This window comes from Glycomyces arizonensis DSM 44726, assembly GCF_000482705.1.
GTDB classification, from domain to species: Bacteria; Actinomycetota; Actinomycetes; order Mycobacteriales; family Micromonosporaceae; genus Glycomyces; species Glycomyces arizonensis.
Genome location: NZ_KI519475.1, coordinates 1 through 57,671 on the forward strand (window position 1 = coordinate 1; position 57,671 = coordinate 57,671).

General features: G+C 69.3%; 49 protein-coding genes, 2 tRNA genes, 1 other RNA gene and 3 pseudogenes (1 of these 55 running past the window's edge). 36 read left to right on the forward strand and 19 right to left on the reverse strand.

Going from position 1 to position 57,671, the window contains the following annotated elements; all coding sequences use genetic code 11:
• Positions 1-475: pseudogene (locus tag H613_RS0122110) on the reverse strand (L-rhamnose isomerase); the annotation flags it as partial.
• 359 nt (positions 476-834) lie between these two features.
• Positions 835-3,126 carry a rhamnogalacturonan lyase family protein gene (locus tag H613_RS28430; protein WP_051393698.1) on the reverse strand — a complete coding sequence of 764 codons (2,292 nt, stop codon included), beginning with the start codon at positions 3,124-3,126 and terminating at the stop codon, positions 835-837.
• 398 nt (positions 3,127-3,524) lie between these two features.
• Here H613_RS28430 and H613_RS32295 point away from each other — a divergent pair, with 398 nt between their 5' ends.
• Positions 3,525-6,308, forward strand: coding sequence for an exo-rhamnogalacturonan lyase family protein (locus H613_RS32295; protein WP_245598640.1), 2,784 nt, complete (start codon positions 3,525-3,527; stop codon positions 6,306-6,308).
• Positions 6,309-6,351: 43 nt separating this feature from the next.
• Here H613_RS32295 and H613_RS32300 read toward each other — a convergent pair.
• A pseudogene (locus tag H613_RS32300) lies at positions 6,352-7,530 on the reverse strand (glycosyltransferase family 4 protein); the annotation flags it as partial.
• A 241-nt stretch (positions 7,531-7,771) separates the two neighbouring features.
• Here H613_RS32300 and H613_RS0122135 point away from each other — a divergent pair.
• From H613_RS0122135 to H613_RS0122150, 4 genes are all read left to right on the forward strand, one after another.
• The gene (locus tag H613_RS0122135) at positions 7,772-9,265 is read left to right on the forward strand and encodes a sugar transferase (RefSeq protein WP_026925486.1); all 1,494 of its coding nucleotides are present in this window, start codon (positions 7,772-7,774) and stop codon (positions 9,263-9,265) included.
• Between the two features lie 51 nt (positions 9,266-9,316).
• Entirely contained in the window at positions 9,317-10,288 is a 972-nt protein-coding gene (locus H613_RS28440) for an NAD-dependent epimerase/dehydratase family protein (RefSeq protein WP_051393699.1), read from the forward strand.
• Between the two features lie 68 nt (positions 10,289-10,356).
• Positions 10,357-11,460 (forward strand): LCP family protein, encoded by a 1,104-nt coding sequence (locus H613_RS28445; RefSeq protein ID WP_051393700.1) that lies wholly within the window; start codon positions 10,357-10,359, stop codon positions 11,458-11,460.
• A 420-nt stretch (positions 11,461-11,880) separates the two neighbouring features.
• Positions 11,881-12,729, forward strand: a complete 849-nt coding sequence (locus H613_RS0122150) for an SAM-dependent methyltransferase (protein WP_439330257.1) — start codon at positions 11,881-11,883, stop codon at positions 12,727-12,729.
• A 112-nt stretch (positions 12,730-12,841) separates the two neighbouring features.
• Here H613_RS0122150 and H613_RS0122155 read toward each other — a convergent pair whose 3' ends face one another.
• Together H613_RS0122155 and H613_RS0122160 are read right to left on the reverse strand one after the other, a co-directional pair.
• On the reverse strand, positions 12,842-13,726 hold the full coding sequence (locus H613_RS0122155; RefSeq protein ID WP_026925488.1) for a Sco1979 family transcriptional regulator: 885 nt from the start codon (positions 13,724-13,726) through the stop codon (positions 12,842-12,844).
• 122 nt (positions 13,727-13,848) lie between these two features.
• Positions 13,849-14,094, reverse strand: a complete 246-nt coding sequence (locus H613_RS0122160; protein WP_026925489.1) for a DUF397 domain-containing protein — start codon at positions 14,092-14,094, stop codon at positions 13,849-13,851.
• A gap of 571 nt (positions 14,095-14,665) precedes the next feature.
• On the opposite strand from H613_RS0122160, the gene H613_RS0122165 reads away from it, so the two are divergent.
• The 4 genes from H613_RS0122165 (at position 14,666) to H613_RS0122180 (ending at position 17,468) form a co-directional block, all read left to right on the forward strand.
• Positions 14,666-14,914 carry a hypothetical protein gene (locus H613_RS0122165; RefSeq protein ID WP_026925490.1) on the forward strand — a complete coding sequence of 83 codons (249 nt, stop codon included), beginning with the start codon at positions 14,666-14,668 and terminating at the stop codon, positions 14,912-14,914.
• Between the two features lie 630 nt (positions 14,915-15,544).
• Complete coding sequence (locus H613_RS31195; protein ID WP_156926207.1) at positions 15,545-16,639, forward strand: hypothetical protein; 1,095 nt, start codon at positions 15,545-15,547, stop codon at positions 16,637-16,639.
• Positions 16,630-17,013: a hypothetical protein gene (locus H613_RS0122175; protein ID WP_156926208.1), complete on the forward strand. Its 384-nt coding sequence runs from the start codon at positions 16,630-16,632 to the stop codon at positions 17,011-17,013. Before H613_RS31195 ends, H613_RS0122175 begins: the two co-directional genes overlap by 10 nt.
• 5 nt (positions 17,014-17,018) lie before the next feature.
• Entirely contained in the window at positions 17,019-17,468 is a 450-nt protein-coding gene (locus H613_RS0122180) for a hypothetical protein (protein WP_026925492.1), read from the forward strand.
• Between the two features lie 66 nt (positions 17,469-17,534).
• Here the strand turns inward: H613_RS0122180 and H613_RS0122185 are convergent, their stop codons facing one another.
• The 5 genes from H613_RS0122185 to H613_RS28450 form a co-directional block, all read right to left on the reverse strand.
• A complete protein-coding gene (locus H613_RS0122185) occupies positions 17,535-17,960 on the reverse strand; it encodes a hypothetical protein (RefSeq protein WP_156926209.1) in 426 nt (141 codons plus the stop codon).
• A 336-nt stretch (positions 17,961-18,296) separates the two neighbouring features.
• Positions 18,297-18,905, reverse strand: a complete 609-nt coding sequence (locus H613_RS0122190) for a VOC family protein (protein WP_026925494.1) — start codon at positions 18,903-18,905, stop codon at positions 18,297-18,299.
• Positions 18,906-18,940: 35 nt separating this feature from the next.
• Complete coding sequence (locus H613_RS0122195) at positions 18,941-19,354, reverse strand: VOC family protein (protein WP_035739046.1); 414 nt, start codon at positions 19,352-19,354, stop codon at positions 18,941-18,943.
• A gap of 138 nt (positions 19,355-19,492) precedes the next feature.
• Positions 19,493-20,590: a glycoside hydrolase family 19 protein gene (locus H613_RS32485; RefSeq protein ID WP_035739088.1), complete on the reverse strand. Its 1,098-nt coding sequence runs from the start codon at positions 20,588-20,590 to the stop codon at positions 19,493-19,495.
• 283 nt (positions 20,591-20,873) lie between these two features.
• On the reverse strand, positions 20,874-21,938 hold the full coding sequence (locus H613_RS28450) for a UDP-N-acetylmuramate dehydrogenase (protein ID WP_084546874.1): 1,065 nt from the start codon (positions 21,936-21,938) through the stop codon (positions 20,874-20,876).
• 48 nt (positions 21,939-21,986) lie between these two features.
• Here H613_RS28450 and H613_RS29620 point away from each other — a divergent pair, with 48 nt between their 5' ends.
• The 8 genes from H613_RS29620 to cutA all read left to right on the forward strand — a co-directional run bounded on the left by H613_RS29620 (position 21,987) and on the right by cutA (position 31,660).
• Complete coding sequence (locus H613_RS29620) at positions 21,987-22,730, forward strand: FAD-binding oxidoreductase (protein WP_051393701.1); 744 nt, start codon at positions 21,987-21,989, stop codon at positions 22,728-22,730.
• Between the two features lie 244 nt (positions 22,731-22,974).
• Entirely contained in the window at positions 22,975-24,066 is a 1,092-nt protein-coding gene (locus H613_RS0122215; RefSeq protein ID WP_026925497.1) for an ABC transporter ATP-binding protein, read from the forward strand.
• A 121-nt stretch (positions 24,067-24,187) separates the two neighbouring features.
• Positions 24,188-25,303 (forward strand): AmmeMemoRadiSam system radical SAM enzyme, encoded by a 1,116-nt coding sequence (gene amrS / locus H613_RS0122220; protein ID WP_211234925.1) that lies wholly within the window; start codon positions 24,188-24,190, stop codon positions 25,301-25,303.
• Positions 25,304-25,358: 55 nt separating this feature from the next.
• Entirely contained in the window at positions 25,359-26,159 is an 801-nt protein-coding gene (gene amrB, locus H613_RS0122225; protein WP_026925499.1) for an AmmeMemoRadiSam system protein B, read from the forward strand.
• A 113-nt stretch (positions 26,160-26,272) separates the two neighbouring features.
• The gene (gene lysS / locus H613_RS0122230; RefSeq protein WP_051393736.1) at positions 26,273-27,727 is read left to right on the forward strand and encodes a lysine--tRNA ligase; all 1,455 of its coding nucleotides are present in this window, start codon (positions 26,273-26,275) and stop codon (positions 27,725-27,727) included.
• Between the two features lie 201 nt (positions 27,728-27,928).
• Complete coding sequence (locus H613_RS0122235; RefSeq protein WP_026925501.1) at positions 27,929-28,279, forward strand: histone-like nucleoid-structuring protein Lsr2; 351 nt, start codon at positions 27,929-27,931, stop codon at positions 28,277-28,279.
• Positions 28,280-28,637: 358 nt separating this feature from the next.
• The gene (locus H613_RS28460) at positions 28,638-31,250 is read left to right on the forward strand and encodes an ATP-dependent Clp protease ATP-binding subunit (protein WP_084546876.1); all 2,613 of its coding nucleotides are present in this window, start codon (positions 28,638-28,640) and stop codon (positions 31,248-31,250) included.
• Positions 31,251-31,321: 71 nt separating this feature from the next.
• Positions 31,322-31,660 carry a divalent-cation tolerance protein CutA gene (gene cutA, locus H613_RS0122245; protein ID WP_211234926.1) on the forward strand — a complete coding sequence of 113 codons (339 nt, stop codon included), beginning with the start codon at positions 31,322-31,324 and terminating at the stop codon, positions 31,658-31,660.
• Positions 31,661-31,663: 3 nt separating this feature from the next.
• Here cutA and H613_RS0122250 read toward each other — a convergent pair whose 3' ends face one another.
• Genes H613_RS0122250 through H613_RS0122265 form a run of 4 tightly spaced genes read right to left on the reverse strand, consistent with a single transcriptional unit; the run spans position 31,664 to position 35,062 of the window.
• A complete protein-coding gene (locus H613_RS0122250; protein ID WP_026925503.1) occupies positions 31,664-32,269 on the reverse strand; it encodes a response regulator transcription factor in 606 nt (201 codons plus the stop codon).
• Positions 32,266-33,402, reverse strand: a complete 1,137-nt coding sequence (locus tag H613_RS28465) for a sensor histidine kinase (RefSeq protein ID WP_035739097.1) — start codon at positions 33,400-33,402, stop codon at positions 32,266-32,268. Before H613_RS28465 ends, H613_RS0122250 begins: the two co-directional genes overlap by 4 nt.
• An 11-nt stretch (positions 33,403-33,413) precedes the next feature.
• Entirely contained in the window at positions 33,414-34,148 is a 735-nt protein-coding gene (locus tag H613_RS0122260) for an ABC transporter permease (protein WP_026925504.1), read from the reverse strand.
• Positions 34,145-35,062 (reverse strand): ABC transporter ATP-binding protein, encoded by a 918-nt coding sequence (locus H613_RS0122265; protein ID WP_026925505.1) that lies wholly within the window; start codon positions 35,060-35,062, stop codon positions 34,145-34,147. Before H613_RS0122265 ends, H613_RS0122260 begins: the two co-directional genes overlap by 4 nt.
• Positions 35,063-35,463: 401 nt before the next feature.
• On the opposite strand from H613_RS0122265, the gene H613_RS0122270 reads away from it, so the two are divergent.
• Positions 35,464-35,805 (forward strand): hypothetical protein, encoded by a 342-nt coding sequence (locus H613_RS0122270; protein WP_026925506.1) that lies wholly within the window; start codon positions 35,464-35,466, stop codon positions 35,803-35,805.
• A 508-nt stretch (positions 35,806-36,313) separates the two neighbouring features.
• On the opposite strand, the gene H613_RS0122275 is transcribed toward H613_RS0122270, so the two are convergent.
• Positions 36,314-36,403, reverse strand: a tRNA-Ser gene (locus tag H613_RS0122275).
• A gap of 116 nt (positions 36,404-36,519) precedes the next feature.
• Here H613_RS0122275 and ffs point away from each other — a divergent pair.
• The 5 genes from ffs to H613_RS29625 all read left to right on the forward strand — a co-directional run bounded on the left by ffs (position 36,520) and on the right by H613_RS29625 (position 39,191).
• An RNA gene (gene ffs, locus H613_RS30475) (signal recognition particle sRNA small type) lies at positions 36,520-36,613 on the forward strand.
• Positions 36,611-36,683: transfer RNA gene (locus tag H613_RS0122280), tRNA-Thr, on the forward strand. The genes ffs and H613_RS0122280 overlap by 3 nt, the downstream gene beginning before the upstream one ends.
• Positions 36,684-37,076: 393 nt before the next feature.
• On the forward strand, positions 37,077-37,454 hold the full coding sequence (locus tag H613_RS0122285) for a group I truncated hemoglobin (protein ID WP_051393702.1): 378 nt from the start codon (positions 37,077-37,079) through the stop codon (positions 37,452-37,454).
• Between the two features lie 10 nt (positions 37,455-37,464).
• A complete protein-coding gene (locus tag H613_RS28470; RefSeq protein WP_051393703.1) occupies positions 37,465-38,577 on the forward strand; it encodes a globin domain-containing protein in 1,113 nt (370 codons plus the stop codon).
• An 8-nt stretch (positions 38,578-38,585) separates the two neighbouring features.
• Complete coding sequence (locus H613_RS29625; RefSeq protein ID WP_051393704.1) at positions 38,586-39,191, forward strand: DivIVA domain-containing protein; 606 nt, start codon at positions 38,586-38,588, stop codon at positions 39,189-39,191.
• Here H613_RS29625 and H613_RS0122300 read toward each other — a convergent pair.
• Together H613_RS0122300 and H613_RS0122305 are read right to left on the reverse strand one after the other, a co-directional pair.
• Entirely contained in the window at positions 39,178-40,326 is a 1,149-nt protein-coding gene (locus H613_RS0122300) for a sensor histidine kinase (RefSeq protein ID WP_026925508.1), read from the reverse strand. The two genes, H613_RS29625 and H613_RS0122300, sit on opposite strands and share 14 nt — an antisense overlap.
• A complete protein-coding gene (locus H613_RS0122305; RefSeq protein WP_026925509.1) occupies positions 40,323-40,979 on the reverse strand; it encodes a response regulator transcription factor in 657 nt (218 codons plus the stop codon). The genes H613_RS0122300 and H613_RS0122305 overlap by 4 nt, the downstream gene beginning before the upstream one ends.
• A gap of 127 nt (positions 40,980-41,106) precedes the next feature.
• Here H613_RS0122305 and H613_RS28480 point away from each other — a divergent pair, with 127 nt between their 5' ends.
• From H613_RS28480 to H613_RS0122325, 4 genes are read left to right on the forward strand one after another with little or no spacing between them, the layout of a single operon-like run.
• The gene (locus tag H613_RS28480; RefSeq protein ID WP_035739050.1) at positions 41,107-41,667 is read left to right on the forward strand and encodes a hypothetical protein; all 561 of its coding nucleotides are present in this window, start codon (positions 41,107-41,109) and stop codon (positions 41,665-41,667) included.
• On the forward strand, positions 41,664-42,755 hold the full coding sequence (locus H613_RS0122315; protein ID WP_026925510.1) for an efflux RND transporter periplasmic adaptor subunit: 1,092 nt from the start codon (positions 41,664-41,666) through the stop codon (positions 42,753-42,755). Before H613_RS28480 ends, H613_RS0122315 begins: the two co-directional genes overlap by 4 nt.
• Positions 42,752-43,465, forward strand: a complete 714-nt coding sequence (locus H613_RS0122320) for an ABC transporter ATP-binding protein (RefSeq protein WP_084546880.1) — start codon at positions 42,752-42,754, stop codon at positions 43,463-43,465. Before H613_RS0122315 ends, H613_RS0122320 begins: the two co-directional genes overlap by 4 nt.
• Positions 43,466-44,671: an ABC transporter permease gene (locus H613_RS0122325; RefSeq protein ID WP_026925512.1), complete on the forward strand. Its 1,206-nt coding sequence runs from the start codon at positions 43,466-43,468 to the stop codon at positions 44,669-44,671.
• A 48-nt stretch (positions 44,672-44,719) separates the two neighbouring features.
• On the opposite strand, the gene H613_RS29630 is transcribed toward H613_RS0122325, so the two are convergent.
• Entirely contained in the window at positions 44,720-46,213 is a 1,494-nt protein-coding gene (locus H613_RS29630) for an RICIN domain-containing protein (protein ID WP_051393705.1), read from the reverse strand.
• Between the two features lie 264 nt (positions 46,214-46,477).
• Between H613_RS29630 and H613_RS28490 the strand changes: the two are divergent.
• The 7 genes and pseudogenes from H613_RS28490 to H613_RS28495 form a co-directional block, all read left to right on the forward strand.
• Positions 46,478-48,268 (forward strand): annotated as a pseudogene (locus H613_RS28490) (DNA polymerase III subunit gamma and tau); the annotation flags it as partial.
• Between the two features lie 169 nt (positions 48,269-48,437).
• A complete protein-coding gene (locus H613_RS0122340; protein WP_026925513.1) occupies positions 48,438-48,779 on the forward strand; it encodes a YbaB/EbfC family nucleoid-associated protein in 342 nt (113 codons plus the stop codon).
• A gap of 121 nt (positions 48,780-48,900) precedes the next feature.
• Positions 48,901-49,497, forward strand: coding sequence for a recombination mediator RecR (gene recR / locus H613_RS0122345; RefSeq protein WP_026925514.1), 597 nt, complete (start codon positions 48,901-48,903; stop codon positions 49,495-49,497).
• Between the two features lie 380 nt (positions 49,498-49,877).
• The gene (locus tag H613_RS0122350) at positions 49,878-51,626 is read left to right on the forward strand and encodes an ABC transporter substrate-binding protein (protein WP_026925515.1); all 1,749 of its coding nucleotides are present in this window, start codon (positions 49,878-49,880) and stop codon (positions 51,624-51,626) included.
• A gap of 17 nt (positions 51,627-51,643) precedes the next feature.
• A complete protein-coding gene (locus H613_RS0122355; RefSeq protein WP_026925516.1) occupies positions 51,644-52,651 on the forward strand; it encodes an ABC transporter permease in 1,008 nt (335 codons plus the stop codon).
• Positions 52,648-53,610, forward strand: coding sequence for an ABC transporter permease (locus H613_RS0122360; protein ID WP_026925517.1), 963 nt, complete (start codon positions 52,648-52,650; stop codon positions 53,608-53,610). The genes H613_RS0122355 and H613_RS0122360 overlap by 4 nt, the downstream gene beginning before the upstream one ends.
• Entirely contained in the window at positions 53,610-54,563 is a 954-nt protein-coding gene (locus H613_RS28495; protein ID WP_051393707.1) for an ABC transporter ATP-binding protein, read from the forward strand. The genes H613_RS0122360 and H613_RS28495 overlap by 1 nt, the downstream gene beginning before the upstream one ends.
• A gap of 78 nt (positions 54,564-54,641) precedes the next feature.
• On the opposite strand, the gene H613_RS28500 is transcribed toward H613_RS28495, so the two are convergent.
• Positions 54,642-55,799, reverse strand: coding sequence for an RNA-guided endonuclease InsQ/TnpB family protein (locus tag H613_RS28500; protein ID WP_051393708.1), 1,158 nt, complete (start codon positions 55,797-55,799; stop codon positions 54,642-54,644).
• A 146-nt stretch (positions 55,800-55,945) separates the two neighbouring features.
• Here H613_RS28500 and H613_RS28505 point away from each other — a divergent pair, with 146 nt between their 5' ends.
• Together H613_RS28505 and H613_RS28510 are read left to right on the forward strand one after the other, a co-directional pair.
• Entirely contained in the window at positions 55,946-56,959 is a 1,014-nt protein-coding gene (locus H613_RS28505) for an ABC transporter ATP-binding protein (RefSeq protein WP_051393709.1), read from the forward strand.
• A 391-nt stretch (positions 56,960-57,350) separates the two neighbouring features.
• On the forward strand, positions 57,351-57,671 hold the beginning of the coding sequence (locus tag H613_RS28510) for a GDSL-type esterase/lipase family protein (protein WP_156926210.1). 861 nt of this gene lie beyond the right edge of the window; only the first 321 of its 1,182 coding nucleotides appear in the window; its start codon is at positions 57,351-57,353; its stop codon lies off the right edge, out of view.

The following is a 57,671-nucleotide window of genomic DNA, read 5'->3' on the forward strand; positions in this document are numbered from 1 at the left end:
GGTCCTGGCGGGCCGCGATCGAGTCCTGCCCGGGGTAGTTGGTGCCGTCGGCGAACCACAGCTTGAGCGAGTCCGACCCGGTCGCGTCCATGATGTCGACGCATTCGAGCAGGTGGTCGGTGGCCTTGCGCCTGATGCCGGGATCGGGATGGCAGACGCTGCCGAGCATGTAGTCGTCGTCTTGGAACGTGTTGGAGTTGATCGTCCCGATCCGCACGCCCAAATCGGCCGCATGAGCCGCCAGGCGCGCGTAGTCCTCGGTCTTGTCCCACGGGATGTGCAGCGCGACCGAGCCCGCCGCGCCGGTGAACCGATGCACCTGCGCCGCATCGGCGAGCTTCTCGTACGGGTCGCGCGGCACGCCCTGCTGCGCGAACACCTTGAACCGCGTCCCCGAATTCCCGAACGCCCACGACGGCAACTCGATGCTCTGACTCGCCAACACCCGCTTCGCATACGAGAGTGCCTCGCTCATTGACCGGCTCCTTCGTCATGTGCCGCCGCAAGTTGTTCTTCGGGGCCGGACGCCCCTCGGATGATGAAACGATTCATACCGTTCTGCCTGCAGGTCCGCAGTGAAACTTCGGGGAGGTCCGGACGACTTCGGTGACACGGCGTTTAAATCGTTTTAACATTTGATTTCGCCACGATAGAACGGGCTTTCCAACACTGTCAAGCCCCGACCCGTAACGTTTCAATGACGGAGCCCCGCGGGCGAGCGGTCCCCTGAGCCCGCGCGCGGGGGCGCCCGCCCGCCGTGAACATTCGGCGGGCGGACGCCGCGTCGGCGGACCGGTGGGCCGCCGCGCCTCTCACCGCGGCGGCCGCGACCGGTCAGTAGGTGATGTTCGGGGTCTCCGGCTCCTCCATGCCCGCGCCGAGGAAGTAGTCGACGTGGTGGGACTGCATGTAGCCGTGCTCGGTCATGGCGTTCCGGTACGCCGGGTTGTGCGCCAGCGTGTACAGCCGGATGTCGGTCGGGACGTCGGTGGTGAAGATGATCAGCTCGTTGTAGTCCGCGTTGGTGTACACGGCCTCCTCGCGCCAGTCGCCGAACAGGTCGCCGACGAGGGTCGGCCCGCCTTGGGCGGCCGTCACCGCGCCGTAATTCCAGGTGGACTCCAGCCTCGGCAGGCTGTTCGTGGGCGTGGGGTGCTCGGGGTCCCACTGCTCGATCTTGCCGGAGTTGAGCAGCTCCATGGTGATGTCGCCGTCCCACCACAGGCCCAGCTGCGGCCACGGCCGCAGGGACGTGTCGGGCTCGGTCAGCTCGTTGGAGGCGGCGTTGTAGAGCCCCGAGAAGGACCAGACCTCCATGCCCGGGAAGCGCGGGTCGATGTCGCCGGCCATGCCGCGGCCGACGTCGGCGGGCTCGTCCGAGCTGCCGTAGTGCTTCCAGAGCATCTCGCCGGTCGACGCGTCGTAGTAGTACTCGAGCAGGCCGCTCGGGTTCCGCTGCTGCACGCCGTAGCCCTCCAGGCCCGGACGGCTCGGGTCCATGTCGGCGATGTGGTAGCGGTCGCCGTGGACGATGCCCTCGTCTCCCAGCGAGTAGCGCAGCGTGCCGTCGCCGTTGAGCACGAAGCCGATCTCGACGACCTCGTCCTTGCCGTCGCCGTCGACGTCGATGATGCGGCTGTTGTGCCCGTCGGGGGCGTTCCGGCTCCCGCGCAGCCACTTCCACTGCATGTCGACGTTGTCGCCGTCGAAGCTCCAGGCGCTCATCATGAGGTTGAAACCGCCGTTGCCGATGCGGTTCTTCATGAAGGCGACCAGGCTGGGGTGGACGCCGTCGAGGTAGCCGACGCCGAAGCGGGCGGCCAGCGGGCCGTCGTCGATGTAGTCGTCGGGAACGGGCGCCGTGTCCAGCGCCGCGCCGGTCTGCCCGTCGAGGATGGCGATGAACTGGTGGTCGTCGTCGGAGTACTCGAAGGTCTCGCCGTCGCCGAAGGTGACGCCGTCGGCGATCCGCAGCGCGACCTCGGCGCGGCCGTCGCCGTCCAGGTCCTGGACGGTCACGCCGTCGTTGTGGCCGACGTCGATGGTGGCCGAGCCGGGCTCGATGTTGTCCTGGTTGGTGCTGTTGTGCCCGAGGTCGGCCTCCCAGAGGAACTCGCCCTCGTTCGTGTAGGCCTCGATCGACTGCGGAGAGGTCTGCCGGTCGACCACGTAGTCGTAATCGCCGTCGCCGTCGAGGTCGCCGACCCAGGCGAACTTGACCGCCCCGCCGTCGCGCATCGGGATGCGGACCACCGGCTCCTCGGCGTGGTTCGCCGACAGCTCGAACGGCTCGCTCGGCTCCTGCTCCGCACCGTCGATCACGGCCGCGACCCGGTAGCGGTTGGACCGCGAGAGGTCGGCGTCGTCGTCGACGAAGTCGGTGCCGCCGGTCAAGGCGCCGCCGTTGAGCTTGGTCCAGGAGCCGCCGTCGGTGGAGCGGTAGACGTTGAAGCCGATGCCGTCGGGGTCGAGCCCGAGCAGGCGCCAGCTGACCAGGACGTCGGTGTCGCTGGACCGCACGGCGACGACGCCGCGGCCGAGGTCCTCCATCTGCCGCTCGCCGTCCGGCGGCTGCTGCGAGTCGTCGCCGCCGTCGACCTCGACGAGGCGCCACTGCTGGTTGTCCCCGCCGGTGTCGTCGTACTGCGAGACGCGGGCGCCGTCGGCGGTGGACCGCTCCCAGACGTCGAGGGCCTTGCCGCTGTTGCGGTTGATGAGCTTGACGTAGCCGCTGTCGGTGTCGACGACCTGGAACTGCTGGTTGGCGCCGCCGTTGTCGGTCCACTGCACGAGGTCGGCGCCGTTGTCGGTGGACGCCTCGTAGACGTCGATGACCTTGCCGCTGTGCCGGGCCTGGATGCGGTAGTAGCCGTCGCCGGAGTCGAGGAACCGGAACTGCTGGTTGGTGCTGTCGTTGTCGGTCCACTGCACGATGGCGGCGCCGTTGTCGGTGGACCCCTGGTCGACGTCGAGGACCTTGCCGCTGTGCCGGGAGACGATCTGGTACCAGGCGCTCGTGTCGATGGCGGCCGCCTGCGCGGCCGAGGTGCTGACGGCGAAGGCCGCCGCGGCGGTTATGAGACCGATGACGGCCGCGACGACCGGCAGTCTCGTAAACGTTTTCACTGTTGCTCCAAAGATGCCTGCTGAAGATGTGGTTTGAAACGTTCAAGCCCGTTTCCGTCCACCGCGCTTGCTCGCGGCGGGCACCGGGCCTGTCGGCGCCCTCGCGTTCGAACACGACAGGGCGCATCGTTCCACATATACAAACATAGATGAATGTAGATTGCAAGGGTGGACTTCACCTGCGGATATGAGTCATATGCCGTTGTATTCGAGGTAGATGAAGGCGGTGCGCGCACCTCTGGGCCGGTGTGTCGGCGCATGCGGCCGTCCGTTCGTGAGCGGAGTGGGCGGGCTCGAATCTCCGCCATCTGTTGACTACCGATCGATGCGTGGCTATATTGAATCCTCGAGAAGTTAAAACGATTTAACCGGCCTGAGCCGGAACCCCTGGAGGAATCATGTCCGACCCTTCACCGGAACTCCAATCCCTTCCCTCCGTTGACGAACCGAAGGGCGGCTTCAGCCGCCGCAGCGTCCTCGCCACCGGCGCGGGCGTCGCCGCGGCCGCGGCCCTCATCGACGCCGCCCCCGCGCACGCCCAAGGCACCGGCGGCACCGGCGCCGCCCCCGAGTCGGTCGACCTCGTCTGGCTGGAGGGCGCCCCGCCCGAATCCCCCGGATCGACCTGGGGCGTCCCCTGGGGACAGGGCACGTTCCCCGGCGACCAGCAGTTCAAGATGGTCGACGACTCGGGAGCCACGGTCCCGCTCCAGACCTGGCCGCTCGCCTACTGGCCCGACGGCTCGCTGAAGTGGACCGGCCACGCCATCGGGCCGGCCGCGAAGGCCGAGACCCTCACCCTCTCGGCCGGAGAGCCCACCGCCCCGGCGTTCCCGGTCACCGTCTCCGAGGCCGGTCAGCACATCGACGTCGACACCGGCGTCATCACCGCCCGCATCAACAAAAAGGGCACCGACCTCATCAAGCACATCAAGCGCGGGAACCGCACGATCGTCAAGCACGGGCACCTGGTCAACATCACCCAGGACGAGGCCCCCGACCCCGAGACCGGCTCGGTCAGCCGCGACCGCTACGAGAGCAAGATCGACGACGTCGCCGTCGAGCAGGACGGGCCCGTGCGCGCCGTGATCCGCGTCGAAGGCCACCACCGCAAGACCAAGGGCCGCGACAAGTCCTGGCTGCCGTTCACCGTCCGCCTGTACTTCTACTCCGGCGGCGAGTCCTTCCGCATGGTCCACACCTTCATCTACGACTCCGACGGCTCGAACGCGTTCATCGCCGGGCTCGGGGTGCGCTTCAAGGTGTGCCTGACCGACGAGCTGTACGACCGGCACGTCCGCTTCGTCGGCGACGGCCACGGCCAGCTCACCGAGGCCGTCAAGGGCATCACCGGCCTGCGGCGCGACCCCGGCCAGGCCGTGCGCGAGGCCCAGCTCGCCGGTCGGGCGCTACCGGACCCCGCCACCTGGGACCAGCGCGTCACCACCCGCCTGCACTGGATCCCCAACTGGGGCGACTACTCGCTCACCCACCTCAACTCGGAGGGCTTCGCGATCAAGAAGCGCACCAAGGAGGGCCACGCGTGGGTTCCGGTCGACCAGGGCCACCGCGCCTCCGGCTTCGGCTACGTCGGCGGCCCCTCGGGCGGCTTCGGCTTCGGCATGAAGGACTTCTGGCAGCGGCATCCCACCGGGCTCGACATCCGAGGCGCCCACACCGACGAGGCAACGGTGACGGTGTGGATGTGGTCCCCTGAGGCCCAGCCGATGGACACCCGCTTCTACCACGACGGCATGGGCGAGGACACCTACGAGAAGCAGCTCGACGCCCTTGAGATCACCTATGAGGACTACGAGCCCGGCTTCGGCACCCCCAGCGGGATCGCCCGCACCACCGAGCTCCAGTTCTGGGTCACCGACGCCACGCCCGACCGCGAGCGCCTGGGGTACATGGCCGACGTCGTCCGCGCCCAACCGCAGGTGATCGCGCCCGCCGCGCACATGAGCGCCGCCGGTGCCTTCGGGGGGCTCTTCGGACCCGTCGACCGCTCGACCCCGGTCAAGTCCGACGTCGAGGACATGATCGACTTCCTGTTCGAGCACTACCGCACCGAGCAGGAGCAGCGCCACTGGTACGGCTTCTGGGACTTCGGCGACGTCATGCACTCCAAGGACCGCGACCGCAGGATCTGGCGCTACGACGTCGGCGGCTACGCCTGGGACAACTCCGAGATCTCCTCCGACCAGATGTTCTGGATGGCCTACCTCCACACCAACCGGGCCGACATGTTCCGCTTCGCCGAGGCCATGACCCGCAAGACCAGCGAGGTCAACTGCTACCAGATCGGCGAATGGGCGGGGCTGGGCACCCGCCACGGCGTCCAGCACTGGGGCGACTCGTCCAAGCAGGTCCGCGTCTCCAACGCGAACTACCGGCGCTACTTCTACTACCTCACCGCCGACGAGCGCACCGGCGACCTCCTCCACATGCTCTCGGGCAGCGAGGAGACCGCCCTCATCCTCGACACCGGGCGCAAGATCCGCGACCCCGAGGACCCGTGGGTGCCCGACCGCAACGCCATCGAGATCGGCTTCGGCACCAGCTGGGCCGCCCTGGTGGCCGCGTGGCTCACCGAATGGGAGCGCCGCGGCCCCGACTGGGAGTTCTGCCGCGACAAGGTCCTGGGCACCATGGAGACCATCGCCGCCCAGCCCAACGGCTTCGCCCAGGGCTCGGCGCTGTACGACATGGACACCGGCAGGTACGCCATCGCCGAGGAACCCGTCGTCGAGCGCTCGAACCTCGCCAACTCCTTCGGCCGGATCGAGATCTGCGCCGAGCTCATCCAGCAGATCGACATGCCCGCGTTCGAGGAGGACTGGCTCAAGTACTCCCGCTTCTACACCGCGGGCCGCGACGCGCAGGAAGAGGAGTACGGCGGCCGCTTCGGCGACCTGTTCCTGCCCTCCTACGCCCGCGCCAACGCCTTCGTCTACGCCCGCAGCGGCGACGAGGAGCAGGCCGAGCACGCCTGGTACATGTTCCGCGACTCCGGGGACTCCCCGAGCTACGCGCACGGGCCGCGGGAGACCGAGACCGTGGAGGAGACGCTGAACACCACCGAGTGGTGGCCGGACGGCGGCACGAACGACATATCCCAATACGGCCTGGCCGCGATCCAGATCCTGCACCTCGCCCGCGACTTCGCTCCTGAGGAATGAAATGAGCCGCCGGCCGGCGGGGCGGGAGCAGAGGGGCCCGTCCCGCCGGCCGGCGGCGCTTCGCCATGGATAAGAGGAGTTCCTCGTATATGGCGATGAGGCGGTCCAGGACCACGGCGGGGGAGAAGACCGACTCGTAGCGGGCTCTGGCGTTCGCCGCGTACGACGGGTCCTTCGCCACCGTCTCCAGGGCCCTCGCCAGGGCCTCCGGCGTCGGCTCCACCGACACCCCCGCCGGAGCGGCGGTGTCGGCGCCCGCGATGAACGGGGCGCCGCCCATGCGGGTGGCGACGACCGCCCTGCCGCTCGCGAGCGCCTCGATCCCGCTGGTCGGCAGGATGTCCTGCCAGATCGAGGGGATCACCGCCGCCGCCGAATCGGCCAAGGCCGCCCGCATGCCCTCGGCGTCGAGCTGCCCCAGGTACTCCACGCCGTTCCTCCCGCCGGCCGCCTCCACGAGCGGGCGCAGCGGGCCGTCGCCCGCGATGCGGAGCCTCCCGTCCGGCAGATCGGCCCGCTCCCAGGCCTCCAGGAGCAGCTCCACGCCCTTCTCCGGCACCAGCCGCGCCCCGAACAGGAAGCCCTCGCCGAGCGGGACCTCGCCGGGGTCGGCGATCGCGTTCGGCTTCACCCGGATCCGCTCGTCGTCGATGCCCATGCCCCGCAGGAACTGCGCGATCGCGTCGGTCAGGGCCACATAGCGGTCCACCGTCCTCCACGTGCCCCGGTGGACGCCGAGCGCCACGGCCATGATCGCGCTCTGCGGGCGCGAGCCCCGGTAGCAGGCGTGCAGCACACCCGGCGCGTTCCAGCGCTTCCCGTGGCAGTCGCGGCAGTCGTGCCCGTCGCGGAAGTACAGCCCGTTGACGCAGTCGTGCCGGTAGTTGTGGACCGTCTGCACCACCTTCACCCCCGCCCGGTGCGCCGTCGTCACCACGGACGGCGACAGCAGGGGATAGGGATTGTGGAGGTGCAGGATGTCCGGCCGCTCGCGCTCCAGCAGCGCGGCCAGTTCCCGCTGCGTGCCCGCCGCGTGCACCGGGGAGAGGGCGAGCGCCGCCTTCTCAAGCGGCGCAAGCTCACTGATCTCATCGGACGAGCGCAGGAACGGCACCACGTCCACACCGGCGTCCCGCAGCGCCCCGATCTCGTAGTCCACGATCACGTTCTCGCCCGACGGCTGGGCCGATGAGTAGCGGTTGTGGGCGATGACGATTCTCACAGGTCCTCCGGGTGGCGCGCACGGCTTTCCGATCGGCCGAAGATACCTCAGCCTGCGAATAGGTGTAGGTTGTCGGTACCGTGTCGGCGGGCCCCCCGGTAGAGGTCGACGGCTTCGATCTCCCCCGCGGACACTCACCTCCACCGTAAGCTGACGACCGCAGGGATGTGCAGTGGCTACGAGCCTGGAACGCCCAGCAGAGCAATACCCAGCCGGGAAGTACGAACGGACGGGGACCTACGTGGGTGGTACGCAGAAGGACGGAGATCCACAGCTCGTCACCAACGGCGTCACCCGGTCAGCGTGGCGCCGCCTCGTCCGCGCCTCCAACTGGCACCGCTCCTACCAGGCCGCGCTGGTGGGCGTCGACCTGCTCGCCGCCCTCGCCGCCTCCGCCGTCGCCGTCAACCTCACCCCCCACTCCCACGCCGGGTTCCACACCAACGAGCAGGTGGCCTTCTACTACCTGACCGTCTGGCTGCTGCTGCCCACGGCCTGGCTTTTGACGCTGTGGGGCACCGGCGCCTACGACCGCCGCTACCTCGGCCTGGGCAACGACGAGTTCAAGCGCGTCATCCGCGCCTCCCTGTTCATGCTCGCCCTCGTCTCCTTCCTCGCCCTCACCTTCAAGGCCGACGTCTCCCGCGCCACCGTCGCCGTCATCCTCGCCGCCGGGGCCATCCTCATCGCCGCCTGCCGCTACGGCGCCCGCCTCGGCCTGCACAAGATGCGCGAGGCCGGACGCGCCGTCCAGCGCGTCCTGCTCATCGGCTCCTACCCCGAGGCCCTGGAGGTCTACCGCACCGTCCGCCGCGCCCCCGCCGCCGGGCTCGTCCCCGTCGGCATCTATGTCACCGAGGGCGCCTCGTCGGTGCGCAACCTGGAGACGCCCGTCCCCGTCTTCGCCGGGACCGACGTCGTCACCTGCGCCGAGCAGCTCGAAGCCGACACGCTCGCCGTCTGCGGCACCGCCTCGGCCGAGGCCGGGGACCTGCGCCGCCTCGCCTGGCAGCTCGAGGGCACCGGCCGCGACCTCGTCGTCGCCCCCCAGCTGACCGACATCGCCGGGCCCCGCGTCCACATCCGCCCCGTCGAGGGCCTGCCGCTCCTCCACGTCGAGGAGCCCAAGATCTCCGGCGTCGGCTGGCTCATCAAGAACATCCTCGACATCTCCTGGTCGGTGCTCGGGCTGATCATCCTGTCCCCGCTGTTCCTGGCCGTGGCCATCGCCATCAAGGTCGACAGCCCCGGCCCGGTCTTCTTCCGCCAGTCGCGCGTCGGCCGCGAGGGCGACACCTTCCGCTGCTGGAAGTTCCGCACGATGTACATCGACGCGGAGGACCGCCAGGCCGCGCTCATGATGCACAACGAGACCGACGGCCTGTTGTTCAAGATGAAGGACGACCCGCGCATCACCCGCGTCGGCCGGTTCCTGCGCCGCACCTCCATCGACGAGTTCGCCCAGCTCATCAATGTCGTCCGCGGCGAGATGAGCCTCGTCGGCCCCCGCCCGCTGCCCGCCGAGAACGGCGACTTCCTCGGCGACGTCCGCCGCCGCCTGCTCGTGCGGCCCGGCATCACCGGCCTGTGGCAGGTCTCGGGCCGCTCCGACCTGTCCTGGGACGACGCGGTCCGCCTGGACCTGTACTACGTCGACAACTGGTCGCTGACGACCGACTTGCAGATCCTCTTCCGCACCGTGGCGGTAGTGTTGCGCCGACGAGGGGCATACTGACCGGTTACGAGCAGGTGAACACCGGGGGAACCCTGATAATCTGGGGAATTGATGACTTCTTACGGAACAGGCAGCCGAGTACTCGTGACGGGCGGCGCGGGCCTGGTGGGCTCGCACCTCGTCGACGCCTTCCTCATGCGCGGCTGCGACGTGACCGCCGTCGACAACTTCTCGACCGGCTCCCGCGACAACCTCGCGGCCCACGAGCACCTGACCGTGGTCGAGGCCGACGTCACCGAGGGCCTCGCGGTCGGCGACGAGCCCTTCGACGCCGTCCTGCACTTCGCGTGCCCGGCCAGCCCCGTCGACTTCGCGACGCTGCCGGTCGAGATCCTCCGCGTCGACTCCGTGGGCACCCTGCACGCGCTCGACCGGGCCCTCGCCGACGGCGCGCGATTCCTGCTCGCCTCCACCTCCGAGGTCTACGGGGACCCGCTGGTCCACCCGCAGCCCGAGTCCTACTGGGGCAACGTCAACCCCATCGGCGTGCGCTCCTGCTACGACGAGGCCAAGCGCTTCTCCGAGGCCGCCGTGGCCGCCTACCACCGCCACAAGGGCCTGGACGCGGCCATCGTGCGGATCTTCAACACCTACGGGCCCCGCATGCGCCCCGACGACGGGCGCTTCGTGCCGACCTTCATCAACCAGGCACTCGCCGGGGAGCCCGTGACCGTCCACGGCGACGGCTCGCAGACGCGCTCCCTGTGCTACATCGACGACCTCGTCCGCGGCCTGGTCATGCTCCTGGAGTCCGGCGAGTACGGCCCGGTCAACCTGGGCACCGAGTACGAGCTGACGGTGCGCGAGACCGCCGAGCTCATCATCCGCCTCACCGGCTCGGCCTCGGTGATCGACTACACCGACCGCCCCTCGGACGACCCCGAGCGCCGCCGCCCCGACCTGAGCGCGGCTCGCGAGCTGCTCGGATACGAGCCGCAGGTGCACTACGAGCAGGGCCTGAAGACCACCATCGACTTCTTCGCCACCGCCTCGCGGGAGGCGGACGGCACGCCACGCGTGTAACCACGGTGACACCCCGTCGCGGCACGCGCGGTCAGCGCCGAGGGGCGGGCGTTGCGTAAGCTGGGCGCATGACCTATTCCGGTTCAAACTACCGGGGCAGCGCCTCGGTTCCCGGCGGCGACGGCGGCGGGGCCCGCGTCGCCCCGGCGGCGGCCGGCGGGCCGACGCGGCGCGGCCTGATCGGCTCGGCAGTCGGACTCGTGGCCTCCCTCGCCGCGGCGGGCGGCGGCGCCGCCGTGTGGTCCACCGCCCACGGCGCCAACGACGACCTCGACCGGGCCTTCGACCTCGGCGACATCGAGGACCGCCCCGAGAAGACCACCGGCGCGATGAACGTCGTCGTCCTCGGCTCGGACGCCCGCAAGGAAGGCGACGACGCCCGCAGCGACACCTGCATCGTCATGCACGTCAACGAGGCGGGCACCGAGGCGTACGGGGTCTCGATCCCGCGCGACATGTGGGTCCCCATCCCCGAGGAGCCGGACGCGAAGTACGCCGAGTACACCGGCACCGAGGCCAAGTTCAACGCCGCCTACTCCTGGGGCGGGGCCAACCTGACCGTCCGCACCATCGAGGAGCTCACCGGCGTGCGCATCGACCACGTCGTGGAGATCGACTTCGACGGCCTGGTGGAGGTCGTCGACGCGCTCGGCGGCGTCGAGATGAACGTCCAGCACGCCGACGCCGACGCATACTACGACGAGAGCGGCGTGACCTCGATCCACCCGCCGTACCGCTACTTCGAGGCCGGGCCGAACCTGCTCAACGGCGAGGAGGCGCTCGACTACGTGCGCCAGCGCAAGCAGTACGCCCGCGGCGACTTCGACCGCATGCGGCACCAGCAGGAGCTCATCAAGGCCATCATGGACTCGGCGGTGACGGCCGACGTCGTCACCTCGCAGTCGAAGCTCACCGCGTTCATCGAGTCGGTCTCGGACGCGGTCAAGGTCGACACCGAGTTCAACGCGGTCGAGACCGGCATCGAGTTCATGCACCTGCGCAGCGACGACATCGTCTTCATGACCATGCCGACGGTCGGCGGCGGGCCGTCCGGCGTCGCCGTCGACGAGGAGCTCGCCCCCAGCCTGTGGGAGGCGCTGAAGGACGACACCGTGGGCGAGTGGGTCGAGGCGAACCCCGAGGCCGCCGGCCAGGCCGACACCGAGGAGTAAGCCCCGGCGGAGGGGTCCGCATTCGCGAGGACGGTCTACCGACGACCCCGCAGGCGTCATGCTCGCGGCGGAGGCGCCCGCATTCGTGCGGGACGGCCTCGCGTCGCCGCGGTGCGAGCGACGCCCGCACGGAAGCGCCCGCATGCGCACAGTACGGCCGTTATATCCTATAATCCGGTTATAGGTTATAGGTTATAGGTAAGTGTTCCCATGTGCGCGAGACGGTCCTCTGCCGCCGCCCGGGAGGCGATGCCTCGGCCGAGGTGTCCACATCGGCACCAGTGCGACGCATGATGCCGATGTGATGTCTGATTTTGTTGCGCACCAACCGTTCCGTACTCCAGTGCGGGCCGGTCCCGCACTTTTCCTGCGACTTCATCGGTCGTACCATGATCTGAACGTTCCTTCGATGAAGAGGTTGTGCCGATGAGTGACGAAGCACCCACCATCTCCGGCGAAGACCCGCCGTACGTTCCCGATTTCGACATCAGCAAGCCCGCCATCGCCCGCGTCTACGACGCCTCCCTCGGCGGCAAGGACAACTTCGCGGTCGACCGCGAAGGAGCGGCCCTCGTTGCGAAGTACGTGCCCGACATCCGCAAGGCCAGCCAGGACAACCGCCGCGGCCTCGCCAAGGGCGTGGAGTACGTGGCGCGCCAAGGCATCGACCAGTTCCTCGACATCGGCGCGGGCCTGCCCACGATGCAGAACACCCACCAGGTGGCCCAGGCGGTCAACCCGGACGCGAAGGTCTGCTACGTCGACAACGACCCGATCGTGCTCGCGCACGGCCGGGCCCTGCTGGCGGACGACAAGTCGACGACGATCGTCACCGCGGACCTGCGCGACCCCGAGAGCATTCTGGACCACCCCGACGTGCGGAAGATGATCGACTTCGACCGCCCGATCGGCCTCATGGTCGTCGGCCTGATGATGCACTTCCACCGCGACGAGCACCCCGGCGAGTGGGTCAAGACGCTGATCGACGCCTGCCCGAGCGGGTCCTACCTGCACATCACCGACTTCGCCGACACCGGTTACCCGGAGCAGGAGCGGATGGAGCGGTCCTGCATCCAGGCCCTCGGCAACGGATGGATCCGCACGCCCGAGGAGATCGAGGCGCACTTCCAGGGGCTGCCGCTGGTGGAGCCGGGCATCGAGTACCCCGCCCGCTGGTTCCCCGGCGAGCCCGACCGGGAGGTCCCGGCGGTCGAGGACCTCGAGGAGTGGCAGCGCATCATCATGTGCGGCGTCGCCCGCAAGCCCTGACGACCAGCACGGAAAAGGCGCGCGGCACGCCGCGCGCCTTTTCCGTGCCAAGAAATATATGTCCTCGAAAGAGTGAAACTCGTCCGTCGCACAACGCGGTGCGTCGTCACGCTCAGTATTGGTCTTTGAGGATCTCGCGCAGGATGCCCGGCGTCTGCGCGGGCTGGGCGGCCTGCACGCACATGTGCTCCATGGCCGCCTGGTAGGCGTCGACCTCGTCGTCGCGGTCGAGGTACAGGCCGCTGGTGAGGTGCTCGATGTAGATGACGTCCTTGAGGTCCTCCGAGCCGAACCGCAGCCACGTGAACGGCGCGCCGGCGCCGGAGTGGGCGCCCGAGGAGAAGCGGACGATCTGGATGCGCACGTTCGGCATCTCGCAGGCCTTGATGAGCGCCTGGATCTGCTGGCGCATGACCTCCCTGCCGCCGAACGGGCGGTGCAGCGCGGCCTCGTCGATCACCGTCCACAGCATGGGCGGGTTGTCCTTCTTGGTGAGGATGTTCTGGCGCGACAGGCGCACGTTGACGCGGTCGTCGATCTCCTGGAGCGGCGTGTGCCCGAAGCCGAGCATGAGCAGCGCCCGCGCGTACTCGCGCGTCTGGAGCAGGCCCGGGATGAGCTGCACCTCGTAGGTGCGGATCATCGACGCGGCGCCCTCCAGGTCCAGGTAGGCGCTGAACCAGTTCGGCAGGGCGTCGCCGTAGCGGTGCCACCAACCGGGCTGGTTGGCCTCCTTGACCAGGGCGAGCAGGCGGCTGAGCTCGTCCTCGTCGGTGATGCCGTACATCTCCAGCAGGTCCTCGACGTCGCGGACCTTGAAGCCGACGCGGCCGAGCTCCATGCGGCTGATCTTCGACTCCGAGGAGCGGATCGCATAGCCCGCGTCCTCGCGCGTGATGTTCTTCGACTCGCGGAGGCGGCGGAGGTAGCCGCCCAGGATCATGCGCAGTGCGGTGGGGCCGCCGGTGCTCTTCCCGGTCGGGGTCGGCTCACTCATGTGCCTCTCACCTCCAGTCGATCGATGGAGAGGCGCCCAGGGACGAATAGCTCACCCTGACAGGGTAACCGGAGGGTCTCCCCGCCAGGGCGAGAGTGGAGCGAGGGTGATGCGCTCCGTTGTCAGGCGATCAGGTTGTCGAACTCGCCGTCCTTGGCGCCCTCGAGGAGCGCCTTGATCTCCGCGATCGTGTAGATGAGGGCCGGGCCCTCGGGGTCGCGGGAGTTGCGGACGGCGACGCCCTGTCCGTCGGGCAGCGCGGCGAACTCGACGCAGTTGCCTCCGTTGGGGCCGCTGCGACTGCTCTTCTGCCACGTGATCGACGAGGGAAGTTCCCCGGCGGGCATTCCGTTGCGTGCGTTGTCCATCGAAATTCCTTCCACCAATGGCCGGCGAACCGGCCGGTACTTCGATCTTTCGTGTGACCTGCGCACGGATCCGAAGCGAGTCTCGGCGGCGGCCGTTCTTCAGCGTGAAAGGCCGCGTATCGGGTGTTTCCGACGTTCCCTTTGCTGGTCCAGCCCAGTGTCGCACACTACGCACGGTAGCCTGCACGGTCCTCTTCGCAGGCATCTGCACGTGCATCCGCCCCGTGTGAATGCATGCTAGGATGAATGTGATACTGCACATAGACACTTCGGCTTGAGATGTGCGATCGTGATCGCAGACTCAAAACCGCTAACCGGCGTTCGGCGCGATGCTCGGTGGGGACCCGTCCAAGGGGCCGTGTGATGCGACTCCTTGGACGGCAACCGCGTTCGTCGCACTGGGGCCCACATCTCACAACCGGATCTCGCTAAGTCGTTACAGAACCGCGCCGGGCCGCACCCCGGCGACAGGTCTCGATCGTCGCCCGGAGAGGGGTTGGGTGCCATGGTGGAACGTCTTCAGACCCAGACGTTGCTGCAGGCAGCCGCGGCAGGAAAGCTGCGGAGCTCTATGTGCCAGCAGGTCATGGCGATCGAGTACGACAGGAACGGCCAGGCGATATACCGGTGCGCCGGCGCGTGCGGCAAGCACTTCGCCGACGCGAGGCAGGTGCAGGCGGGACTGCTGTGGCACTACCGGGGCCGCAGCGTGGGCAAGCTCTACGGGCTGCCCGACGAAGAGATCGTGGACGAGATGTTCGCGGCGCTCCAGCTGGCCTGGGTGCGCGACGGCGACATCTACACCGCGCGCTTCCGCTAGCGACGGAAGCGGGCGCGGACACAGAGACTTTGCTCTGTTTGGTGGGAAGACTCGGGGAGGCCGGTGGGGGCCTCCCCGAGCTCCACAGGGGCAAGGTTCGGTATGGCCGTGATCGCCACGGGGACATGGCGGTCGGCGGAAGCGCGAACCGCTGAACGGCTCGCCGGCTTCGCCGAGGACGGCTTGACCGGCCAGTTTACCAGCAATACCTCGAAGTCGAAACACTCCCGCCTGCCAGGAGATACATCCGAGCGTCGCAGGGGCTCAAGGACATTGAAGCAACGAGTGGAGGACCGGCCGTTTGGCCGGTCCTCCACTCGTTTGTCCGCTTGAACGAGGCATCGGGGCCTTGTCGCAGAGTGTGGGAATGAGTCGCGGGCCGCATTCCATCGCTCGGCGGTGTTACGAGAGGAATGGATCGGCCTTACGAGGACCGCCCGTGACCGATTCTGACCATCGCGGACGGTCGCGATGGGACCCATGCGCGTGTCGCTGGTTGACGGCGCGGGAAAGCTGTGCCAACTTCAATGAACGCGCTTCGAGCGCCACAACCGAATATGGCCGGTGGGTCGCCGCATTGTTTGGCGACAGGGGCGACCCACCTTCGCAAACCACGGAAGGAGACCCTCCTTGGTCTCTGCCAGACTACGCCAAAATCGCCCCGAGGCGAAAGAGCGAAATTCGCAGCAGTACCCACACCCGGAGAATCCGGGCCTGATCGAAGGCCCGGACGGCTGTTACGACTGGGCGGACCGCCGCCTGTTCCTGCCCTCTGGTGAACCCGACCCGGCCACGCCCGGCGCCTACCGCTACCAGACGCGGCCGGACCTGTGCGACCTCCAAGCACCCGACTCCGATCCGGCCAGTCCGCGCTACGAGCCGCCGCACCTGCGCCACCGACCGGGCGATACCTGGATCATCGACACCGACCGCCCGCACGATCCCGAAGACCCCGGCCCCTACGGCACATCGGGCTGGCGCCAGGACCGCCGCACCGGTCGCCACCGCCGAGACGAGCTCCCCGACCCGATCCCGCCCTGGGAACAGGATTCACGGGACCCGCAAGACGACATCGACACCGAACCGCCGCGCCCGCGGGACCGTCGCGGTGGCGGGCATGGCGGTGGCCGCGGCTCAGGATTCACGCTCCCGAGGCCACGGCCGGGCTGCACCGACCGGACCGAACGACACGGCGACGGCGGCGATGCCGAGGGCGGTACGGGCGGGTACCGGTTCAGCCGGCTCCGCGAGGACGCCTGGGACCGGTTCATGATCGACTCGGTCCCACTCGCCGACGCCCACCGGCCCCAGACCCGGAACGCACTCGACCGCGAGGCCGGCCCGGTCTGGTCGCTGTGGATTCATCTGGCCCGGTGGTTCCTCGCGGTCTTCAGAGGCACCGCCGCCCAGCCCGCGCCTGTCGAGCCCGCACTCGAAGAGCCCCGGGGAACTCAGAAACCCCATGGCCTTCAGGAGACCGGCGGATGCGCTTCACGCCCGGGAACCCATGAACGTGCTTCTCGGTCAGTGGCCCGCGGATGTGCTCGGCGGCCAGCCGCACCCGGCGACCGTCATGTCCTGATGGCCCGCGCCCCGGCCGGGGCGCAGCTCGCCCGCGCTGAGTCGCGCGCATCGGTCTCGGACTACGTCCGGGACTGGGAGTGGGGTTTCGATGCGTCCGGCCAGACCACCGGTCGCCTTGCCGGGGGTGCGGCATGGGGGTAGGGAGAACCGCGCCGCATCGGGTCCGCGCGGCCTATGCTCGCGCGCTGTCTTCGATCCCGCTGCCGGTCCGCGCGGTCTCGGTTCCGGCCGGGGAGGCCATGACCGTGCTGGGCGAAGCCGAGATCGGTGACGGGCTGATCTATTTCGGCACCATGACCAGTGCCCCGAAACTCTGGGTGGCCTTCGCCGACAACGGCAGTGACGACAGCGGGCGGATCTTCGGTTACCCGACGGGCCTGCTCGGCGGTGAGCCCGAGGTCCACGTTCCCGATCAGGATTCGCTGCGCTGGACCATGCAAGGTGACATCGCCGAGACACTCAAACGCCACGGCCTGAATGTCTGGAACGATGCCAGACGCTGGTGCGAAGGGTGAGGGCGGTGGACCAAGACGAGATCGCGGCGGCCTACCGCGCGCACGCCGAGGCCCGCCTGCGCGGCGACCGCGCCGAGGCCCGCCGCTTGTCCGACGAGCTCGGCTTCGAGACGCGCATGACGCACCTGATCTTCACCTTCTGCCTGTTCGCCCAGATCGTGCTCGACCACTTCGGCGATGATCTCGACCGCGAACAGTTGGCGGCCTTCACCAAGCGGCTCTGGAAGAAGCATCGAGCAGACGCCCGATTCGAACCGCTGAAGGCCGAGGCACTGATCCGCGCCGTCTACGGCGAGGACTACCTACTGGATTTCCTCACCGGGCAGGAACAGGACTTCTACGCGCGAATACTGCTGTTCCGGCAGGTGGACAACACGCCCGAACTCAAAGACGGTCTTGACAAGGCCATCACCGAAGTCCAAAAGATCATCGCCGTCTGGCTCCTCGACCCGTAAGGCCCGCAGAGCAGAGCACAAGCAACGCAGAGCCGCCGAGCCTTCGGCCCGGCGGCTCAGTCTCGTCTAAGAGTCCATCCAGGACCGTCCGAGGGTCTCGGCATCCGCGAGGAAGCCGTCGAGGCTGTCGCGGATCTCCGGAGTCTGGTCGACGATCTTGCGGGTGACCGCGCACATCGTGATCATCTGCTCCTTCGCCGGGATCTCATCGAAGAATCGATCCTCGCCGTATGCGCCTCGAACCAGGCCTTCGACCGACAACGCCTTCAGTGGCGGATTCGCGGTACGGAAGTCGTGCATGGTCCCTGACACGAACTTCTGCGGCTCATCGCGGTCGAGCCGCTCGCCGAAATACTTGGTGGTCACACCGGCGAACAGCGCCCCGATGAACATGAATTGCGCTTCATGCTCATCGCTGCCGATCTGCCCTTGCAGCTCCTTGGTTCGACAACTCGTCGATACTGGCCATGGCGGGTGGCGTTCCTGACCCAAGGGGACATTCCGGCCGCACGACTCCAAGCGGGCACGACCAACAGTCACCTTACCGGCACTGCCCGAACCACGCAGGCCGCGAAAGCATCCGCCCGCGCCGCCGACGGTCCCAGCGCCCGTCCCACGTCCACAACGGCGCTGCAACGGCATCTAACGGCGCCTGGCAATACCTTCATCCCAATACCTTCACCCGCAGGGAGTCGTATTCTTCACCCTGAGAGCGCACCGATATTCCATAAAGGAATAGAGCCGGGCGCATCGCCCGGCTCTGTGGCAGTCACGGGGCTGTCGCCCCCTGATCGGGATCCACGATCCTCGGATCTACGGCTCTCAGCCCTATGCGGCCGCCCATTCGAAGCCGTCCGGGTCGGTGAACGTCCCGGCCTCGCCGCCGATCGCGATCCGGTGCGAACCGTCGCCGTCCTGTGCGACGCCCAGGTCCTTGGCGGCGGCGCGGCGGCCGTAGAGCGCGAGCTTGATGTGCTTCTCCGGGGCGGCGAACTCGACGTACTTGCGGCCGAAGCTCTTCGCCACCTCCAGGCCCTGCTCGGTGTAGAAGCGCTTGGTCTCGGCGACGTCCGCCACTCCCAGCAGGAGCACGACGTCGTCGATCTCGCGCGTGGCCGGACCGGTGTCCTTCTTGGAGGAGGTCGCGATCTTCCAGATCGCCCCGTCCGGGGCCTGCACGACGCCGCCGTAGCCCCAGAAGCTCTTCACAGCGGGCTTCAGCACCGTGGCGCCCGCCTCGACGGCCGCATTGAAGAAGGTGTCGACGGTGCTCGGCTGGGACACCACGAGCGACAGCCCGTATCCGCGGAAGCCGCTGGTCGGCTCCGCCGACGCGCGGACGCCCACAGGGGAGCCGCCGTCGAACATGGCGTTGTAGAAGGCCTCGGCGGCAGCGGCGTCGGAGGCTTCGAGCGTGATGGTCTTGATGGGAGTCATGTCAGGTTCCTTCGGTGAGTGTCGTGGTGAGTGGTTCAGCGGGATTCGTTGAGGCGGACCATGTTGCCCGCGGGGTCGCGGAAGGCGCAGTCGCGGATGCCGTACGGCTGCTCGGTCGGCGCCTGCGCGACTTCGGCGCCGCTGGCCTGCAACCGGGCGAAGGCGCCGTCGAGGTCGCCGGTGGCGAGGACGACGGTGGCGTAGGTGCCCTTGGCCATCATCTCGGCGATGGTGCGGCGCTCCTCGTCGGTGGTGCCGGGCTCGACCCCCGCGGGGTGGAGCACGATGGCGGTGTCGGGCTGCCCGGCGGGGCCGACCGTGAGCCAGCGCATCGCCCCGTGCCCGACGTCTCCCCGGACCTCGAAGCCGAGCGCGTCGCGGTAGAAGGCCAGGGAGGCCTCCGGATCGCTGTGCGGCAGGAAGCTCGAGTGAATCGTGATGTCGTCCATGCAGACAACGCTAATTCCGCCGCGGGGTCCGGCGCTTCTCGAATCCTGATCGATCGGACCGCCGCGGGCGTCCTCGTCGCAGCGACGCAGGGCCGCGGCTCGCCGATCGCGAGCCGCGGCCCCGGGGCCGATGGCGCTCTAGCAGTAGAGGTTGCCGCCTGTCGGCACTCCCAGCAGCGAGGCGAACTGCTGGTACTTGGTGACGCGGCTCTGCACCTGCGCGGGGTTGCCGCCGTCGCACTCGACCGCGCCGTTGATGGAGCGGATCGACTCGCCGAAGCCCGCGCCGGTGGTCATGGCGGTGTGGCCGCTCATGGTGCCCGGTCCACTCTGGGTGTTCCAGTACCACAGGGCGGTCTGCCAGGCCACCGTCGAGTTCTGCTCGACCAGCCACGGGTTGGTGAGCAGCGGCAGCCCGAGGGCGTTGCCCGCGGCGTTGTAGTTGAAGTTCCAGCTCAGCTGCATCGGGCCGCGGCCGTAATAGGCGGACTGCCCGGCCGGGCACCCGTACGGCTGGTTGGCGTCGCAGTAGTGGCTGTAATTGCCGGTGTTCTGCTCCACGATGTACACCAGTCCGCCGGTCTCGTGACCGATGTTCGCCAGGAAGGCGGCCGCCTCCTGCCTGCTGACGGTGTCGCCGCCGGTGTTGGCGAAGCCCGGGTAGGACGCGGTGGCCTCCACCAGGCCCTGGTAGGTGTAGAACGAGTTCCGGCCCGGGAACATCTGGTTGAACTGGGTCTCGGAGACGACGAAGCCCGACGGGTCGGGCGGGTCGGGCGGGTCGGTCGTGCCGCCGTCGCAGCTGGTCGGGTCCCAGAACCAGGTGCTGATGGTCGGGTCGTAGCCGGGGTTGGCGTGCACGGCGACGTAGTAGTTGCCGTCGCTGTAGAGGACCACGTCGCCGACCTGGTAGTCGGCTCCGGCGCTCCAGACGGTGAACGAGCAGTCGCCGCCGCCCGTGTCGCCGCCCGATCCGCCGCAGGGCACCTGGTCGCGCCAGACGCCCCATTCGCCGGTGGTGCCGGGTGTCTCGCCCTGGGTCCACCACTGGGCGGTCCAGTTGGAGCCGTTGTAGGAGACGACGGCCCCGCCGGTGTAGGCGGTGGCCGAGTTCCATGCGGGGCCGCAGGCGGCCTGGGCGCTGGCCTGGGAGGCCGGGATGGCGAACGCGAGCGTGGCGGTGACGAGGAAGGCGCCGATGATCGCCAGGGTTCTCTTGCGTTGTCGCTGAAGCACGGGCTTCACCTCATAATCTTTAACAAAGCTTATTTATAGATAAATTTAATAACCTCGTTGCGTTTGCGCAAGATGCCCCACTGAAACGGATGCCCCTGGGGCGAATGAGGTGAACGTGGCCCGCCGAGGGCGGCTTGCGGGGAGGTGTCGCCGCGGTCGCGCGCCATCTCGGGTTGAGAATCATATAGGATATATCCTATATTCCGACGCTGAGACTCATGTCTTATAACATGTATGGCGGTTATATCCTATAACCTTTGCTTGGGTTATAGGATATAAGTCCCTAGTGGAATGTTGCTCCCACGAGGACCGGTTCGGGGCGGAGGCGGATGCCGAACTTCGCCTCTACTTCGTCGGCGACCTCGCACGCCAGGGCGAGCAGTTCCGCCGTCGTCGCGCCGCCTCGGTTGGTCAGGGCGAGCGTGTGCTTCGTCGACAGGCCCACGTTGCCCCGGCGGTACCCCTTGTCGAACCCCGCCGCTCCGATGAGCCACGCCGCCGAGACCTTCACGTCCTCACCCACCGGCCAATGCGGAGCGTCCTTGCCCGAAGCGGCGGTGAGCGCGCGGAAATCGCCCGCGCTGATCACCGGGTTCGTAAAGAACGAGCCCGCGCTCCACGTGTCGTGGTCGTCCTCGTCGAGCACCATGCCCTTGCCGCGCCGCAGCCCCAGCACGACCTCCCTGGCCTCGGCCAGCGGCACCCGATCGCCGACCTCCACGCCCAGGCGCTTCGCCGCCTCGGCGTACGCGATCGGCCGCGACAGCGAGCTTTGCTCCAGCCGGAAGTCGACGCTCATCACCACATAGCGGCTGGAGTGCTTGAAGACGCTGCGGCGGTAGGCGAAACCGCATTCGGCAGGGGACCAGTCGCGGACCTCGTCGGCCTCGCGGTCCCACACCCGCACCGAGGCGATCGTCTGCGCCACCTCCTGGCCGTAGGCGCCGACATTCTGTATCGGGGTCGCCCCCGCAGACCCCGGGATGCCGCTGAGGCACTCGACGCCCGAGCGGCCGTGCTCGACGGTCCAGGCCGCGAACTCGTCCCACACCTGCCCGGCCTGCACGCGCACCACGTCGTCGCCGACCGGCTCGATCCCGCCGCCGCGCAGCAGGACCACCGTCCCGTCGAAGCCGCCGTCGCCGATGACCACGTTGCTGCCCCCGGCCAGCACCAGCGTCGGCCCGCTCGCGGACCGCAGCGCCTCGACGGCCTCCTCGGCGGTCTTCGCCTCCACGAGGCGCCGCGCCGGGCCGCCGAGCCGCAGCGTCGTGAACCGACCGAGCGTTTCGCCCGGATTCGGACCTGCCGAGGTATTCTCGCTTCCGTGTGGGCTGGCGTCTGTCACGCCGCAAAGCCTAAGCTGTTCAAGGGCTACAACGATCGGCGGTCACCAATGTCGAAGCCACGAATCACGGACTACCTGACCGAGCTGAAGCAGGAGGCCGGCGTCCTGCGGGAGATCGTCGACCAAGGCGCGCTCGGCCGCGTCGTCCCCTCGCGTCCCGACACGACCGTGGCCGGGCTCCTGGCCGAACTCGTGCGCCTCTACCGCTGGACGGTCACCGCCCTGGCGGCAGGCGCCCCCGAAGCGGACGTGCCCGAGCCGCCGCCGGTGCACCTGAGCGAAGCCGAGACGCTCGGCGCGTTCGACTCCTCGCTCGGCCGCGCCGTCGACGCGCTCGAAGCGCACCCGGCCGCCGCGCCGGTGTGGACGTGGGCGCCGGTGGAGTGGAACGCCGAGTTCTGGCAGCGCCGCATCACCGTCGCCACGGGCCTGGCCCGCTGGGACGCCCAGATGGCCGTCGGCGCCACCGCGCCGGTCCCCACGCCGCTGGCCGCCGAGGCGATCGCCGAGGTGTTCGAGGCGTTCATCCCCGTCGGCATCCGGCGCGGCTCGCACCCCGACGCGGCCGGTCTCGTGCAGCTGTTCGCCCAGGACGCCGACGCGACGTGGTTCGTGCGCCTGAGAGAGGGCCGCGTGGCACTGCTCGACCACCCCGACGCCAGCGCCGGGCTCCAGGCCAGGGCCGCGGGCTCGGCCTCGGACATCGCGCTGGCGCTGTGGGGGCGGCTGCCGTTCGGGATCTGCGACGTCGCCGGCGACGAGGCCCTGCTGCAGGCGCTCCGCGTCCAGTAGCCGCCGTGACGCAGATAACGGTTCCATATATTTTCGCTTGAAATCGGACAAACGTACGCCGCCCACTTGGCAAAGGCATTCAGATCCCGCTAGGCTCAGCACACGCTCCGCGGCGGCCACGCCTGCGCAGCGCACATGCCGCAGCGCAGGGCCGCGCTCCAGCGAGGTCCTTCCTGCAGCCTGTACAAGCACGCCTTTTACAACGGATCGTCTGGCACGTGCCTGCCAGTGAAAGGACCTCATCATGGCCACAGTGACCTATTCGGATGCCACGCGCATCTACCCCGGTTCCGAGACCCCCGCGGTCGACCGCCTCAACCTCGAGATCCAGGACGGCGAGTTCCTCGTCCTCGTCGGACCCTCCGGTTGCGGCAAGTCCACCTCCCTCCGCATGCTCGCCGGTCTCGAGGAGATCGACGAGGGCTCGGTCTTCATCAACGAGACCGACGTCTCGAACCTGCCGCCGAAGTCCCGCGACATCGCGATGGTCTTCCAGAACTACGCGCTCTACCCGCACATGTCCGTCTACGACAACATGGCGTTCGCCCTCAAGCTGCGCCGCATGCCGAAGGCCGACATCAAGCAGCGCGTGGAGGACGCCGCGAAGCTGCTCGACCTGAGCGACTACCTCAACCGCAAGCCCAAGGCCCTCTCCGGCGGTCAGCGCCAGCGTGTCGCCATGGGCCGCGCCATCGTGCGCGAGCCGCAGGTGTTCCTCATGGACGAGCCGCTGTCGAACCTCGACGCCAAGCTCCGCGTCCAGACCCGTTCGCAGATCGCCTCGCTCCAGAAGCGCCTGGGCATCACCACCGTCTACGTCACGCACGACCAGATCGAGGCCATGACGATGGGCCACCGCATCGCGGTCATGAAGGACGGCGTCCTCCAGCAGTGCGACACGCCGCGCGTGCTCTACGAGACCCCCGGCAACGTGTTCGTCGCGGGCTTCATCGGCTCGCCGGCGATGAACCTCAAGACCGTGAAGCTCACCGAGGGCGGCGCCCTGTTCGGCGACGTCACGCTGCCGCTCTCGCGCGAGGTGCGCGAGGCGGCCACCGAGGGTGGCAACCAGGAGGTCACCATCGGCATCCGGCCCGAGCACTGCAAGGTCGGCACCGAGTCCTCCGGCGGCATCCCGATCGAGGTCGACCTCGTCGAGGAGCTCGGCTCCGAGGCGTACGTGTACGGCCACGCCACGTACAACGGCTCCAGCGAGCGCTTCGTCGTCCGCGCCGAGTCCAAGGACGTGCCGCGCCTGGCCGAGACGGTCTACGTGGTCCCCGAGCCGGGCCACGAGCACGTGTTCCACGCGGGCACGGGCAACCGCCTCAACTAAGGCCTTATTCCGGACCGCGCGGCGCCCACCCGGGCGGCGACCGCGCGGTCCGTTTTCGTGCGTCGGACGCGGGCGCTACCGTTGGGGTATGACCGCCATCACTTCGGCAAGGGAGCCGTAGGTGCGCGCCGAGAGGCCGCGCGTGGACGGCGCCGACGAGTTCACCGTCGGCACCGGCTTCCACCGTGCGCTCGACGACGGCCGCATCGAGTGCACCGTGTGCCCCAGGGCGTGCCGACTGCGCGAGGGCCAGCGCGGCCTGTGCTTCGTGCGGGCCAGAGCTGGCGACCAGATCGTCCTGACCTCCTACGGCCGCTCCTCGGGCTTCTGCGTCGACCCGATCGAGAAGAAGCCGCTGGGCCACTTCCTGCCCGGCACGCCGGTCCTGTCGTTCGGCACCGCCGGATGCAACCTCGGCTGCCGGTTCTGCCAGAACTGGGACATCTCCAAGTCCCGCGAGATCGACACGCTCGCCTCCGCCGCCTCCCCCGAGGCGCTCGTGGTCGAGGCGAAGCGCCTGGGGTGCAAGTCGATCGCGTTCACCTACAACGACCCGACGGTCTTCCTGGAATACGCCGCCGACTGCGCCGACGCCGCCAGGGAGGCCGGGCTCAAGGCCGTGGCGGTCTCGGCCGGGTACATCAACGCCGAGGCGCGCGACGAGCTGTACGCCCACATGGACGCCGCGAACATCGACCTGAAGGCGTTCACCGAGGAGTTCTACAAGAAGATCGCGTTCGCCTCACTGGGGACGGTCCTGGAGACGCTCGAATACCTCGTCCATGAGACCGAGGTGTGGACCGAGATCACGACGCTGCTCATCCCCGGCCACAACGACTCCGACGCCGAGATCGCCGCCGAGTGCGCGTGGATCGCCGAGCACCTCGGGCCCGACGTCCCGCTGCACTTCACCGCGTTCCACCCCGACTTCAAGATGCGCGACGTGCCGCCGACCCCGCCGTCCACGCTGCGCAGAGCCCGCCGGATCGCGATCGAGGCCGGCCTGCGGTACGTCTACGCGGGCAACGTCCACGACACGGCGAACCAGACGACGTACTGCCCGGGCTGTGGTGAGGCTCTCGTGGTTCGCGATTGGTACCGCATTGACCGTTATGCGCTGTCGGATTCCGGACAATGCTCGTTCTGTGGCGCGAACATTCCCGGAGTCTACGACGGCCAGGCCGGAGACTGGGGGCCGAAGCGGCAACCGATCCGGCTCGCCGGAACGTCCCATTAGCAGCACCGGCACCGCACTACCGGAACCATAACCCGAGAGACGCGAGAACATGACCTTGACGACCTCAGACACCGTCAGGCCGCCGGCCGTCGCCGGACGGTTCTACTCCGCCGACCCCGACCGCCTCCGCGCCGAGACCGCCCGGCTCCTCGACGCCGTCAGCGTCCCGGACGACGAGCCGCTCGCGCCCGCCTACATCGTCCCGCACGCCGGGCACCGGTTCTCCGGCGCCGTGGCCGCCGAGGTCTACGCGCGACTGGCCCGCCACCGCGACCGCGTCAGGCGCGTCGTCCTCGTCGGCCCCTCCCACCACCACCCGCTGCGCGGGCACGCCGCCGCCCCGTACACCGCCTGGGAGACCCCGCTCGGACTCATCGAGACCGCGCCCACCGGCGTGGTCGGCTCCTCGCTGCTCCCGCACGCCGAGGAGCACTCCCTCGAAGTGCAGCTGCCGTTCCTCCAGGTCGCCCTCGGCGACGGCTTCGCGGTCACGCCCGTGGCCGTCGGCATGAGCCAGACGCCCGACACCGCGCGCGTCATCGGCTCGCTCCTGGCCGAGGCCGGGGAGGGCACGGTCCTGCTGTGCTCGACCGACCTGTCGCACTACCACGACCTGGCCACCGCCAAGCGCATCGACGAGGGGACCGCCGAGGCCATCCGGGCCCTGCGGCCGCGGGAGATCTCCACGACCCACGCCTGCGGCGTGTTCGCCCTGCGCGGCACCGTCGCCTGGGCCGACGCCACCGGGCGGCGCCCGCGCCAGCTCGCGCTCGGCACCTCCGCCGACGTCGGCGGGCCGAGCGACCGCGTCGTCGGCTACCCGGCCTTCGCCGTCGAGCGGCCGCGCGGCCTGTGATGCGCCCCGGCGGGGCCAAAGTCGCATGCCGGGCCGCGGAAGCGGCGTTTAACCTGTAAGACGTGACCGAGCACGAGCAGAACACCGACACCGGCGACGACCTTCCCGAGCAGATGAAGATCCGGCGCGAGAAGCGCGCCGCCCTGCTGGCGGAGGGCAAGCAGCCGTACCCGCTCGGCTACCCGCGCACCCACTCCCTCGCCGAGTTGCGCGAGCAGTTCGCGCACCTGGAGCCCGGCGAGTCCTCCGGCGTCACCGTCGCGGCCGCCGGCCGCGTCATCTTCGTCCGCACCGCCGGGAAGCTGTGCTTCGCGCGCCTGCGGGACGGCGACGGCACCGAGTTCCAGGCCATGCTCTCCCAGGGGAAGGTCGGCGCCGAGGCCCTCGACGAGTTCAAGCGGCTGGTCGACATCGGCGACCACCTCGGCGTCACCGGCGAGGTCGTCACCTCCAAGCGCGGCGAGCTGTCGGTCATGGCCGACTCCTTCGCGATCACCGCCAAGGCCCTCCGGCCGCTGCCGGTGGCGCACAAGCCGCTCGCCGAGGAGACCCGCGTCCGCCAGCGCTACGTCGACCTCATCGTACGCCCCGAGGCCCGCGCCATCGCCCGCCAGCGGGCCGCGGTCGTGCGCTCCATCCGCGCCCAGCTCGACGAGCGCGACTTCATCGAAGTCGAGACCCCGATGATGCAGGTGCAGGCGGGCGGCGCCACCGCGCGCCCGTTCGTCACGCATATGAATGCGTACGACATCGATCTGTACATGCGCATCGCGCCCGAGTTGTATTTGAAACGGTGCGTAGTCGGCGGCATCGACCGCGTATTCGAGATCAACCGGAACTTCCGCAACGAGGGCGCCGACTCCTCGCATTCGCCCGAGTTCGCGATGCTCGAGGCATATCAGGCCTACGGCGACTACCGCACGATCGGGGAACTCACCAAATCGCTCATTCAAGGCGCCGCGCAGTCGGTGTTCGGCTCCCAGAACGTCGAACTCGCCGACGGCTCGGCCTACGACCTGGGCGGCGATTGGGCCGAGACGACCCTCTTCGGTTCCCTTTCCGAAGCCCTCGGAGAGAACGTGACGGTTGCCACTCCGCTGGAGGCGCTGCGGGCCTACGCCGACAAAGTCGAGCTCGGAGTCGACCCGCTGTGGGGGCCGGGGAAACTCGCCGAGGAATTGTTCGAGCACCTCGTGGTGCCCGAGCTGCACGCGCCCACGTTCGTCTACGACTACCCCGAGGAGACCTCTCCGCTCACCCGCGGTCACCGTTCCATGCCCGGACTGACCGAGAAATGGGACCTGTATATCCGCGGCGTCGAGACCGCCACCGGCTATTCGGAGCTGGTCGACCCGGTCGTCCAGCGCGAGCGCCTGGAAGCCCAGGCCAGACTGGCCGCGAAAGGCGACGACGAGGCCATGCGCGTCGACGAGGACTTCCTGAGGGCGATGGAATACGGAATGCCGCCCACCGGCGGCATGGGCATGGGAATCGACCGGCTGCTTATGGCGCTCACCGGACTGGGTATCCGAGAGACCATCCTCTTCCCGCTGGTGAAACCCGAATAGAAAGAATTGGACCGCGCCGCCCAGTGGAGCGGCGCGGTCCCTTTCGTCTCGGAGCGGCCTCAATTCAGGCGTGAAGGCGAGGCGCCCTGATCTTTCTCCGAGACCCTCTTTCGCATCTCTAAGGGACTCGTATATGCTCTGGCATTGACAACGGTTTTTTGCCGGTAAGCGCCAGTCGCTGCTCATCGAGAGGAATTTGCCATGGCGAAGAAGACACAGGTCATCCTGATCGACGATATCGACGGCGGCAAGGCTGAGGAGACCGTCAAATTCGCTATCGACGGGCAGGCCTACGAGATCGACCTCTCGGCCGCTCACGCCAATGAACTCCGCGAGTCCCTGGCCAAATTCCAGGAGGCCGGCACCCGGCTCGGCAGGTACACCGTCGGCGTCGTCCGCGGTCCGGCCCGCGGCACCTCCACCCGCCGCCTCGCCGTCGACCGCGAGCAGAACAAGGCCATCCGCGAGTGGGCCGAGCGCAGCGGCAAGAAGGTCTCGCCCCGCGGGCGCATTCCGCAGAGCATCGTCGAGGAATACAACGCCGCGCACTGAACGCCGCATCGCCAGAACGCCCGCACCCGCCCATGGGACGCGGGCGTTTCGCGCGTCCGGGCCCGGGGTAGGCCGAAACGGTGACCTTTTGCCGGGGTGTCACAGTCGCGGGGCACCATTGGATGAGTGGAACCGGCGGAACGGAGGCGGCATTGCGCTCACAGCGAACGTTTTCTCTTCGGGAATGCACTACCAGGCACGCTTGTTGTCACCCACGTGGCCACCCGTCGCCCGAAGACTCGGGAGATAAGGTGTACCGACAGGGTTTTGCAAGCCACGACCAGTATTGACGACAAGTAGCGGCGCCCGTCTCGGCGAGCGCGCGAGCCGTAACTTTGCAGTGCGAGGAGCGAAGCGCATGTTTGAACGGTTTACCGACCGTGCTCGACGCGTGGTCGTTCTGGCCCAAGAAGAGGCCAGGATGCTCAACCACAACTACATCGGCACAGAACACATCCTGCTCGGCCTCATCCACGAGGGCGAAGGCGTGGCGGCGAAGGCCCTGGAGAGCCTGGGCATCTCCCTCGAAGGCGTCCGTCAGCAGGTCGAGGAGATCATCGGGCAGGGCCAGCAGGCCCCCTCCGGACACATCCCCTTCACCCCCCGGGCGAAGAAGGTGCTCGAGCTGAGCCTGCGCGAGGCGCTGCAGCTGGGCCACAACTACATTGGGACCGAACACATCCTCCTTGGCCTGATCCGCGAGGGCGAGGGCGTGGCCGCGCAGGTGCTCATCAAGCTCGGCGCCGACCTCAACCGGGTCCGCCAGCAGGTGCTGCAGCTGCTGTCCGGCTACCAGGGCAAGGAACCGGCCGGCGCCACCGCCGGCGGCACCACCTCGGAGTCGCAGCAGTCCGGTTCGCTCGTGTTGGATCAGTTCGGCCGCAACCTGACCCAGGCCGCCCGGGACGGCAAGCTCGACCCGGTCATCGGCCGCCAGCGCGAGATCGAGCGCGTCATGCAGGTCTTGAGCCGCCGCACCAAGAACAACCCCGTGCTCATCGGCGAGCCCGGCGTCGGCAAGACCGCCGCCGTCGAGGGGCTGGCGCAGGCGATCACCAAGGGCGAGGTCCCCGAGACGCTCAAGGAGAAGCAGCTCTACACGCTGGACCTGGGCGCCCTGGTCGCGGGCTCGCGCTACCGCGGTGACTTCGAGGAGCGCCTGAAGAAGGTCCTCAAGGAGATCAAGACCCGCGGCGACATCATCCTGTTCATCGACGAGATCCACACGCTCGTCGGCGCGGGGGCCGCCGAGGGCGCGATCGACGCCGCCTCGATCCTCAAGCCGATGCTGGCCCGCGGCGAGCTCCAGACGATCGGCGCCACCACGCTCGACGAGTACCGCAAGTACCTCGAGAAGGACGCCGCGCTCGAACGCCGCTTCCAGCCGATCCAGGTCGCCGAGCCGAGCCTCTCGCACACCATCGAGATCCTCAAGGGCCTGCGGGACCGCTACGAGGCGCACCACCGCGTCTCCATCACCGACGGCGCCCTCGTGCAGGCCGCGACGCTCGCCGACCGGTACATCTCGGACCGCTTCCTGCCGGACAAGGCGATCGACCTGATCGACGAGGCCGGCGCCCGGATGCGGATCCGCCGCATGACCGCGCCGCCGGACCTGCGCGAGATCGACGAGGAGATCGCCGAGACCCGCCGCCAGAAGGAGTCCGCGATCGACTCCCAGGACTTCGAGGCCGCCGCGCGCCTGCGGGACGCCGAGAAGCGCCTCCACGAGAAGCGCACCAAGCGCGAGCAGGAGTGGAAGGCCGGCGACCTCGACCAGGTCACCGAGGTCGACGAGGAGATGATCTCCGAGGTCCTGGCGAACTGGACCGGCATCCCGGTGTACAAGCTCACCGAGGAGGAGACCTCGCGTCTGCTCCGCATGGAGGACGAGCTGCACAAGCGGATCATCGGCCAGACCGACGCCGTCAAGGCCGTCAGCCAGGCCATCCGCCGCACCCGCGCCGGGCTCAAGGACCCCAAGCGCCCGTCGGGCTCGTTCATCTTCGCCGGACCTTCGGGCGTCGGCAAGACCGAGCTGGCCAAGGCGCTCGCGGAGTTCCTGTTCGGCTCCGAGGACGCGCTCATCCAGCTCGACATGTCCGAGTTCCACGACCGCTACACGGTCTCGCGCCTGGTCGGTGCGCCTCCCGGCTACGTCGGCTACGACGAGGGCGGGCAGCTCACCGAGAAGGTCCGCAGGAAGCCGTTCAGCGTGGTCCTGTTCGACGAGATCGAGAAGGCCCACCCGGACGTGTTCAACACGCTCCTGCAGATCCTCGAGGACGGGCGCCTGACCGACGGCCAGGGCCGGATCGTCGACTTCAAGAACACGGTGCTCATCCTCACCACGAACCTCGGTTCGCGGGACGTCGGCAAGGCCGTCACGCTGGGCTTCCAGTCCGGCGACGAGGCCGAGAACGACTACGAGCGGATGAAGGAGAAGGTGCAGGACGAGCTGAAGAACCACTTCAGGCCGGAGTTCCTCAACCGCATCGACGACACCATCGTGTTCCCGAAGCTGTCCGAGCCCGAGATCGTCGAGATCGTCGACCTCATGACCAAGCGCATCGAGGACCAGCTCGCCAACCGCGACATGGCCCTGGAGCTCACGAGCAACGCCAAGCTGTACCTGGGGCACAAGGGCTACGACCCGGTGCTCGGGGCGCGGCCGCTGCGCCGGACGATCCAGCGCGAGATCGAGGACATGCTCTCCGAGAAGATCCTGTTCAACGAGTTCGTGGCCGGCCAGATCGTCATCGTCGACGTCGAGGGCGACCCGAAGGACATCGAGCACGCGCGACTGACGTTCCGCGGGGCCGACAAGCCCGCCGGGATCCCGGACACGCCGCCGGCCGCCCTGGCCGGCGAGCGCGCGCCGAAGAGCCCCGGCGCCGGAACCGGCACGATGCCGCCGAAGAGCCCGGGCGCCGGGCCCAGGGGCGGCATGGCCGGCGAGGGCGGCGCGTAAGCGACAACGCATGACGGCGGGGCGGAACCGGGCTCGGTTCCGCCCCGCCGCATTTGAGAGGAGGAGGCGCCGTGGACCAGGAAGAACCGATCTGCGAAGTCGTCGTGACCGGGCCGCGCACCAGCCAGATGCAGCGGATGGTGGAGACGCTCCTGGGCGAGCGCCTGGTCGCGTGCGGGCAGCGCACCGACTGGCTGCAGTCGACGTACCAGTGGGCGGGCGCGGTCGAGCACCAGCCCGAGGAGCGCGTCCGCTTCCACACCAGGGCCTCGCTGGTCCCGGCGATCGTCGCCCGCGTCGACGAACTGCACCCCTACGACGTGCCGTGCGTGATCGCGCTGCCGGTGGCGGCGGCGAACCCCGCCTACCACCGGTGGGTCCTCGCCGAGACCGCGCCAGGGCCTGTTTGAGACCTAGAGCCAGCCGCGCTCGTCGGCGAGGCGGGCGGCCTCGGCCCGGTTGCGGGCCCCCAGCTTCCCGATCGCCGTCGAGAGGTGGTTGCGGACGGTGCCCTCGCTCAGGTGCAGGCCCGCGGCCATGTCGGCCACCGTGCCGCCCTTCAGCGCGAGCCGCAGCACCTCCCGCTCCCGCTGCGTCAGCGGCCCGGTCCCGGTCGTCAGCGACTCGGCCGCGAGCGCCGGGTCCACCACCCGCAGCCCCGAATGGACCCGCCGGACGGCGTCGACGAGCTGCTCGGGCGGGGCGTCCTTGACGACGAAGCCGACCGCCCCGGCGGCCATCGCCCGCGCCAGGTAGCCGGGCCGCCCGAACGTCGTGCAGATGATGACCCGGCACCCGGGTCGAGCCGCCCGCAGCTCGGCGGCGACCTCCAGGCCGTCCTTGCCGGGCATCTGGACGTCGAGCAGCGCCACGTCCGGCGCGGTCCGCGCGGCCGCCTCCAGGACCTCCTCGCCCGAGCCGACCTGGGCGACCACCTCGATGTCGCGCTCCAAGCCCAGCACCATCGCCAGGGCGCCGCGCACCATCGCCTGATCGTCCGCCACGAGCACCTTGATCATGGAACCTCCACTCGCACCTTGAACCCGCCGTCGGGCACCGGCCCGGCCTCCAGCGTCCCGCCGGAGGGCGCCACCCGCTCGGCCAGGCCCTTGAGGCCGTTCCCCCGCGAGGCGGACGCCTTGGGCGTGCCGTCGTCTTCGATCTCGATCCAGTTCGATCCCATGCGGACCCGCAGCCGCTTCGCCCCGGAGTGGCGGATCGTGTTGGTGACCGCCTCGCGCACCGCGTACCCGAACAGCTCGCGGCGGGCCGGGTCGACGTCGTCGACGGCCGCGGGCATGTCGGCGTCGATGTCGGCCGCCCGCAGCGCCGCCCGGGCGCCGACCAGCTCGGCGGCCAGCGTCACCTCCCGGTAGTCCGAGACGGTGGCGCGCACGTCGGCCAGGGCGCTGCGCGACAGAGCCTCGACGTCGCGGAGCTCTTCGACGGCCCGCGAGGGCTCCTGCCCGGTCTCCAAGAGGCGCCTGGCGGCCCCGGCCTTGACGGTGATCGTGGTGAGGCTGTGGCCGAGGATGTCGTGCAGGTCGCGCGCGAGCCGCTCGCGTTCGGCGCTGACGGCGAGATGCGCGATCGTCGTGTTCGCCTCCCGCAGCCGCCGCACCACCCGGATGAGCCGGACCATGAAGAACAGTGCGACGGAGATGCCGACCATCGACCACACGTCGGCGTAGCCGAACGCGTAGCCGGCCCCGGAGAACTCGAGTGCCACCAGCGCCACGACGGTGCCGCCGTCGAAGATGAACATCCACCCCAGCGGCAGACCCATCGCGATCGGGATCATGGCGTACAGCAGGCCGTAGACGCCGCCGGTCTCGACCACCGCGAACAGGATCCACCCGATTCCCAGGATGAGCGCGCCGAAGGCGACCCGCCGCGGCATCCACCCTCCCGCGATCGCCCACGGGAAGACCAGGTAGCAGGCCGCGTACGCGCCGAGCACGAGCAGCGTCGTCCAGCGGGCGGACGCGGAGACGTCCGCGTCGAACGCATTGATGGTGATCGGGATCGTGAACGGCAGCAGGATCAAGCCCCCGATCAGGAGCCAGCGCCAGTTCGCCCGGCCCGCGAACGGGCTGGAGAAGTCGTCGCTCCACCAGCCCGTGCGGGTCCGGACCTCGGACTCAGCGGTCACTCGTCACTCCATCACGCTCTTGAGGAGTCCTTACGGTAGCGCCAGATCACGAGGACGCCGAGGCCGACCGTCCACGCCGCGAGGACCGCGAGCGTGACCGGCAGGCTCTCGGTCAGGTCGCTGGTGACCGCGCCGCGCCCGAGCTGGGTGAGCCAGTAGCTCGGCAGCACCGGGGCGATCTCCCTCAGCCAGTCGGGCATGCCGTCGATCGGGATCCACAGGCCGCCGAGGAAGCCCATGATCAGCGAGATCGACATGTTGACCGGCTGGAGGGTCTCGGGGCGGGAGAGCTGGCCGACCAAGAGGCCCAGCAGGATGAACGGGATCGAGCCGAGCCAGATCCCGACGAGGATGCGCGTCCACGACCCGGCGTCCAGCTCGACGCCCTTGAAGGCCAGCGCGACCGCCGGGACCAGGAGGAGCGCCGGGAGCGCGAGCAGCAGCCCGGACAGGCCCTTCCCGGCGAGGTAGGCGCGGCCGCTGAGCGGGGTGAGCCGCAGCTGCCGCTGCCAGCCCGCGGCGCGCTCGACGGCGAGGCGAGCGCCGTTCGACATCGCCGCGAAGTAGACCCCGAAGGCCATCAGGTTGACCATGAGGACCTGGACGATGACGTCGGTGTCCTTTCCGGTGGCGAACAGGCTGGCCTGGAGCAGGAACAGCAGCGCCGGGAAGGCGATCGAGAAGATCGCGAAGCGCGGGTTGCGGAACATGCGCACGATTTCGAGGCGCAGGTAGGTGGCGCTCATCGGGTGGTCTCCGGTTCGGCGGTGAGGGACAGGAAGGCGTCTTCGAGACCGGCGGAGGCGATCTCGATGTCGCGGGCGGCCGGGAAGCGCTCCAGCAGCGCCCGCAAGGTGGCGTCGGAGTCCGAGCTCGACAGGCGGACCCGCTGCTCGCGCAGCTCGCAGGCGGTGACGGCCGGAAGGGCGCCCAGCGCCTCCTCGCCCGCTCCGGGGACGACCGCGCGTATGGTGCGGCCGCTGGCCGCCGCGCGGACCTGCGCGACCGGGCCGTCTGCGACGATCTTCCCCGACCGCATGAGCACCACCCGGTCGGCGAACTCCTCGGCCTCTTCGAGGTAGTGGGTGGCGAACAGGACGGTGCGCCCGTGCGCGGTGTCCTCGTAGATGGCCTTCCAGAAATCGCGGCGGGCGGCGGGGTCCATCGCGGCGGTGGGCTCGTCGAGGATGAGCAGCGACGGGTCGCTGACGAGGGCGATCGCGAAGCGGACGCGCTGCTGCTGGCCGCCGGAGAGGCGGTTCGCGCGGCGCTTGGCGAGGTCCTCGACGCCGGTGCGGCGCATGACCTGCTCGACCGGCATGGGGGAGCGGTGGAGGGAGGCGACGAGGCCGATGGTCTCGGCGACGGTCAGGTCGTCCAGGAGCGTCCCGTTCTGGAGCATGGCGCCGATCGCGCCGTCCGCGACCGCCTCGGTCGGGGCCCGGCCGAAGACCGCGACCGACCCGGCATCGGGGCCGCTCAGGCCGAGGATCATGTCGATGGCGGTGGACTTGCCCGCGCCGTTCGGGCCCAGGAGGGCCACGACCTCGCCGACCCGGATGGACAGGTCGATCCCGTCGACGGCGGCCACCTCGCCGTAGTGCTTGCGCACGCCGCGCAGTTCGACGGCGGGGGCGCCGGATGTGGTTTCGTTGCTCATGCATCGAGCATCGCCGTGATCGGCCCGCCGCCCCTCGCTCGGCCGTCATGACCTTCCCCTGACATCTGTCACGGGCGGCGGGGCTTCGAGGCGGCGAGGATCCCGAAACGCAGTCGTTGAGACCTACGCGCATGCGAATGCCACTCTGCGTCCGGTCCCTCTGGTTCGAGCCAAGCGAACGTGCGTTGTCGAAAATCTGACAGGCCTTGCTTGAGAGCCGAACTGCGACTCCAATACGTTGAGTCAAGGCAGTGGAGGGTGACAAGAGGCAAGAAGTACTACAGAGCATTCTGCCCTTGCGGTGAGCATCGGAAAACGGTCAAACTTACTCCGTCTGACCCCAAATACAAGCTCAACACGCAAAAATGGTTTGAACGACAACCCTGCTGGAAGGAGGCAATATGACCCGTTTCTACATCACCCTTGAGGTTCTCGTCCGCGATCTCTCTCGCCGACAGATGGAGGACCTGTTTGAGCCCCTAGCCGACTCTGTGTACGACCTGTCCGACGTGATCGACGCCGACTTGGCCATGGACCTCGGGAAACGAGTGTTCGAGTTCACCATGGCCGTCGATGAAGACGGCCCTTCCAACGCTCTCCAGGTTGCTCTGAACGCAGCGAGGACCGCTCTTCACTGCACCGGAGCGAGCACGGCCGGCTGGGAGGACCTGTTCGAGTTCGTTCGCCAGAACATCTGGCATGAACCACGAGATCGCGATGGACGTAGTCTCACAACCGCCTGACCTCGTATGAAGGTGGTCTGAGATCCCATCTGGTCCGTCAACCAAGTACTTACGGAAGCCTTCCACAACCCACCGGGCTGTCTGTGAGAACTTTCTGTACATCTTCAAGGCGGCCTTGCGGCCGCGTGCACCGTGGCCGGCCTGCGGTCCGGTCCTCGCTTCGCTGCGGGCGGTCCTCGGCAGGCCACGGGCACAGCTGGAGAAGGACGCCTTGAGGGATGAGGCGCGAAAGTTCCCGCCGGAACCCTTGGCCGGGGATCCCGTCGGGCGCGCGGCCTGGACTGTGAGCGGGCGATCTCTGCGGGGCCGCCCAGTCGCCGGTCCAGATTATCGCGTGCCCGACTCCGGCCAATGAACCCGGCCTCCATCATGAATCCAATATGGAGTGCAACCTCAGCGCATCCCCAACAGGGGACAACAACGGTTTGAACCGGACACGCGCAGCAAAAAGCCGACCGGCTCATGAGAACCGATCGGCTGATGTTTCCGCAGGCAAACCTACGTTTGTTGGCGGAGGATAGGGGATTCGAACCCCTGAGGGCTTTAACACCCAACCCGCTTTCCAAGCGAGCGCACTAGGCCACTATGCGAATCCTCCGCCGGGAAGCTTACCCGACGCCGCGGTGGGGCGCCGAGAGGGTGAGCGGCGGTGATGCCGGCGACTCGCACCGCTCGCCCGCCTTGGGTTCACGGGTCCGGTGAGGTACGCTATTGCCCGTCCCTCATGCGGCGTCATCTTGTGAACCTCCCCAGGGCCGGAAGGCAGCAAGGATAAGCGGGCTCTGGCGGGTGCGTGAGGGACCCCGCCGCCTTAGCTCAGTCGGCAGAGCGTGTTACTCGTAATAACAAGGTCGTCGGTTCGATTCCGACAGGCGGCTCAGCAAACGCCCTGGTCACAGGGCGTTTTTTCATGCCCGGAAGGCAGTGGTCACGTGCCCGGACCGGCTCCGCGGCGAACGTCCGGAACGCCGCCGCCGAGCCGATCCGCCGCGGCCATGAGGTCGGTGCGTGCGCCGCTGAGCCGTCTTCGCGGGCGGGCGGCGACCGCCCCTCTCGTCCCTCTGCCTCGATCCTGTCGCATGAGGCGCTCATATCGCACCATCCCGTCCGACAACTCCTGAAAGCGAATAGAGGTCGCGGTGTCGCCGTTTCATCACCTTGTGCGATATCTGGGAGGAACGCGCAAAAACATGAGGAACACTATGGACTTGGGGTGGAGAGGTGGGTAACATTCGGCCTCGGGTGAGACTCCACATTGAGGAAAGGACAGCATGAACACCGCAGATGCACCTTCCATGTCCGCGTACGACCGAATCGGCGGGGCCCCCGCCGTCACCGAGGCCGTCGAACGCTTCTACCGGCGGCTCCTGGCCGACGACGAGCTGTCGGGGTTCTTCACCGGCACCGACCTGCCGCAGCTCAAGCGCCACCAGGTCGCCCTCATCTCCCAGGTCCTCGACGGACCCAAGGCCTACGGCGGCCGCGAGCTCGCCGAGGCCCACCGCGGCATGGACATCAGCCCCGGCCAGTACAAGGCCGTCGGCATGCACCTCACCGCGGTCCTCGAAGAGCTCGAGGTCCCGCGCGACATCATCGACTCCGTCGAGCAGGTCCTCACCGTAGTGGCCCCGGACATCATCGAAGCCTGACCCCGAGCGCATGATCAACGCCGACAGGCTGAAGAAGAGCTGGAGCCTGGTCGCCTCCCACGGCGAGCAGGTCCCCCTGTACTTCTACTCCACACTGTTCCTCACTCACCCCGAGGTGCGCGACATGTTCCCGATGAACATGGCCTCGCAGCGAGACAAGCTCGTGGCCGCTCTGGGAACCGTGATCAGCAACGTCGACACCATCGACCGGGTCGTGCCGCACCTCCAGCAGCTCGGCCGCGACCACCGCAAGTTCGGTGCGCTGCGCGACCACTACCCGGCCGTGGGCCAGGCCCTGCTGGCCACCCTCGAGTACTTCAGCGGTCCGCACTGGACCCCCGCCATCGCCTCCGACTGGGCCGCGGCCTACGACGTGGTCGCCAAGACCATGGCCGACGCCGCCGACGAGGCCTCGCACCGCAACCCCGCCTGGTGGGACGCCGAGGTCGTCGCGCACGACCGGCGCGACCTCGACACCGCCGTGTTCACCATCGCCACCTCCCCCAGGCTCGACTACCTCCCCGGGCAGTCGATCACCCTCTGCACGAACTGGCGCCCGCGCATGTGGCGCTACTACACGCCGGCGAACGCGCCCCGGCCCGACGGCACCATCGACCTCCACGTCCGCGCCGTGGACGGGGGCCAGGTGTCGACGGCGCTGGTCACGCTCATCCAGCCCGGCGACCGGCTCCGCGTGGGGCCGGCCGTCGGGACCGGCCTGGTCATGCACCGGGAAGCCGCCCCGCGCCCGATCGTCATGCTCGCCGGCGGCACCGGCCTGGCCCCCATGAAGGCCCTCGTCGAGCAGGTCGCCGCGTCGCCGCGCCCGGTCGCCCTCTACTGGGGCGCCCGCACCGCGACCGCCCTGTACGACCTGGACGAGATGCGGGCCCTGGCCTCCAAGCACGACTGGCTCGACTTCGTGCCGTGCGCCGACGAGGACCTCTTCGGCCACGGCGCCCGCTCCGGGACCCCGGCGGAGCTCTCCCTTGCCCACGGGCGCTGCACCGGCGCCGAAATCTACCTGTGCGGCCCGACGGGAATGGTGGAGGCGAGCCACAGGATGCTCGTCGACTCCGGTGTCCTGGCCGGCGCCATCCACTACGAGTCCTTGGGTGAGTGAGAGGACGTATGACGATGTACAGCTACCGCTCGTCCGGCGCGAAAGTGACCGCCGGGCAGATCAACAAGGCCAGGTTCTCGATGACGAGCCTGACGCGGCGCGGCTACCAGCCCGACGAGGTCCACCGGTTCCTGGAGAAGATCGCCGACGAGCTGGCCAGCCGCGACCAGCGGGAGGCCGCGCTGCAGGCCGACGCCGACAAGCTCCGCGAGGCGCTGCGGTCGTGGCAGTCGCAGCAGAGCGACAAGCGGATCCAGCAGACGGTGCAGACGCCGACGTCGAACGCGGTCATGCTCGTCGCCCGGGCCCAGCAGCAGGCCGAGAGCTACGTCGACCAGGCGCAGAACTACTCCAGGCAGATCATCGGCCAGGCGCGCGAGCAGGCCGCCGAGCTCATGCGCCGCACCCAGCAGAAGGCCCAGGCCGAGGCCGAGCAGGCCGTCGCCGAGTACCGCGACCGCAACAGCGGCCGCGGCGACCGCGAGGCCGAGGAGCACATCAGGCAGCTGGTCAAGGCCCGCAGCTTCCTGGAGGCGGTCGAGGTCGCCGAGGAGCAGCTGCGGATGACGCGGCAGCGGCTCGAGGCCGAGGTCGCCAAGCTCATGCCGAGCTGAGCGGCAGCGCGACGGTGACGGTCAGGCCGCCGCCCTCGCGCGGCACGGCGTCGGCTTCGCCGCCGTGCGCCCTGGCCACGGCCCGCACGATCGACAGGCCCAGGCCCGTCCCCGGCGTGGTCGCCAGGCGTTCGCCGCCGAGCCGCCGGAACGGCTCGAACAGGGCCGCCGTCTCATAGGCGGCCACCACCGGCCCGGTGTTGGACACCTCCAGCACCGACCGGTCGCCGCGCACGCCGGTCCAGACCTTCACCCAGCCGCCCTCGGCGTTGTAGCGCACCGCGTTCTCGACCAGGTTGTGCACCAGCCGCTCCAGCAGCACGGGGTCGCCCGTCGTCGGCGCCTCGCCCGCCTCGACGGTGAGCTCGCGGCCCGCGGCGTCGGTCTGGGCGGCGACGTGCTCGGCGAGGTCGGCCAGGTCGACGTAGGCGCGCTCGGTCAGTTCGCGGTCCGAGCGCATCAGCAGCAGGAGCCCGTCGATGAGCCGCTCGTGGCGGGCGTTGACCTCCAGCAGGGTCTCGCCGAGCTGGCGCACCTCCGGCGAGGCGTTCGGCCGGTGCAGCGCCACTTCGAGCAGGGCCCTGGTGAGCGTCAGCGGCGTGCGCAGCTCGTGGGAGGCGTTCGCGATGAACCGCCGCTGCCCGTCGAAGGAGTGGTCGAGGCGCTCCAGCATGACGTTGAACGTCTCGGCGAGCTCGCGGACCTCGTCCCTGGGGCCGTCCAGTCTGATGCGCTCGTGCAGACCGCGGTCGGCCGCCGGGGCCTCAGCGATCCGCCCGGCCGTGTCGGTGATCCGCTGGAGCGGGGCGAGCATCCGCCCGGCCAGGAGCCAGCCGATCGCGACGGCGAGGGCGCCGACGGCGGCCAGCGCGATCGCGCCCTGCGCCAGCAGCACCGACAGCGCCTCCTCCCAGACGTCGCTCACGACGGTCTCGACGTGCGAGACCGTCGGCTCCTCCTCCGACGTCGGGGTCCCCTCACTGACGAAGGACTTCCCGAAGACCTGGTCGTTCTCGGGGAGCTGCTCGGCGACCAGCCAGTACGTCAAGCCCAGCAGCACCAGGCCGGCGAGGAGGAACAGCCCGCCGTAGACGAGCGTCAGGCGCGCGCGGAGGGTGAAGCGGGACCGTGTCATCGGATGCGGTACCCCACTCCCGGCTCGGTCATGACCACCGGCGGCTCGCCGAGTTTGCGGCGCAGCTTGAGGACCGCCATCCGCACCGCGTGCGTGAACGGGTCGACGTGCTCGTCCCAGGCTTTTTCGAGCAGCTGCTCGGCCGAGACCGGCGCGCCGTCGGCGCGCATGAGCTCGGCGAGGACGGCGAACTCCTTGCGCGACAGCGGCACGTACCGGCCGTCGCGGAACACCTGGTGGTGGTGCGCGTCCAGCCGGATCCCCGCGCGTTCGAGGATCGGCGGCGCGGCCGGGCGCGAGCGGCGGCCGAGCGCGGCGACGCGCGCGGCGAGCTCGCGGAACGCGAACGGCTTCGGCAGGTAGTCGTCGGCGCCGAGCGCGAGCCCGGCGACCCGGTCGTCGATCTCGGCCGCCGCGGTCAGCATGAGCACGCGCGTCTCGCCCGCTTCGGCGCCGATCGCCCGGCACACCTGGTCGCCGTGCACCACCGGCAGGTCCCGGTCGAGCACGACCACGTCGTAGTCGTTGACGCCGACGCGCTCCAAGGCCTCGCCGCCGTCCAGGGCCACGTCGACGGCGTGCGACTCGCCGCGCAGCCACTCGGCCACCGCCTCGGCCAGCAGCGGCTCGTCCTCCACAACCAGGATTCGCATGAGCCCATCCTGGCCGACGCGGTGTTTCCTCCGCGTCACCGCCTTCGCTTACGCCCCCGAAACGTCCCTTTCGCTGTACTGATGCCGCGGTCGGGACCGTCCCGGCCGCTGACGAACGGAGAACGAGATGCGCGTCAAGACAGCGCTCGCGCTCGGCCCGATCCTGCTGCTGTTCGCCGCCGGGTGCGGCGACGGGGACGACGGCGACGGGGTGGCCTCGGCCGACGGCGCGACCGCCTCGGCGAGCGCCGACGGGGGCGAAGCGGGGCCGGAGGACGCCTTCGATCAGGCACTCGCCTATTCGGAGTGCATGCGGGAGAACGGCGTCGAGGACTTCCCCGACCCCGAGCAGCAGGAGGGGGGCGGGATGTCGCTGTCCCTGCCCAAGGGCATAGACCCCGATGACGAGGTCTTCAAGGCGGCCGAGGAGGCCTGCGAGGAGTACATGCCCGGGCCCGGCGAAGGCGAGGGAATCGACCCCGATATCTACGAGGCGCTGGTCGAATACGCGGAGTGCATGCGGGAGAACGGCGTCGAGGACTTCCCGGACCCCGAGCCGGGCGGCGGCATCAGGTTCAGCGAGGAGCTCGGACAGGACGGCGACTTCGCGGCCGCCGAGGAGGCCTGCAAGGACCTCCGGCCCGAAGGCCCCGAGGAGCAGAGCCTGAGCGACAAGGAAGACGCATGAGCGGCAGGCGCAGGAGGGGCCGCACCGGGAAGGTCGTGGCCGCCGCCGTGGCGGTCCTCGCCGCCGCCGCGGCGGGGGCCGCCGCGCTCGGATTCGACCTGACCTCCCTGGGGCGGCCGGCGGAGGCCGAGCCCACCGAGGCCGCCCCGGCGACCGCCGAGGTCGTCAGGCGGACCCTCACCGAGACCGTCACCGCCTCCGGCGACCTCGACTACGGCGAGGCGGTCGCCCTCGGCTGCCTGCTGAACGGCACGATCACCGGCCTGCCCGCCGTCGGCGACGCGATCGAGCGCGGCCAGGAGCTCTACGCGGTCGACGACAAGCCCGTGGTCCTGCTGTACGGCTCGCTCCCGGCCTACCGGTCCCTCTTCCCCGGCGTCGAGGGCGCCGACGTCGAGCAGTTCGAGGAGAACCTCGCCGAGCTCGGCTACGGCGGCTTCACCGCCGACGACGAGTACACCTACAAGACCGCCGACGCGGTCGAGGAGTGGCAGTCCGACCTCGGTCTGGAGGAGACCGGCACCGTCGACCTGGGCCGGGTCGCCTACGCCCCGGCGAAGATCCGCATCGACGCGGTCGAGGCGGCGCTCGGCGACCAGGCCGGGCCCGGCTCGCCCGTCCTGGACTACACCGGGCTCGACAAGGTCGTCACCGTCGAGGTCGAACTCGCCGACCAGGAGCTCGTCGTCGTCGGCGAGCCGGTCGGGATCACCCTCCCGGACGGCACCGAGGCCACCGGGACCGTCACCGGCTCCGCGACCGTCGTCGTCGAGAGCGAGGGCTCGGACCCGGACGCCGCGGGCGAGACCGTCCTCGAGGTCACCGTCGCCGCCGACGACGCGACGGTCTTCGACGGCCTCGACCAGGCCGCGGTCGACGTCGGCTTCGCCGGGGACAGCGTCGAGGACGTCCTCGCCGTCCCGGTCGAGGCCCTCCTCGGCCTCGCCGAGGGCGGCTACGGCCTCGAACTCGCGACGGGCGGCGCCACCGAGATCATCGCCGTCGAGACCGGCCTGTTCGCCGACGGCTACGTGGAGGTCAGCGGCGAGGGCCTTGAGGAGGGCGCCTCGGTGGTGGTGCCGTCATGAGCCCGGCCGCCATGAGCCCCGCCGTCACGGACGCCGCCGCCGGGGCCGGGCCGCGCCCGGTGGTCGAGCTCGACGCGGTCTCGCGGACCTACCCGGGCGGGGTGCGGGCGCTCCGCGAGGTCAGCCTGGGCATCGACGCCGGTGAGCTGGTCGCGATCGTCGGACCCTCCGGTTCGGGCAAGTCCACGATGCTCAACCTGATCGGGACGCTCGACCGACCCACCGGCGGGAGCGTCCGCATCGACGGCTTCGACGTCGCGCGGCTGCGCGACCGGCAGCTGTCGGCTCTGCGGGCCTCCCGCATCGGGTTCGTGTTCCAGCAGTTCCACCTCGCCGCGGGCCAGCGGGTCCTCGACAACGTCGCCGACGGCCTGCTCTACTCCGGCGCCCGCGCCTCCGAGCGGCGGGCCGGGGCCGCCGAGGCCCTGGCCCGGGTGGGCCTGGACCACCGCCTCGACCATCTGCCGAACGAGCTGTCCGGCGGCGAGCGGCAGCGCGTCGCCATCGCGCGGGCCGTGGTCGGCGATCCGGCGCTGCTGCTGGCCGACGAGCCGACCGGGAACCTCGACTCGGCCTCCGGGGCCGGGGTGATGGACCTGCTGCGCGAGCTGCACCGCTCCGGCACGACGGTCGTGGTCATCACCCACGACCGCGAGATCGCCGCGTCCCTGCCCCGGCAGGTCGCGATGCGCGACGGGCGGGTGGTCTGAATGGCCGCCCCGCTCCGCCCGGCGCGGATGCGCCTCGGCGACGTCGTCCGCGTCGGCGCCACCGGCCTGCGCACCCGGCCGCTGCGGGTGTGGCTGTCGGCCCTGGGGATCGCGATCGGCATCGCCGCGATGGTCAGCGTCGTCGGGATCTCCTCGTCCAGCCGCGCCGAACTCGACCGGCAGTTGGAGGCGCTCGGGACGAACCTGCTCACCGTCTCGCCCGGCACCTCCATGCTCAGCGGCGAGGAGGGGGTCCTGCCGTACGAGTCGGTCGCGATGATCGCCCGCATAGCGCCGGTCTACGAGGTGGCGGCGACCGGGAACGTGGCCGGTGCGAACGTCTACCGCACCGACCGCATCCCCGAGGGGCGGACCGGCGGGATGGCCGTGCGCGCGGCCGGGATCGGCCTGCTCGACACCGTCGGCGCCGACCTGGCCGACGGGGTCTGGCTGAACGAGGCCACCGCGCGGTACCCGGCGGCGGTGCTCGGCGCGAGCGCCGCCGAGCAGCTGGGCGTCACCGGCACCGGCGACGGCGTCGAGATCTACCTGGGCGGGCAGTGGTTCACCGTCGTCGGCGTCCTCGAACCGGTGGCGCTGGCCCCCGAACTGGACCTGTCGGTCCTGGTCGGCTGGGAGGCCGCATCGGCCCGCCTCGGGTTCGACGGGCACCCGACGACGGTCTACACCCGCTCGGAGGACGCCTACGTCGAGCAGGTCGCCGCGGTGCTGGCGGCGACCGCGAACCCCGCCTCGCCCGACGAGGTCTCGGTCTCGCGGCCCTCGGACGCGCTGGAGGCGCGCCAGGCCGTGGACAGCGCCTTCACCGGGATGCTGCTCGGGCTCGGTGCGGTGGCGCTGCTCGTCGGCGGCGTCGGCGTGGCGAACACGATGGTGATCTCGGTGCTGGAGCGACGCGGCGAGATCGGCCTGCGCCGCTCGCTCGGGGCGACCCGCGGCCAGATCCGGCTCCAGTTCCTCGCCGAGTCGCTGCTGCTGTCGGCGCTCGGCGGGATCGGCGGCATCCTCATCGGCACCGCCGTGACCGCCGTCTACGCCTCCTCGCGCGCATGGCCGGCCGTGGTGCCCGCGTGGGCCTCCGGCGGCGGGCTCGCCGCGACGCTCCTCATCGGCGCGGTCGCCGGGCTCTACCCGGCGATCCGGGCCTCGCGGCTCGCGCCGACCGAGGCGCTGTCCTCGCAGTGACGGACGGGCGCCCGCCCTCACCGCGAGGGCGGGCGCCTGCCTGTCGTCCTAGAGATATTGGTCGATGATCGGGGTCAGCAGGTTCGCGATCTTCCGGTGGCCCGCGTCGGTCGGGTGGACGTTGTCCCACGTGTCGGTGGCCGGGTCGACCCAGCCGCTGGTGTCGACGAAGTGGACCTTGCCGTCACCGGCGGCGATGCGGACCTGCACCGCGTTCCGCGTCTCGGTCACGTACCGGTTCCGGAAGACGCCCATCGCGAAGATCTCGGCGTCCGGGTAGGCCTGGCGGACCCGCTCCAGCATGACGATGTAGTTCTCGTAGAACTCGGTCGTCGAGACGCCGTGCCCGATGTCGTTGGTGCCCAGATTGATCACCACGGCCGTGGCCTGGTACGTCGAGAAGTCCCAGTCGTCGTGGCCCACCCACGCCGAGGAGCGGCGGAACCAGTCCATCATGCCGTAGCAGCCGTCCGCGGTGCTGACCAGGCACGCGCCGCCCTGGGCGACCTGCGTGTGCCCGGCGCCGAGCGCCTCGCCGACCAGGTACGGGTAGGTCGTGAAGGGCCGGTCGCCGTTCGGCTGGCCGACGGTGATCGAGTCGCCGATGAACTCGATGAAGTCGTCCGGTCTGGCGATCGAGGCCGTCGATCCGCCCGAGGCGAGATTGAACCCGCCGAAGGCCGGGTCGCCGGTGTAGGACCCGGCCCGTTCGCGGAACCCGATGCGGACGGTGTGCGTGCCGCCGTCGAGGCCCGAGGCGATGGTGACGTCGCCGGAGGCGTTCCGCCGCCACTGCTCGGGTGCGCCGTCGACCGAGTACCAGACGTCGATCGTGTTGCGAAGGTGGACGCCGATCGAGGAGCCGGTGAAGGCCGCCTCGACGTAGCCGCCCGCCCAGCCCATCGTGCGCCAGGAGCCGTCTGCGGCCCAGCGGCCGTAGTACTGGAGGTTCGGGTCCGAGACCGAGCCGTCGCCGGTCTGGCCGCCGCCGTCGTCGCCGGAGACCTCGATGAGGTTCCAGCGCTGCGCGGCCGAGCCGGTGCGGTCGTACTGGGAGACGCGGCTGCCGGGTTCGGTGGCCCACTCCCAGTTGTCGAGGGCCTTGCCGGAGTTCCGGTTCACGAGCTCGACGGTGCCGTCGGACTGCTCGTTGACCTGCCACTGCTGGTTGGTGCCGCCGTTGTCGGCCCATTGGACGATGTCGGCGCCGTTCTCGGTGCTCTTGGCGTAGACGTCGAGCACTAGACCGCTGTGCCGGGCTTGAATGCGGTAGTACCCGTTGCCGGAGTCGAGGAAGCGCCACTGCTGGTTGGCCGCGTCGGTGCGGGTCCACAGGAGGGCGGCGTCGCCGTTCGCGGTGCCCGCGCCCTCGACGTCGAGGGCGAGGCCGGAGTGCTCGTTGACGATGGCGTACCAGGCGCCGGTGTCGACCGCGGCCTGCGCGGGAGCGCCGAAGGCGGTGAGGCCCGCGGCGGTGACGAGGGCGCCGAGGGCCGCGGTGATCCACCGCGAGAGGCGCCGCCTTGGAGATGGGATGTTCAAGGGTGTCTCCTTTTATTTGAATATTTGGATATGAGGGTGAATAGATGATAGCGCTAGCCTGTGATCGAAACCACCCCTGAAGGCGCACCGCCTCCGCCGTCCGTGTGCCACCGGCGGCATCCGCGCCGGTCGGAGCCCGCCCTGTCGGACCCACGCCGTATCGTGGCTGCAAGGCGGCGCGGAGCCGAGGCACGGCTCGCGCGCCCGCCCGGGGCTTGCGAGCCCGTGCATCGGCATCACCGTGAGGGAGAGCTGGAGGAAGACGTGGCACTCGCGCTGTACCGCAAATACCGGCCGCAGACCTTCGCCGAAGTCGTCGGCCAGGAGCACGTCACCGAGCCGCTCATCAACGCGATCCGCGGCGGGCGCCTCAACCACGCCTATCTCTTCTCGGGGCCGCGCGGCTGCGGCAAGACCTCCTCGGCGCGCATCCTCGCCCGGTCGCTCAACTGCGCCGCCGGGCCCACGCCGGAGCCGTGCGGGGAGTGCAACTCGTGCCGCGCCCTGGCCGCGGGCGGGCACGGCTCGGTCGACGTCATCGAGATCGACGCGGCCTCCCACGGCGGCGTCGACGACGCCCGCGAGCTGCGCGAACGCGCGGTGTTCGCGCCCGTGGAGTCGCGCTACAAGATCTACATCATCGACGAGGCCCACATGGTCACGGCGCAGGGCTTCAACGCCCTGCTCAAGCTCGTCGAGGAACCGCCGTCCTACGTCCTGTTCATCTTCGCCACCACCGAACCGGACAAGGTGCTGCCGACTATCCGCTCGCGCACCCACCACTACCCGTTCCGGCTCATCCCGCCGCCGTCGATGCGCGAATTGTGCAAGAAGCTGTGCGAGGAGGAGGGCGCGAAGGTCGACGAGGACGTCTACCCGCTCGTCGTGCGCTCCGGAGGCGGCTCGGCGCGGGACACGCTCAGCGTGCTCGACCAGCTCATCGCGGGCGCCGGGGACGAGGGCGTCACCTACGAGCGGGCCGCGGCGCTGCTCGGCGTCACCGACGGCGGGCTGCTCGACGAGATGTGCGAGGCGTTCGCCGCCGCCGACGGCGCGGCCGTCATGGAGGTCGTCGAGCGTGTCGTCGAAGGCGGCCACGACCCGCGCCGCTTCGCCGGTGACCTGCTCGAACGGCTGCGGGACCTCATCGTCATGCAGCACGTGTCCGATGCGACCTCCAGCGGGCTCATCGACGCCCCGGCCGACCAGCTCTCCCGCATGACCAGCCAGGCCACCCGCATCGGCACCGGGTCGCTGACGCGGATGGCGGAGGTCGTCGCCGACGGCCTGGCCGGGATGCGCGGGGCCACCGCGCCGCGGCTGCTGCTCGAACTCGCCTGCGTGCGGGCGATCCTGCCGGGCTCGGACGAGTCGATGGCCGGGCTCCTGCAGCGCCTGGAGACCCTCGAACTGAACGGCGTGAGCACGCTCGCGGCCGCTCCCGCGCCGCGCCCGATCGAGCGTCCGGCCGAGCGGCCCGCCGCCGAGCCGGTCGAGCGCCCCGAGGAGCGTCCCGCGCCCCCGGCGCCGGAACCGGCGGCCGCGCCGGTCGCGGCCCCCGAGCCCGAAACTGAACCCGAGGTCCCAGCGCCGGTCGCACCGCCCGCGGCCGCGCCGGAATCCGAACCCGAGCCCGCGGGCGGTGTCACCGCCGCCTCGATCCGGCGCCAGTGGGACCGGATCATGATGGCGATGAAGGACCGCAAGAAGACCACCGCCGCGATCCTGTCGGAGGCCACCGTCGCCGACGCCTCCGACGGCGAGGTGGTGCTGGTGTTCAAGCACGCCTTCCACGCCGGGGCGCTGCAGAAGGAGCCCGCCTACGGCACCGTCGCCGAAGTGTTCGGCGAGGTCCTCGGCGGATCGTGGAAGGTCCGCTGCGAGGTGGGTGAGGCGGCCCGGATTCCGAAGTCGCCCCCAAAAGCGCAGGCGGCCCAGCCTCCCCCTAGGCAGCGGCCGCAGCAGACGTTCGAGGAGCCCCCGCCGGAGGACTACGACGAGCCCTCGGCCGACGACCCCGTCGCGCCCGGCTCGTTCGGCACCAGCGAGGAGCAGGCGGTCAAGCTGCTCTCCCAGGCGTTCGGGGCGAAGCAGATCCAGCGGCACTAGGGCGTGCGGCGCGGATCGGACCGGGCGTCATCCCGCCCGCCTTGCTCTGTCGCGCGCCCCCTATAGGCTTGACCCACCACCACGACCACCACAGACGTTCAAGGAAGTGATGCACATGTTCCCCGGTGGCGGAGACATGCAGAAACTGCTTCAGCAGGCGCAGCAGATGCAGGCTGAGTACATGCAGGCCCAAGAGGAGCTCGCCTCCTCCGAGGTCACCGCCTCGGCGGGCGGCGGCCTGGTGAGCGCGACCGTGACCGGCGACGGCGAGCTCAAGGGCGTCAAGATCGACCCGAAGGCCGTCGACCCCGAGGACGTCGAGACCCTCGAGGACCTCGTGCTGGCGGCCGTGCAGGCGGCCACCGAGGACGCCAAGCGCCTGGCCGCCCAGAAGATGGGCCCGCTCGGCGACGCCCTCGGCGGGCTCGGCGGCGGCATGGGCCTCCCGGGCATGTGACCGGAGCCGATCAAGCTTATATCCTATACAACATGTCTTATATGTTATAGATTATAAGATATAAGATATAAGATATAGGGTATAGGCCAAGTTTTTCGCGGGTGAAAGAAGAAGGAGAACCGTGTACGACGGCGCATTGGGCGACCTCATCGAGGAGCTGGGCCAGTTGCCGGGCATCGGCCCGAAGAGCGCCCAGCGCCTCGCCTTCCACCTGCTCGCGGCCGAGAAGACCGAGGTCGAGCGGCTCGTCTCGGCGCTGCACCGCGTCAAGGAGCAGGTGCGGTTCTGCGACGTGTGCGGCAACGTCTCCGAGTCCGAGCGGTGCGGCATCTGCCGCGACCAGCGCCGGAGCGAGGAGCAGATCTGCGTGGTCGAGGAGCCGAAGGACGTCCTCGCCGTCGAGCGGACCGGCGAGTTCCGGGGCCGGTACCACGTCCTCGGCGGCGCGATCAATCCGCTCGAAGGGATCGGCCCCGACGACCTGCGCATCCGCTCGCTCATGACGCGGCTCCAGAGCGGGGAGACCAAGGAGATCATCCTCGCCACCGACCCCAACACCGAAGGCGAGGCCACCGCCACCTACCTGGCGATGCTGGTCAAGCCGATGGGGTTCAAGGTGACAAGGCTGGCGAGCGGCCTGCCGGTCGGCGGCGACCTCGAGTACGCCGACGAGGTCACCCTCGGCAGGGCGTTCTCGGGACGCCGCGATGTCGACTAGGAGCGACGCACTTCGAGGGTCGGCCCGGTGTACTTCGCCATGGTCCGGCTCAGCGGCGGTGCGGCCGCGGCGTCGATCCTCTCAATCGGGCGCGTTCGGGACGCCTTGAAAACCGTTGGCACGGCGGTGTCTCCGTGCGTCCCTTGGGGATGCACAGCCGCCTCGCCGGTCGCGGTGCACGTCCCCGCGGCCGCGCCGTGAAGGCTTCTTCGGATGTGTTGCGCCCCAACGCATTCCTAGGAAATTGAGGGTTGCGCATAATTGGTAACAATAGTTGCCGATATGGTCACGGTTGCATAACGCTCAATAGTGGTCCAACTCACCTTGTCCTACGCTGTGGAGTACCTCCGAATACTCAACGAACGACGGGTGAATACCTTATGCGCACGTCTCGACCATCGATAGCCAGACGCGCCCTCGGCGCCGCGGCAAGCGCACTCATCGCGCTCGGCCTGTTCACCGCCTGCGGCGCGGGCGGCGATGACGAAGCCGAGGGGGATGTCAACACCGCCGAGAACTTCGACTTCCAATGCCCCGAACGCGAGGACGCCGAACGCGCCCCCGACGAGGAGGCGAACGAGAACACCCCCTTCGTATTCGGCAGCCCGGGCAACCCCTCCTCCATGGACCCCGTCTTCGCCTCCGACGGCGAGACCTTCCGCGTCACCCGCCAGGTCTTCGACACCCTCCTCAAGCACGACTGCACCGAGATCGTCCCCGGCCTGGCCGAGAGCTACGAGCAGAACGAGACCGGCACCGAGTGGACCTTCCACCTGCGTGAGGGCGTGACCTTCCACGACGGCACGCCGCTCGACGGCGCCGCAGTCTGCGCCAACTTCGACCGCTGGTACAACTTCACCGGCGGCTACCAGTCGCCGAACTACACGTACTACTACTCGAGCTTCTTCGGCGGCTTCAAAGAGAACGACCCCGACATGGGCATCGAGGCCGAGTCCAACTACGCCGGCTGCGAGGCCGACGGACTGACCGCCACCGTCAAGATCCACGAGTACACCGCCAACTTCCCCGGCGCGTTCTCGATGGCCACCACGGCGATCGTCAGCCCCGCCTCGCTCGCGCAGATCACCGACGACCAGGTCAAGACCGCCGACGACCCGCTTCCCGAGTACACCCAGACCGCCGGCGTCCTCGCCGGGACCGGGCCGTACAAGTTCGTCGATTGGGACCACAGCGCGCAGTCGCTGACCCTTGAGCGCTTCGACGACTACTGGGGCGAGCCCGCCAAGGTCAAGACCCTCATCTTCCGCACCATCTCCGACGAGACCGCCCGCCGCCAGGCCCTCGAAGCGGGCGACATCCAGGGCTACGACCTCGTCGCGCCCGCCGACGTCGTGCCGCTGCAAGAGGCCGGGTTCCAGGTGCCGACCCGAGGCGTGTTCAACATCCTCTACATGACCTACAACCAGCTCGACGAGCGGCTCGCCGACCACACCGTCAGAGAGGCGCTCTCCTACGCGGTCAACCGGCAGCGCCTGGTCAACTCGGTCCTCCCGCCGGGCGGCACCGTCGCCACCCAGTTCATGCCGCCGAGCCTCGACGGCTGGTCCGAGGACGTCGTCAAGTACGAGTACGACCCCGACAAGGCCGAAGAGCTCCTCGCCGAAGCGGGGCAGGAGGACATGACCATCAAGTTCTGCTACCCGACCGACGTCTCCCGGCCCTACATGCCGGCGCCGAAGGACATCTTCGACATCATCGCCGCCGACCTGGAGGCCGTGGGCGTCACCGTCGAGGCCACGCCGATCACCTGGGTCGAGTACATCCCGGCCACCCGCAGCGGCGACTGCCCGCTGTACCTGCTCGGCTGGACCGGCGACTTCAACGAGGCGTACAACTTCCTCGGCACGTGGTTCTCCACCGAGACCACCGAGTGGGGCTTCGACAACCAGGCGATCTTCGACGGTCTCGCCGAGGCCGCCGCGGAGCCGGACCCCGCGGTCCGCGCCGAGCACTGGACCGAGCTCAACGAGATGATCATGGAGGAGCTGCCGGGTCTGCCGATCTCGCACTCGCCGCCGTCGATCGCGTTCGCCCCGGAGATCTACCCGATGGACGTCTCCCCGCTCACGCAGGAAGACTTCTCCGACCTGTACTTCGCCGCGGAATAACAAGTAGATAGCTCAATATGCTGCGTTACACGGTCAAACGCCTCCTGCAGCTGGCGGTGGCGTTGCTGGGACTCACATTGCTGCTGTTCGCGTGGTTCAAGGCCCTCCCGGGCGGACCCGAGAACCGCATGCTTCCCGACAACGCCACCGACCAGCAGCGGGAGGCGCTGCGGCAGGCGCTCGGACTGGACGAGCCGATCTGGAGCCAGTACGGCGAGTTCCTCTCCCGCCTCGTCCACCTCGACTTCGGCTCCTCGCTGTCGAGCGGGCGGCCCGTCGCCACCGAACTGGCCGACCGGCTGCCCGCCACCATCGAACTGTCGCTGGCGGCCATGGTGATCGCCATCGGCATCGGCATCCCCCTCGGATACCTCGCCGCGCGCAAACGCGGCTCCTGGCTCGACTTCGGGGCCGTCTCCGGCTCGCTGGTCGGCATCTGCATCCCGGTGTTCTTCCTGGCCGCGATGCTGAAGGTCGTCTTCGCCCAAGAGCTGGCCTGGCTGCCGACCGCGTTCCGGCTCTCGCCGGGCCTGGACTACACCGAGGTCACCGGCCTGCGGGTCCTCGACGGGATCATCACCGGCGAGCTCGACGTCGCCTGGGACGCCTTCCTGCACCTGGTGCTCCCGGCCATCGCCCTCGCGTCGATCCCGCTCGCGGTCATCACCCGCATCACCCGGGCCAGCGTGCTCGAAGTGGTCGGCGAGGACTACGTGCGCACCGCCGACGCCAAGGGCCTCAAGCCGCAGACCATCCGCGGGCGCCACGTCATGAAGAACGCGATGCTGCCGGTGGTCACCGTCATCGGCCTGCTGCTCGGCAGCCTGTTCTCCGGCGCGGTGCTCACCGAGTCGGTCTTCGCCTTCGGCGGCGTCGGCTCGTTCATCTACCAGGCCACCACCGAGCGCGACTACCCGGCGCTGATGGGCTTCATCCTCATCATCGCCGTGTTCTACGTGGTCTTGAACCTGATCGTGGACCTGTCCTACGGCTTCCTCGACCCGAGAGTGAGGGTGCGGTCATGACACTCGCCAAGATCGAGCGCCTCGACCGGCTCATCGAGGCCGGCGCCCAGGCCCGGCAGGCCGAGGCCGGTTCGCTGTGGCGCCAGTCGCTGCGGCGCATGCGGCGCTCCCCGATGGCCGTCACCGGCGCGTCCATCGTCGCCCTGTTCATGCTGGTGGCGATCTTCGGACCCTGGATCGCCCCCTACGACCCCACCGCGCAGAGCTGGGGCGACGAGGTCTTCCTCAACCGGAGCATCTTCCCCGGCCCCCGGCCGGAGAACTGGTTCGGGCTCGACCACCTCGGGCGGGACATGTTCTCCCGCATGATCGTCGGCGCGAGGCAGACCATGCTCGTCGGCGTCGTCGCCACGCTCATCGGCTTCGCCGCCGGGGCCGTGGTCGGCGGCGTCGCCGCCGCCTCGGGGACCTTCGGCGGCCGGTGGGGCCAGCGGATCGAGGCGGTCATCATGCGCACCGTCGACGTCGCGCTGGCGATCCCGATGCTGCTGCTCGCGCTCAGCGTCGCCGCCCTGCTGGGGCCGAGCCTGTCGACGGTCATGATCGCCGTCGGCGTCGCGCAGATCCCGATCTTCGCCAGGCTCCTGCGCGGCTCGATGCTCGCGCAGGCCCACTCGGACTACGTGCTCGCCGCGATCTCCCTCGGCGTCCCCAAGAGCCGCATCGTGCTCTCGCACATCTTCCCCAACTCGCTGGGGCCGGTGATCGTGCAGGCCACGCTCGTGCTCGCCACCGCGATCATCGAGGCGGCGGCGCTGTCGTACCTGGGCCTGGGCAACCCCGACCCCGGCACGCCCGAATGGGGGACCATGCTCGCCGACGCGCAGCGGTTCCTCTCGGGCGCACCGCAACTGGCGATCTACCCGGCCGTGGGCATCATCGTCACCGCGCTCGGCTTCACCCTCCTGGGCGAGGCCATGCGCGAATCGCTCGACCCGAGGCTGAGGAGGCAGTCGTAGTGGCACTGCTCGAAGTAGAGGACCTGCGGGTCGCGTTCGGCGGCGCCACCGCCGTCGACGGCGTCGACTTCCACGTCGACCAGGGCCAGGTGGTGGGCCTGGTCGGCGAGTCGGGCTGCGGCAAGTCGGTGACGAGCCTGGCGGTCATGGGGCTCCTGCCGCGAAGGGGCGTCACCGTGACGGGCAAGGCCCGTTTCGAAGGCGTCGACCTGCTCTCGCTGCCCCGCTCGGACATGCGCCGACGCCGCGGCTCGGACCTGGCGATGGTCTTCCAGGACCCGCTCTCCAGCCTCAACCCCGTCGTCAAGATCGGCACCCAGATCACCGAGGTCCTCGAACGCCACCGCGGCCTGCGCGGCGACGCCGCCGTCAAGGAGGCCGAGCAGCTGCTCGACCGCGTCGGCATCCCCGACCCGCGCCGCCGCCTGGGGGAGTACCCGCACCAGCTCTCGGGCGGGATGCGCCAGCGGGTCCTCATCGCGATCGCCGTGGCGTGCGCGCCGCGGCTCCTCATCGCCGACGAGCCGACCACGGCCCTCGACGTGACGATCCAGGCGCAGATCCTCGAGCTGCTCAAGGACCTCGTCGACTCCGAGGGGACCGCGCTGCTCATGATCACCCACGACCTGGGCGTCGTGGCGGGGCTGTGCGACGAGGTCAACGTCCTGTACTCGGGGCGCGTCGTCGAGTCGGCGCCCGCCAGGAGGCTGTTCGCCGAGCCGACCCACCCGTACACCGTCGGCCTGCTGAACTCGATTCCCCGGCTCGACCTGCCGATCCACGAGCCGCTCAAGCCGATCCGCGGCTCGATCGCGGACGTCATCCGCTGGAAGGACGGCTGCGCGTTCGCGCCCAGGTGCGACCGCGTGACCGAGGAGTGTGTGGAAGGCGAGCCGCCCCTGATCGGCACGGCCCACGCCCACCGCTGCGTCATGGCCGAGGAGGTCGCTTGACTTTCTCCTCTCCCGGATGGGAGGGGGTTCCAGCCGTCACCGGCTGGGTTTCCTGTTTCGTCGACAGTCGCACTCACCCTAGGAGGGATCGTGTCTGACACCGTCTCCGCAGGCGTTTCGACTCTCCACCAGCCCGGCGGCGAGGATGTTCTTCGCGGCGTTCACATCACGGTCTTCGGTGTGCCCGCACTCGGTGTCAGGGCAGATGAAGGTCCGCTGTGTCAGCGGCATCGACTCGATCAGGGTTCCGCAGGCCGAGCAGGTCTTACTGGTCGGCAGGAACCGGTCGACCACTATCAGGTCGCGGCCGTACCAGTCGGCCTTGTACTCCAGTATGCTCCGGAAGCTCGACCAGGAGGCGTCGGCGATCGCTCGGGCGAGCATGTGGCCTGCCAGCATGCCCCGCACGTTCAGGTTCTCGACTGCGATCGTTTGGTTTTCGCGAACCAGTCGGGTCGTGAGCTTGTGCAGGTGATCGGCACGCCGGTCGGCCACACGCGCGTGCGCGCGAGCGAGCTTGATCTGGGCTTTGCGGTAGTTGGCAGAGCCTTTGCGTTTCCGGGACAGGTCTTTCTGTCGTTTGCGGATACGGTCCCGGTCGGCGCGCTCGTGGCGGGGGTTGGTGATCTTCTCCCCGGTCGAGAGCGTCAGCAGGCTGGTGATCCCGGCGTCGATGCCGACCGCTCCTTCCCGCTCAGGGAGCGTGGGGATGTCTTCCTCGATCAGCAGGGAGACGAACCAGCGTCCGGCCGCGTCACGGGAAACGGTCACCGTCGAGGGGACGGCGTCGACCGGCAGCCGACGGGACCAGCGGATCTTGAGTGGTTCGGTCTGCTTCGCGAGGGTGAGCTGCCCGCGCGACCAGGTGAACGCCGAGCGGGTGTACTCGGCCGACCCGGACAGAACCCGCTTCTTCTTGAACCGCGGGTAGTCGGTCTGGCCCTTGAAGAAGGTCGAGTAGCCCTTCTGAAGGTGCCGCAGTGCCTGCTGGAGCGGCACGCTGGAGACTTCGTTCAGGAACGCGAGGTCCTTACGCCGTTTCCAGACCGTCAGCATTTTCGAGGTCTGGTTGTAGGTCACCGACTCGCGGCGGCGGAAGTATGCCTTGTGTCGGTAGTCCAGGGCCTTGTTGTAGACCAGGCGCGCGCACCCGAACGTGCGGGCCAGCTGTTCGGCCTGCTCGCTGGTCGGGTAGCACCGGAACCGGTAGGCCCGGTGGCGCGCCTGGACACTCATATCTCACCTTATAGTGATGATTTTCGTAAGCAGGATTCCAGGGTGGTCAGACGGCGAAGGCGACACCTGCGCCGGTCTCTGACCTGCTCGGCAGGAGTCCGTTTCCTCCCCGGCTCGAAGGCCGGGGTATCCACGGAGGAAAACCGATGAGCGTCGACACCACCGCTGAGACCGCTGCCGAGACCGAGACGGCGCTCTTGACCGTCGACGACGTCAAGGTCCACTTCCCGATCCGCCGCGGCGTCGTCGTCGAGCGGACCGTCGGCCACGTCAGGGCCGTCGACGGGGTGAGCCTGCGCATCGGCGCCGGACGGACCTACGGCCTGGTCGGCGAGTCGGGCTGCGGCAAGACCACGCTCGGGCGGGCCGTGCTGCGCATCGAGGAGCCGACAGCCGGGACCGTGACCCTCGGGGACACCGAGGTGACCGGGCTGCGCTCGGACCGCCTGCGGCGCTTCCGCTCGAAGATGCAGATGGTCTTCCAGGACCCGCTCGGCTCGCTCAACCCCAGGCACAACGTCGAGATGCTCCTGGCCGAGCCGCTGAAGGTCCACGGCGTCGGCAGCAGGGCCGAGCGGCGCAGCCTCGCCAGGGAGACCCTTGAGGCCGTGGGGCTGCCGGTGTCGGTGCTGGAGCGCTACCCGCACGAGTTCTCCGGCGGGCAGCGCCAGCGGCTCGGGATCGCCCGCGCGCTGATGCTGCGGCCGGACCTGATCGTGTGCGACGAGCCGGTGAGCGCCCTGGACGTGTCGATCCAGGCGCAGGTGATGAACCTGCTCGACGAGCTCCAGGACGAGTTCGGCCTGACGTACCTGGTGATCGCGCACGACCTGGCCGTCGTCCGGCACCTGTCGGACCAGGTCGGCGTCATGTACCTCGGCAAGCTCGTCGAGGAGGCCGACTCGGAGACGATCTACGAGAACCCGCGGCACCCGTACACGAAGGCCCTGCTGTCGGCGGTGCCGCACCCGGATCCGGAGGTCGAGGCGGACCGGGAGCGGATCATCCTGAGAGGCGACCTGCCGTCCCCGGCGAACCCGCCCTCGGGCTGCCGCTTCCGCACCAGGTGCCCGTGGGCGCAGGACATCTGCGCCGAAGAGGAACCGGTCTGGCGCGAGGCCGCGAGCGGCCACAAGGTGGCGTGCCACTTCGATCTGTAAGAGTGTGCAGAACGAGCACACCACGGGCTCCGACCGCCGAGCGGCCGGAGCCCGTTTCGCTGTGAGCCCGCCTCGGCTTCGCGGGCGTCGAATCCTTCACTCCGCCAGTCCCAGTCGCGGCTCGCGACACTCCATATTGAAATTCGAGTCGAGACGGGAGTGCCGCTCACTTCCTCGCCCGCGCCTGTCGGATTTTCGACAACCGGTAGCGGCGAAACCGATGACGGCGTCCTCATGGTCATGATCCACTGTGTCGGGGCCAGGACGGTCCACTTGCGGCAGCGCCTCCGTTCGTCATCAGGAGGAATTGCCGTGAACGGGTTCGATCCGAACTCGAACCCGGCCGCCGCGCGGCCTCGACGCGAGAGGAGAACAAGTGACGGGAGTGCGAATGCGTAGATTGCCGACGCTGGCATGGGCGACGGGTGCGGTCGCCGCGTTGCTGGGCGCGCTGCTCGCCGCCCCATCGGCGGCCCTCGGCGAGGAGGCCGCCCCGGCACGTGCCAAGGAACCGGCCGTCATCTCCCTCGGCGACAGCTTCATCTCGGGGGAGGCCGGCCGCTGGCAGGGCAACGGCAATACGCTGTGGGGCAGCCGGTACGGCACCGACCTTGCCGCATACAACTGCGACTCGTGGGAGATCTCATGCTCCTACGATCCGGCCAGGGTCTACGGATCGTCGTACGCCAACGAATGCAACCGTTCCGTCGGC

Bases quoted from the DNA above. Each gene is read 5' to 3' on its own strand.
- H613_RS32295 (WP_245598640.1), top strand. From the start codon at position 3,525: ATGTCCGACCCTTCACCGGAACTCCAATCCCTTCCCTCCGTTGACGAA.
- H613_RS28440 (WP_051393699.1), top strand. From the start codon at position 9,317: ATGACTTCTTACGGAACAGGCAGCCGAGTACTCGTGACGGGCGGCGCG.
- H613_RS28445 (WP_051393700.1), top strand. From the start codon at position 10,357: ATGACCTATTCCGGTTCAAACTACCGGGGCAGCGCCTCGGTTCCCGGC.
- H613_RS0122155 (WP_026925488.1), bottom strand. From the start codon at position 13,726: ATGAGTGAGCCGACCCCGACCGGGAAGAGCACCGGCGGCCCCACCGCA.
- H613_RS0122160 (WP_026925489.1), bottom strand. From the start codon at position 14,094: ATGGACAACGCACGCAACGGAATGCCCGCCGGGGAACTTCCCTCGTCG.
- H613_RS0122165 (WP_026925490.1), top strand. From the start codon at position 14,666: ATGTGCCAGCAGGTCATGGCGATCGAGTACGACAGGAACGGCCAGGCG.
- H613_RS0122175 (WP_156926208.1), top strand. From the start codon at position 16,630: ATGGGGGTAGGGAGAACCGCGCCGCATCGGGTCCGCGCGGCCTATGCT.
- H613_RS0122190 (WP_026925494.1), bottom strand. From the start codon at position 18,905: ATGACTCCCATCAAGACCATCACGCTCGAAGCCTCCGACGCCGCTGCC.
- H613_RS0122195 (WP_035739046.1), bottom strand. From the start codon at position 19,354: ATGGACGACATCACGATTCACTCGAGCTTCCTGCCGCACAGCGATCCG.
- H613_RS29620 (WP_051393701.1), top strand. From the start codon at position 21,987: ATGTCGAAGCCACGAATCACGGACTACCTGACCGAGCTGAAGCAGGAG.
- H613_RS0122215 (WP_026925497.1), top strand. From the start codon at position 22,975: ATGGCCACAGTGACCTATTCGGATGCCACGCGCATCTACCCCGGTTCC.
- lysS (WP_051393736.1), top strand. From the start codon at position 26,273: ATGAAGATCCGGCGCGAGAAGCGCGCCGCCCTGCTGGCGGAGGGCAAG.
- H613_RS0122235 (WP_026925501.1), top strand. From the start codon at position 27,929: ATGGCGAAGAAGACACAGGTCATCCTGATCGACGATATCGACGGCGGC.
- H613_RS28460 (WP_084546876.1), top strand. From the start codon at position 28,638: ATGTTTGAACGGTTTACCGACCGTGCTCGACGCGTGGTCGTTCTGGCC.
- H613_RS0122250 (WP_026925503.1), bottom strand. From the start codon at position 32,269: ATGATCAAGGTGCTCGTGGCGGACGATCAGGCGATGGTGCGCGGCGCC.
- H613_RS0122260 (WP_026925504.1), bottom strand. From the start codon at position 34,148: ATGAGCGCCACCTACCTGCGCCTCGAAATCGTGCGCATGTTCCGCAAC.
- H613_RS0122265 (WP_026925505.1), bottom strand. From the start codon at position 35,062: ATGAGCAACGAAACCACATCCGGCGCCCCCGCCGTCGAACTGCGCGGC.
- H613_RS0122270 (WP_026925506.1), top strand. From the start codon at position 35,464: ATGACCCGTTTCTACATCACCCTTGAGGTTCTCGTCCGCGATCTCTCT.
- H613_RS0122285 (WP_051393702.1), top strand. From the start codon at position 37,077: ATGAACACCGCAGATGCACCTTCCATGTCCGCGTACGACCGAATCGGC.
- H613_RS28470 (WP_051393703.1), top strand. From the start codon at position 37,465: ATGATCAACGCCGACAGGCTGAAGAAGAGCTGGAGCCTGGTCGCCTCC.
- H613_RS29625 (WP_051393704.1), top strand. From the start codon at position 38,586: ATGACGATGTACAGCTACCGCTCGTCCGGCGCGAAAGTGACCGCCGGG.
- H613_RS0122300 (WP_026925508.1), bottom strand. From the start codon at position 40,326: ATGACACGGTCCCGCTTCACCCTCCGCGCGCGCCTGACGCTCGTCTAC.
- H613_RS0122305 (WP_026925509.1), bottom strand. From the start codon at position 40,979: ATGCGAATCCTGGTTGTGGAGGACGAGCCGCTGCTGGCCGAGGCGGTG.
- H613_RS28480 (WP_035739050.1), top strand. From the start codon at position 41,107: ATGCGCGTCAAGACAGCGCTCGCGCTCGGCCCGATCCTGCTGCTGTTC.
- H613_RS0122315 (WP_026925510.1), top strand. From the start codon at position 41,664: ATGAGCGGCAGGCGCAGGAGGGGCCGCACCGGGAAGGTCGTGGCCGCC.
- H613_RS0122320 (WP_084546880.1), top strand. From the start codon at position 42,752: ATGAGCCCGGCCGCCATGAGCCCCGCCGTCACGGACGCCGCCGCCGGG.
- H613_RS0122325 (WP_026925512.1), top strand. From the start codon at position 43,466: ATGGCCGCCCCGCTCCGCCCGGCGCGGATGCGCCTCGGCGACGTCGTC.
- H613_RS0122340 (WP_026925513.1), top strand. From the start codon at position 48,438: ATGTTCCCCGGTGGCGGAGACATGCAGAAACTGCTTCAGCAGGCGCAG.
- H613_RS0122350 (WP_026925515.1), top strand. From the start codon at position 49,878: ATGCGCACGTCTCGACCATCGATAGCCAGACGCGCCCTCGGCGCCGCG.
- H613_RS0122355 (WP_026925516.1), top strand. From the start codon at position 51,644: ATGCTGCGTTACACGGTCAAACGCCTCCTGCAGCTGGCGGTGGCGTTG.
- H613_RS0122360 (WP_026925517.1), top strand. From the start codon at position 52,648: ATGACACTCGCCAAGATCGAGCGCCTCGACCGGCTCATCGAGGCCGGC.
- H613_RS28500 (WP_051393708.1), bottom strand. From the start codon at position 55,799: ATGAGTGTCCAGGCGCGCCACCGGGCCTACCGGTTCCGGTGCTACCCG.
- H613_RS28505 (WP_051393709.1), top strand. From the start codon at position 55,946: ATGAGCGTCGACACCACCGCTGAGACCGCTGCCGAGACCGAGACGGCG.